Source organism: Streptomyces sp. NPDC001714 (assembly GCF_042892755.1).
Classification (GTDB): Bacteria; Actinomycetota; Actinomycetes; order Streptomycetales; family Streptomycetaceae; genus Streptomyces.
Genome location: NZ_JBIAUL010000041.1, coordinates 1 through 56,941, shown reverse-complemented (window position 1 = coordinate 56,941; position 56,941 = coordinate 1). Strand labels below are relative to the sequence as shown.

The 56,941-nt window shown below is 71.5% G+C and carries 47 protein-coding genes and 1 pseudogene; 33 read left to right on the top strand and 15 right to left on the bottom strand.

The features are described 5' to 3' along the window. Position 1: 1 nt before the first annotated feature. Complete coding sequence (locus ACFY0P_RS50135; RefSeq protein ID WP_388929187.1) at positions 2-5,590, top strand: amino acid adenylation domain-containing protein; 5,589 nt, start codon at positions 2-4, stop codon at positions 5,588-5,590. An 82-nt stretch (positions 5,591-5,672) separates the two neighbouring features. On the opposite strand, the gene ACFY0P_RS50130 is transcribed toward ACFY0P_RS50135, so the two are convergent. Both ACFY0P_RS50130 and ACFY0P_RS50125 read right to left on the bottom strand, forming a co-directional pair. Further along, positions 5,673-6,686: a transcriptional regulator gene (locus ACFY0P_RS50130; RefSeq protein WP_388929186.1), complete on the bottom strand. Its 1,014-nt coding sequence runs from the start codon at positions 6,684-6,686 to the stop codon at positions 5,673-5,675. 192 nt (positions 6,687-6,878) lie between these two features. Then, positions 6,879-8,831, bottom strand: a complete 1,953-nt coding sequence (locus ACFY0P_RS50125) for an ABC transporter ATP-binding protein (RefSeq protein ID WP_388929185.1) — start codon at positions 8,829-8,831, stop codon at positions 6,879-6,881. A gap of 237 nt (positions 8,832-9,068) precedes the next feature. Here ACFY0P_RS50125 and ACFY0P_RS50120 point away from each other — a divergent pair, with 237 nt between their 5' ends. From ACFY0P_RS50120 to dpgC, 5 genes are read left to right on the top strand one after another with little or no spacing between them, the layout of a single operon-like run. Then, positions 9,069-9,872, top strand: coding sequence for an alpha/beta fold hydrolase (locus ACFY0P_RS50120; RefSeq protein WP_388929184.1), 804 nt, complete (start codon positions 9,069-9,071; stop codon positions 9,870-9,872). 40 nt (positions 9,873-9,912) lie between these two features. After that, the gene (locus tag ACFY0P_RS50115; RefSeq protein WP_388929183.1) at positions 9,913-11,253 is read left to right on the top strand and encodes a PLP-dependent aminotransferase family protein; all 1,341 of its coding nucleotides are present in this window, start codon (positions 9,913-9,915) and stop codon (positions 11,251-11,253) included. 55 nt (positions 11,254-11,308) lie between these two features. Then, entirely contained in the window at positions 11,309-12,466 is a 1,158-nt protein-coding gene (dpgA, locus tag ACFY0P_RS50110; RefSeq protein ID WP_388929182.1) for a 3,5-dihydroxyphenylacetyl-CoA synthase DpgA, read from the top strand. After that, positions 12,463-13,158: an enoyl-CoA-hydratase DpgB gene (gene dpgB, locus ACFY0P_RS50105; protein WP_388929181.1), complete on the top strand. Its 696-nt coding sequence runs from the start codon at positions 12,463-12,465 to the stop codon at positions 13,156-13,158. The genes dpgA and dpgB overlap by 4 nt, the downstream gene beginning before the upstream one ends. Then, complete coding sequence (gene dpgC, locus ACFY0P_RS50100) at positions 13,155-14,522, top strand: (3,5-dihydroxyphenyl)acetyl-CoA 1,2-dioxygenase DpgC (RefSeq protein ID WP_388929180.1); 1,368 nt, start codon at positions 13,155-13,157, stop codon at positions 14,520-14,522. Before dpgB ends, dpgC begins: the two co-directional genes overlap by 4 nt. 77 nt (positions 14,523-14,599) lie before the next feature. Here dpgC and ACFY0P_RS50095 read toward each other — a convergent pair whose 3' ends face one another. Together ACFY0P_RS50095 and ACFY0P_RS50090 are read right to left on the bottom strand one after the other, a co-directional pair. Continuing rightward, positions 14,600-15,916 carry a cysteate synthase gene (locus ACFY0P_RS50095; protein ID WP_388929179.1) on the bottom strand — a complete coding sequence of 439 codons (1,317 nt, stop codon included), beginning with the start codon at positions 15,914-15,916 and terminating at the stop codon, positions 14,600-14,602. A 9-nt stretch (positions 15,917-15,925) separates the two neighbouring features. Next, the gene (locus tag ACFY0P_RS50090; RefSeq protein WP_388929178.1) at positions 15,926-16,150 is read right to left on the bottom strand and encodes an MbtH family protein; all 225 of its coding nucleotides are present in this window, start codon (positions 16,148-16,150) and stop codon (positions 15,926-15,928) included. 196 nt (positions 16,151-16,346) lie between these two features. Here ACFY0P_RS50090 and ACFY0P_RS50085 point away from each other — a divergent pair, with 196 nt between their 5' ends. From ACFY0P_RS50085 to ACFY0P_RS50000, 18 genes and pseudogenes are all read left to right on the top strand, one after another. After that, positions 16,347-16,760: a cold-shock protein gene (locus tag ACFY0P_RS50085; protein WP_388929177.1), complete on the top strand. Its 414-nt coding sequence runs from the start codon at positions 16,347-16,349 to the stop codon at positions 16,758-16,760. Between the two features lie 335 nt (positions 16,761-17,095). Then, positions 17,096-18,139, top strand: a complete 1,044-nt coding sequence (locus tag ACFY0P_RS50080; protein WP_388929176.1) for a transcriptional regulator — start codon at positions 17,096-17,098, stop codon at positions 18,137-18,139. Positions 18,140-18,418: 279 nt separating this feature from the next. Further along, positions 18,419-18,583 (top strand): annotated as a pseudogene (locus tag ACFY0P_RS50075) (FAD-dependent oxidoreductase); the annotation flags it as partial. A gap of 17 nt (positions 18,584-18,600) precedes the next feature. Continuing rightward, the gene (locus ACFY0P_RS50070) at positions 18,601-18,960 is read left to right on the top strand and encodes a CGNR zinc finger domain-containing protein (RefSeq protein ID WP_388929175.1); all 360 of its coding nucleotides are present in this window, start codon (positions 18,601-18,603) and stop codon (positions 18,958-18,960) included. Between the two features lie 443 nt (positions 18,961-19,403). Beyond that, positions 19,404-21,077 (top strand): NAD-dependent malic enzyme, encoded by a 1,674-nt coding sequence (locus ACFY0P_RS50065; protein WP_388929174.1) that lies wholly within the window; start codon positions 19,404-19,406, stop codon positions 21,075-21,077. Then, positions 21,074-22,546, top strand: a complete 1,473-nt coding sequence (gene fumC, locus ACFY0P_RS50060; protein WP_388929173.1) for a class II fumarate hydratase — start codon at positions 21,074-21,076, stop codon at positions 22,544-22,546. Before ACFY0P_RS50065 ends, fumC begins: the two co-directional genes overlap by 4 nt. Positions 22,547-22,645: 99 nt before the next feature. Continuing rightward, a complete protein-coding gene (locus ACFY0P_RS50055; protein WP_388929172.1) occupies positions 22,646-23,377 on the top strand; it encodes a YoaK family protein in 732 nt (243 codons plus the stop codon). A 176-nt stretch (positions 23,378-23,553) separates the two neighbouring features. Beyond that, positions 23,554-25,674, top strand: coding sequence for a glycoside hydrolase family 27 protein (locus ACFY0P_RS50050; protein ID WP_388929171.1), 2,121 nt, complete (start codon positions 23,554-23,556; stop codon positions 25,672-25,674). A 14-nt stretch (positions 25,675-25,688) separates the two neighbouring features. Next, a complete protein-coding gene (locus ACFY0P_RS50045; protein WP_388929170.1) occupies positions 25,689-26,978 on the top strand; it encodes an ABC transporter substrate-binding protein in 1,290 nt (429 codons plus the stop codon). A 1-nt stretch (position 26,979) separates the two neighbouring features. Further along, positions 26,980-27,915 carry a carbohydrate ABC transporter permease gene (locus tag ACFY0P_RS50040; RefSeq protein ID WP_388929169.1) on the top strand — a complete coding sequence of 312 codons (936 nt, stop codon included), beginning with the start codon at positions 26,980-26,982 and terminating at the stop codon, positions 27,913-27,915. Continuing rightward, on the top strand, positions 27,915-28,763 hold the full coding sequence (locus ACFY0P_RS50035) for a carbohydrate ABC transporter permease (RefSeq protein WP_388929168.1): 849 nt from the start codon (positions 27,915-27,917) through the stop codon (positions 28,761-28,763). Before ACFY0P_RS50040 ends, ACFY0P_RS50035 begins: the two co-directional genes overlap by 1 nt. Next, positions 28,760-30,823 (top strand): alpha-galactosidase, encoded by a 2,064-nt coding sequence (locus ACFY0P_RS50030; RefSeq protein WP_388929167.1) that lies wholly within the window; start codon positions 28,760-28,762, stop codon positions 30,821-30,823. Before ACFY0P_RS50035 ends, ACFY0P_RS50030 begins: the two co-directional genes overlap by 4 nt. A 40-nt stretch (positions 30,824-30,863) precedes the next feature. Beyond that, entirely contained in the window at positions 30,864-31,637 is a 774-nt protein-coding gene (locus ACFY0P_RS50025; protein ID WP_388929166.1) for an SDR family NAD(P)-dependent oxidoreductase, read from the top strand. Positions 31,638-31,665: 28 nt separating this feature from the next. Then, the gene (locus ACFY0P_RS50020; protein ID WP_388929165.1) at positions 31,666-32,439 is read left to right on the top strand and encodes a FadR/GntR family transcriptional regulator; all 774 of its coding nucleotides are present in this window, start codon (positions 31,666-31,668) and stop codon (positions 32,437-32,439) included. Beyond that, positions 32,436-33,581, top strand: a complete 1,146-nt coding sequence (gene dgoD / locus ACFY0P_RS50015) for a galactonate dehydratase (protein WP_388929164.1) — start codon at positions 32,436-32,438, stop codon at positions 33,579-33,581. Before ACFY0P_RS50020 ends, dgoD begins: the two co-directional genes overlap by 4 nt. Before the next feature lie 2 nt (positions 33,582-33,583). Next, positions 33,584-34,399: a hypothetical protein gene (locus ACFY0P_RS50010; protein WP_388929163.1), complete on the top strand. Its 816-nt coding sequence runs from the start codon at positions 33,584-33,586 to the stop codon at positions 34,397-34,399. A 20-nt stretch (positions 34,400-34,419) separates the two neighbouring features. Beyond that, a complete protein-coding gene (locus ACFY0P_RS50005) occupies positions 34,420-35,055 on the top strand; it encodes a bifunctional 4-hydroxy-2-oxoglutarate aldolase/2-dehydro-3-deoxy-phosphogluconate aldolase (protein WP_388929162.1) in 636 nt (211 codons plus the stop codon). Next, on the top strand, positions 35,052-36,137 hold the full coding sequence (locus ACFY0P_RS50000) for a sugar kinase (protein ID WP_388929161.1): 1,086 nt from the start codon (positions 35,052-35,054) through the stop codon (positions 36,135-36,137). The genes ACFY0P_RS50005 and ACFY0P_RS50000 overlap by 4 nt, the downstream gene beginning before the upstream one ends. On the opposite strand, the gene ACFY0P_RS49995 is transcribed toward ACFY0P_RS50000, so the two are convergent. Next, on the bottom strand, positions 36,115-37,035 hold the full coding sequence (locus tag ACFY0P_RS49995; protein ID WP_388929160.1) for an NADP-dependent oxidoreductase: 921 nt from the start codon (positions 37,033-37,035) through the stop codon (positions 36,115-36,117). The two genes, ACFY0P_RS50000 and ACFY0P_RS49995, sit on opposite strands and share 23 nt — an antisense overlap. A gap of 514 nt (positions 37,036-37,549) precedes the next feature. Here ACFY0P_RS49995 and ACFY0P_RS49990 point away from each other — a divergent pair. The 3 genes from ACFY0P_RS49990 (at position 37,550) to ACFY0P_RS49980 (ending at position 41,334) form a co-directional block, all read left to right on the top strand. Beyond that, positions 37,550-39,367 carry an ABC transporter ATP-binding protein gene (locus tag ACFY0P_RS49990; RefSeq protein ID WP_388929159.1) on the top strand — a complete coding sequence of 606 codons (1,818 nt, stop codon included), beginning with the start codon at positions 37,550-37,552 and terminating at the stop codon, positions 39,365-39,367. A gap of 237 nt (positions 39,368-39,604) precedes the next feature. Further along, positions 39,605-40,273 carry an NUDIX domain-containing protein gene (locus tag ACFY0P_RS49985; protein ID WP_388929158.1) on the top strand — a complete coding sequence of 223 codons (669 nt, stop codon included), beginning with the start codon at positions 39,605-39,607 and terminating at the stop codon, positions 40,271-40,273. A 74-nt stretch (positions 40,274-40,347) separates the two neighbouring features. Beyond that, on the top strand, positions 40,348-41,334 hold the full coding sequence (locus ACFY0P_RS49980; protein ID WP_388929157.1) for an aldo/keto reductase: 987 nt from the start codon (positions 40,348-40,350) through the stop codon (positions 41,332-41,334). Here the strand turns inward: ACFY0P_RS49980 and ACFY0P_RS49975 are convergent. The 8 genes from ACFY0P_RS49975 to ACFY0P_RS49940 all read right to left on the bottom strand — a co-directional run bounded on the left by ACFY0P_RS49975 (position 41,328) and on the right by ACFY0P_RS49940 (position 51,028). Continuing rightward, positions 41,328-43,337: a beta-galactosidase gene (locus ACFY0P_RS49975; RefSeq protein WP_388929156.1), complete on the bottom strand. Its 2,010-nt coding sequence runs from the start codon at positions 43,335-43,337 to the stop codon at positions 41,328-41,330. The two genes, ACFY0P_RS49980 and ACFY0P_RS49975, sit on opposite strands and share 7 nt — an antisense overlap. Next, positions 43,334-44,656: a glycoside hydrolase family 36 protein gene (locus ACFY0P_RS49970; RefSeq protein WP_388929155.1), complete on the bottom strand. Its 1,323-nt coding sequence runs from the start codon at positions 44,654-44,656 to the stop codon at positions 43,334-43,336. Before ACFY0P_RS49970 ends, ACFY0P_RS49975 begins: the two co-directional genes overlap by 4 nt. Before the next feature lie 26 nt (positions 44,657-44,682). After that, a complete protein-coding gene (locus tag ACFY0P_RS49965) occupies positions 44,683-45,570 on the bottom strand; it encodes a carbohydrate ABC transporter permease (RefSeq protein WP_388929154.1) in 888 nt (295 codons plus the stop codon). Then, complete coding sequence (locus tag ACFY0P_RS49960) at positions 45,567-46,547, bottom strand: carbohydrate ABC transporter permease (protein WP_388929153.1); 981 nt, start codon at positions 46,545-46,547, stop codon at positions 45,567-45,569. The genes ACFY0P_RS49965 and ACFY0P_RS49960 overlap by 4 nt, the downstream gene beginning before the upstream one ends. 8 nt (positions 46,548-46,555) lie before the next feature. After that, positions 46,556-47,869 carry an ABC transporter substrate-binding protein gene (locus tag ACFY0P_RS49955; protein WP_388929152.1) on the bottom strand — a complete coding sequence of 438 codons (1,314 nt, stop codon included), beginning with the start codon at positions 47,867-47,869 and terminating at the stop codon, positions 46,556-46,558. Positions 47,870-48,189: 320 nt separating this feature from the next. Further along, entirely contained in the window at positions 48,190-48,975 is a 786-nt protein-coding gene (locus ACFY0P_RS49950; protein ID WP_388929151.1) for a GntR family transcriptional regulator, read from the bottom strand. 29 nt (positions 48,976-49,004) lie between these two features. Beyond that, positions 49,005-50,876 carry a 3D-(3,5/4)-trihydroxycyclohexane-1,2-dione acylhydrolase (decyclizing) gene (gene iolD, locus ACFY0P_RS49945; RefSeq protein WP_388929150.1) on the bottom strand — a complete coding sequence of 624 codons (1,872 nt, stop codon included), beginning with the start codon at positions 50,874-50,876 and terminating at the stop codon, positions 49,005-49,007. 8 nt (positions 50,877-50,884) lie between these two features. Further along, positions 50,885-51,028 (bottom strand): hypothetical protein, encoded by a 144-nt coding sequence (locus ACFY0P_RS49940; RefSeq protein ID WP_388929149.1) that lies wholly within the window; start codon positions 51,026-51,028, stop codon positions 50,885-50,887. A 245-nt stretch (positions 51,029-51,273) separates the two neighbouring features. Here ACFY0P_RS49940 and ACFY0P_RS49935 point away from each other — a divergent pair, with 245 nt between their 5' ends. The 5 genes from ACFY0P_RS49935 to ACFY0P_RS49915 all read left to right on the top strand — a co-directional run bounded on the left by ACFY0P_RS49935 (position 51,274) and on the right by ACFY0P_RS49915 (position 55,491). Further along, positions 51,274-52,293, top strand: a complete 1,020-nt coding sequence (locus ACFY0P_RS49935) for a sugar ABC transporter substrate-binding protein (protein WP_388929148.1) — start codon at positions 51,274-51,276, stop codon at positions 52,291-52,293. After that, positions 52,293-53,369 (top strand): ABC transporter permease, encoded by a 1,077-nt coding sequence (locus ACFY0P_RS49930; protein WP_388929188.1) that lies wholly within the window; start codon positions 52,293-52,295, stop codon positions 53,367-53,369. Before ACFY0P_RS49935 ends, ACFY0P_RS49930 begins: the two co-directional genes overlap by 1 nt. Positions 53,370-53,373: 4 nt before the next feature. Next, positions 53,374-54,285, top strand: a complete 912-nt coding sequence (locus ACFY0P_RS49925; protein ID WP_388929147.1) for an ATP-binding cassette domain-containing protein — start codon at positions 53,374-53,376, stop codon at positions 54,283-54,285. A 4-nt stretch (positions 54,286-54,289) separates the two neighbouring features. After that, positions 54,290-55,192, top strand: coding sequence for a sugar phosphate isomerase/epimerase family protein (locus ACFY0P_RS49920; RefSeq protein ID WP_388929146.1), 903 nt, complete (start codon positions 54,290-54,292; stop codon positions 55,190-55,192). A gap of 128 nt (positions 55,193-55,320) precedes the next feature. Further along, entirely contained in the window at positions 55,321-55,491 is a 171-nt protein-coding gene (locus ACFY0P_RS49915; RefSeq protein WP_351710294.1) for a hypothetical protein, read from the top strand. On the opposite strand, the gene ACFY0P_RS49910 is transcribed toward ACFY0P_RS49915, so the two are convergent. Together ACFY0P_RS49910 and ACFY0P_RS49905 are read right to left on the bottom strand one after the other, a co-directional pair. Further along, positions 55,479-55,823 (bottom strand): hypothetical protein, encoded by a 345-nt coding sequence (locus ACFY0P_RS49910; protein ID WP_388929145.1) that lies wholly within the window; start codon positions 55,821-55,823, stop codon positions 55,479-55,481. The genes ACFY0P_RS49915 and ACFY0P_RS49910 overlap by 13 nt on opposite strands. After that, positions 55,820-56,161 carry a hypothetical protein gene (locus tag ACFY0P_RS49905; RefSeq protein WP_388929144.1) on the bottom strand — a complete coding sequence of 114 codons (342 nt, stop codon included), beginning with the start codon at positions 56,159-56,161 and terminating at the stop codon, positions 55,820-55,822. Before ACFY0P_RS49905 ends, ACFY0P_RS49910 begins: the two co-directional genes overlap by 4 nt. Before the next feature lie 25 nt (positions 56,162-56,186). On the opposite strand from ACFY0P_RS49905, the gene ACFY0P_RS49900 reads away from it, so the two are divergent. Then, the coding region (locus ACFY0P_RS49900) for a TetR/AcrR family transcriptional regulator (RefSeq protein WP_388929143.1) at positions 56,187-56,941 on the top strand (755 nt) is incomplete at its 3' end.

The window sequence follows — 56,941 nt, the reverse complement described above, 5'->3', positions numbered from 1 at the left end:
GGTGGTGGGTCTGTGCCTGTCGCGGGGTGTGGATCTGATCGTCGCGGTGCTGGCGGTGTTGAAGGCGGGTGGGGCCTACCTGCCGCTGGACCCGGACTATCCGGTGGAGCGGCTGGAGTTCATGCTCGCCGATGCCCGACCCGTGTGCGTCCTCACCGAGTCGGACGTGGCGCAGTCGCTGTCCGGCGCGCGGTCATCTCTGGTGTTGCTGGACGACCCGTCGCCGGTCGAGGCGCTGGAGGCGTGTTCGCCCGGCGATCTGGCCGACGCCGACCGCCTCGCGCCGCTCCTGTCGGCTCACCCCGCCTACGTGATCTACACGTCCGGTTCCACCGGCGTGCCCAAGGGCGTCGTCATCACGCACGGGAATCTGGCCAACTACGTGGCATGGTGTCGACGGGCGTACCCGGAGGTCGCCGGGAGCAGCCTGCTGCACGCTTCGGTGTCCTTCGACGCCGGCGTCACCGGGTTGTACGGCGGACTGACCAGCGGCGGCCGTGTGGTCGTCGCGGCAGTGGACGAACACCTGCCGGAGCTGCTGGAGGACCGGCCGCTGACCTTCCTGAAGGCCACGCCGAGCCATCTGCCGGTCCTCGAATCGCTGCCGGCGGGCTGGGCGCCCACCGGCCGCATGATGATCGGGGGAGAGGCGCTCGGCTCGGCGACGCTGCGGGCCTTCCGGGACCGCCATCCGGGCGTCGAGGTCGTCAACCACTACGGCCCGACCGAAGTCACCGTGGGGTGCACGGACCACCTCACCGCCGACCTCGACGGCGACCGGTCCGGCACGGTGCCGATCGGCGGGCCGATGGCCAACACCCGTGCCTATGTGCTGGACCAGAGGCTGCGACCCGTACCGGTTGGCGTGGCCGGCGAACTGTACGTCGGCGGTGCGCAGGTGGCCCGCGGCTACCTGGGCCGCCGCGGGCTGACGGCCGAGCGGTTCGTCGCCGACCCGTTCGGTGCCGACGGGACGCGCCTGTACCGCACGGGTGACATGGTCCGGTGGCTTGCCGAAGGGGTGCTCGAATACCTGGGCCGGGACGACGACCAGGTGAAGATCCGCGGGTTCCGCATCGAACCGTCCGAGGTGCACACGGCCGTCGCCGCGCACCCGCAGGTGGACCAGGCGGTGGTCACGGTCCGGGAGGACACCGCGGGTGACAAACGGCTGGTCGCCTACCTCGTTGCGGCGAGCCCCGCCGACGGAGCGGACATCGAGGCGTCGGTCCGTGCGTTCGTGGCCGACCGCCTTCCCGCCCACATGGTGCCGTCCGCCGTCGTCGTCCTCGACGCGCTGCCGCTGACCGTCAACGGCAAGCTGGACCGAGACGCCCTGCCCGCCCCGCACTTCGCACCCGGCGCGCAGTCGCGCGGTCCGTCCACCGTGGTGGAGGAGGTTCTGTGTGCGACCTTCGCCGAGGTCCTCGGGCTGGAGAGGGTCGGCGTGGACGACAACTTCTTCGCGCTCGGCGGGCACTCGCTGCTCGCCGTGTCGTTGGTCGAGCGGCTGCGGCAACGAGGCGTGTCGGCGAGTGTGCGGGCCCTGTTCATGGACCCGACCCCCGCGGGGATCGCCGCGGGCTCCGGCGGAGCCGAGGTGGCGGTGCCGCCGAACCTGATCCCCGCGGACGCCACCGAGATCCGGCCGGAGATGCTGCCGCTGGTCGAGCTCAGCCAGGCCGAGATCGACCTGATCACCGCCGGTGTCCCCGGCGGCGCCGGGAACGTGGCGGACGTCTATCCGCTCGCGCCCCTGCAGGAGGGGATGTTCTTCCACCACCTGTTGTCCAAGGACGAGGACGGTGACGACGTCTACCTGCGGCCCACCGTGGTCGGCTTCGACTCCCGGGACCGCCTCGACGCCGTACTGTCGGCGCTGCGGCAGGTCGTCGACCGGCACGACATCTACCGGACCGCGATCGTGTGGGAGGGCCTGCGCAGCCCGGTCCAGGTGGTCTGGCGCAGCGCGGAGCTGCCGGTGACCGAGGTCGTCCTCCCGGAGAACTGCGACGACGCCGTCGCCGGACTGCTCGCATCGGCCGACGCCCGCATCGACCTCCGGCGGGCACCCCTGCTGCGGGTGTCCTTCGCCGCGGAGCCGGGGACGGGCCGGTGGTTGGCCCTGCTGCAGACGCACCACATGCTCCAGGACCACACCGGGCTCGGGGTCGTCCTGGCGGAAGTGGCGGCGATCCTGCGCGGTGAGGGCGAACTGCTTCCCGAGCCGGTGCCCTTCCGGGATTTCGTGGCGCATGCGCGGCTGGGTGTCTCCCGTGCGGAGCACGAGGAGTATTTCGCCGGGTTGCTGGGTGATGTCACGGAGACGACCGCGCCGTTCGGGCTCATGGACGTGCACGGCGACGGCACCACGACGGCACGGCATGCCATGGCGCTCCCGGACGACATCGCAGAGCGGGTGCGGGAGTCGGCGCGGGTGGTGGGGGTGTCGCCGGCGACGTTGTTCCATGTGGCGTGGGCGCGGGTGCTGGCGTCGTTGGCGGGGCGTGAGGATGTGGTGTTCGGGACGGTGTTGTTCGGGCGTATGAACGCGGGTGCGGGTGCGGATCGTACGCCGGGGTTGTTCATGAACACGTTGCCGGTGCGGTTGCGGACGGGTTCGGTGGGGGTGTTGGAGGCGGTGGAGGCGATGCAGGCTCAGCTGGCCGGGCTGCTGGTGCACGAACACGCCCCGCTGCCGCTCGCGCAGAGCGCCAGCGGTGTTCCCGCCCCCGCCCCGCTCTTCACCTCCCTGTTCAACTACCGCCACACCGTGGCTCCCGGCGGCCGACGCGCGACGCCGGGGGCCGGGGGAGCCGACGGCATGCGCACGATGTACAGCCACGACCACACCAACTTCCCGGTTGACGTGGCGGTGGACGACCTCGGCACCGGCTTCGGCATCACCGCCGAGACGGTGGCACCGGTCGACCCCCGGTCCCTGTGCGAACTGCTGAACACGGTCGTGTCCCGCCTCGTCACCGCGCTCGAGGAAGCACCCGGCACACCGCTGTGGCGGCTCGACGCCCTGGCCGCCACCGAGCTGTGGACGATGCTCACGGACTGGAACGACACGGCCCGCGGCACGGGGCCGTCCTCGGTGCCCGCTCTGTTCGAGGCCCAGGCCGTGCGACGCCCCGCCGCCGTCGCCGTGACGGCCCACGGTCGGCCGCCCGTCACCTATGCGGACCTGAACGACCGGGCGAACCGCCTGGCGCGACTGCTGATCGCCCAGGGGGTCGGCCCCGAATCGGTGGTGGGCGTGTGCCTGCCGAGAGACGCCGACCTCCTCGCGGCCGTGCTCGCCGTCCTGAAAGCCGGCGGAGCCTACCTGACCGTCGACCCGCACCACCCGGCCGAGCGCAGGGCGTTCATGCTGCGCGACGCCCAAGCCTCCTGTGTGGTCACGGTCACCTCCCTCACGGACTCGCCGGCCGACGACGCCCCTGCGCCGACGGTGCTGGCCCTCGACGAGCCCGACATGGTCTCGCGCCTGGCGGCGACGCCGGAGGGCGACATCACGGACGCCGACCGGCGCGCCCCGCTGCTGCCCGCGCATCCCGCCTACGTGATCTACACCTCCGGATCCACGGGGACGCCGAAGGGCGTCGTCGTCACGCACGAGGGCTTCGCGAACATGGCCGCCGCCGTGCGCGACCGCTTCGGCCTGGCACCGGGCCACCGGGTCGCCCAGTTCGCGTCGGCGGGCTTCGACCAGTTCTGCTCGGACTGGGCGATGGCCCTGCTGTCCGGCGCGACCTCGGCGATCGTCCCGGAGGAGCGCCGGCTGGGTGCCGAACTCGCGGGGTTCTTCGCTGAGCACGGCGTGACGCACGCCGTCCTGCCGCCGGCCGTCCTGGCCACCTTGGCGGACGGCGCGATCGCGGACGGGGTCCTGCTGGAGGTCGGCGGCGAGTCCTGCCCGCCGGACCTGCTCGCCCGCTGGTCCGCCGGGCGCGTGCTGTTCAACACCTACGGTCCGACGGAGACGACCGTGGACGCGACGACCTGGCGGTACCGGCCGGACGCGCCCGAGGCGGCGATCGGCTCGCCGATCCCCAACACCCGGGTCTACGTGCTCGACGCACGGCTTCGCCCGGTGCCCCAAGGGGTCGTCGGCGAGTTGTACATGACGGGTGTGCAGCTCGCCCGCGGCTATGCCAACCGGCCCGGCCTCTCCGCCGAACGGTTCGTGGCCTGTCCGTTCGAACCGGGCGGGCGGATGTACCGGACCGGAGACCTGGTCCGCTGGACACCCGACGGGGAGCTGGTGTTCGCCGGGCGCGTCGACGACCAGGTGAAGATCCGCGGTTTCCGGATCGAGCCGGGTGAGGTGGAGGCGGCAGTCACCGCGCATCCGTCGGTGGACGGGGCGGCCGTCGTCCTCAGGGAGGACGGCAATGGCGATCGGCGTCTTGTCGCCTATGTCGTGACCGCCGCCGGGGCTGGCCTCCAAGTGGCGGAGTCCGTACGGGACTTCGTCGCGCAGCGACTGCCCGCCCACATGGTTCCCGCAGCGGTCGTCGTCCTCGACGCGCTGCCGCTGACCACGAACGGCAAGCTGGACCGCGCGGCGCTGCCCGCCCCGGTGTACGGAACCGCCGGGACGGAGCGCGATCCGTCGTCCCGGGCGGAGCAGGCGTTCCGCACCGCGTTCGCCGAGGTCCTCGGCCTGGAGTCGGTGGGCCCCGACGACGACTTCTTCACCCTCGGCGGGCATTCCCTGCTGGCCGTCGCCCTGGTGGAGCGGCTGCGCGACTGGGGGATCCGGATCGGGTTGCAGGCACTTTACGAGGCGCCGACACCGGCCGGCCTCGTCGGGCGTGTCTCCCTCGAGTCGATGCGGGGCGCGTTCAGCGCAGTGCTCCCCATCCGGCGGCACGGCCCCGGGCAGCCGCTGTTCTGCCTTCCCCCGGCCGGCGGCATGAGCTGGGGCTACATGCCGCTGGTGCGTGTCGTGCCCGAGGAATTCCCGGTCTACGGCCTCCAGGACCGCGGGCTGGCGGAGGGCGGCCGGCTCTTCGGCTCGGTGCGGGAGACGGCGCGGGAGTACATCGCGCACATTCGGTCGGTGCAGCCCTCAGGACCGTACCGGGTGCTCGGCTGGTCGTTCGGTGGGGTCGTCGCGCACGAGGTCGGCGTGCAGCTGCGGGCCGCCGGCGAAGAGGTCGCCCTGGTCATCCTGGACACCTACCCGCGGCCGCAGTCGGTCTTCGAGGACGGTGCCGAGCTGCCCGGGGAACTGGTCGACGACGAACTCGACGACGTCATGGAACGGCTGCGCGGAGTACGCGACCGGGTGCTGCCGGTGGTGTCCGACGACGAACTCGCCGGCATGGCACGGGTCTACCTCAACAGCGGACGGATCCTGGACGAGCACGAGTTCGGGCGCTACGACGGTGACGTCCTGCTGGTCGTCTCCACGCTGGACAAGCCGGAGGACGTCTCCCCGGCGGCGCATTGGCAGCCGTACGTCGCGGGAGAGATCACGGAACGCCGGATCGCCTGCACGCACCCTGGGATGATGCGGCCGGAGAACCTGGAGGTGGTGTGGTCGGCGATCGCGGAGTGGACGCGGCCGGCGCGGTGAGCGGTCCGAGGCAGCGCTGAGCGGAAACGCGAACGGGGACGCCGATGCGGCGTCCCCGTGGCCGGGCGAGCGGATGAGACCTCTAGTCCGCGGTCATCCGCAGCGACTCGGACTTCGACTGATCGGCCAGGGAATCGGCGAAGGTCGACCACGTCTGCGCGTACTGCAGCGCGAGTTCGCCGACCAGCGTGGCGCAGTGGGGCGGCACCGTGGACAGCAGGTCCTGCCACTCCTGATCGTCGATGGCGACGTTCCGCAGCAGCCGAAGCAGCCTTCGCCCCGCTTCCTTGTCCCGCAAGGACGGGTCTTTCAGGAGCTTGTCCAGGACCTGGGGAGGGGCCAGCGAGGCCGGCGTCGGCCCAGGTCCGGAGCGCTGCAGCCGCGGGGCGCCCGTCGTCGGTGGTTCACCGCGGGCGAGACGTCTGCGGACGTCGCTCGCGGTCGCCGGAGACACCCCCGCCGTGCGCGCGACCTCGCGGATGGAGATCTCGGGATGCCGGGTGAGGAGTTCCGCGGCCCGCAGCCGGCCCGCCGTGTGGTCCAGCGGGCGGACCTTGCCGTCCCGGCCGACCCGGGCGGTGGTCTGTCGGCCCCCCGCCTTCTGCCGCAGGGTGAAGACGGTCTTGGTTCCCAGACCGGCCACCCTCGCGATCGACCGGTCGGACATGTGGGGGTGCGAGGCGATGATGCGCATCGCGGCCGCCCTGCGCTCCGCCTGTGACAGCGGGAGGCCGTGCCGGATGTTGGACTGCACGGCGTGCAGGAAGGCGTCCGCGACATCCCCGTCGAAGAAGGTCGCCGCGATCGTCCGGTCGCCGCGCGCCACCGCGGCGGCGAGCCGGTGCATACCGTCGACGACCCGCATGGTCTGGCGGTGCACGAGAACCGGCGGAAGCGGCGCGTCGACCTCGGCGAGCCGGGCGACGTGCGCCTCGTCGCAGCCGTTGAGACGGGGCGAGTCGCCTGGGGCCAGAAGGTGGAGGGGGACGTCGACACAGTCCTGCGGCCAAGCGCCGGTTCTTCTGGCGGCGGGGACGATGACGTCCGCCGCCGGCTCCTGGATGGTGAAGGTGGTACCGGTTTCTGGGCGTTGCACTTCCATCGGTTCCTCCCCGTTGCGGATACCGCTACTGAATTCGCCGCCCTCGATGTCGCGCGGACGTGCTGCCCGCGCACAAGCATGTTCCTTCTCCAGTCATGTTGGCTGATTTTTTTTGGTACCCGAACATCTCCTTGTCTGCTTATGTCAATTCATGGTGGTTTCCCTGACGACTCTACTTCGAAGCGGTCAGCGCCTGTCCTCTGCCGAGCCGCTGGCCGCCAGGCCGTCCACGGCGTCCCCGGGGTCCGCTCCCAGGGCGAACTGGGTGCGGTACATGAGCGCGTAGAGGCCGTCCGTGGCGAGCAGTTCGGCATGCGTGCCGCACTCCCGTATCCGGCCGGAGTCCAGCACCAGGATCTGGTCGGCGTCGCGGATCGTGGACAGCCGGTGGGCGATCACCAAGGACGTCCGGTCGGCGAGAGCGGCCGTGAGACCACGTTGGATCGCCACCTCCGACTCGGAGTCGAGATGCGCCGTCGCCTCGTCGAGGAGGACGACCGGCGGGGACTTCAGCAGCAGCCGGGCCAGGGCGACGCGCTGCTTCTCCCCGCCGGACAGCCGGTAGCCGTGGTCGCCGACGACGGTGTCCAGACCGTTCGGCAGCGCCGAGATGACGTCCCAGATCCGGGCGGTGACGCAGGCCTCCCGCAACTCGGCGTCGGTGGCGTCCGGCCGGCCGTACGCGAGATTGGCGCGAAGCGTGTCATGGAAGAGGTGCGCGTCCTGCGAGACCACGCCCACGGCGTCGCGCAGGGACGGCAGCGTCAGCTCCCGAAGATCGTGACCGTCGATGCGCACCGTCCCGGCGACCGGGTCGTACAGCCTCGTCAGAAGCTGCGCGACGGTCGATTTCCCGGCGCCGGACGGCCCCACCAGTGCCGTGAGCGTGCCGGCGGGCAGGCGGAAGGACACGTCGTCGAGGATCCATCCCTCGCCCGGCTGCTCCGTCTGGGGCAACCCGATCGACTCCAGCGAGGCCAGCGACACCTCCGAGACCGTGGGGTAGCGGAACGAGACGCCCTCGAAGACGATCTCGGGTGCGGACGGCGCTCTGTCGCCGGCGGCCGCCGTGCTGTGGGGCAGGGGCCGCGCGTCCTTCCGCTCGGTGACGAGGGGCCGCAGATCCAGAACCTCGAAGACACGGTCGAAGCTGACCAGCGCCGTCATGAACGAGGCCTGCATGTTGGAGAGCTGGTTGATCGGGCCGTACAGCCGGGTCAGCAGGGCCGCCATGGCGACCAGGGTGCCGAGCTCGAAGGAGCCGCGGACGGCCAGCACACCGCCCAGGCCGTACACGACGGCGCTGGTCAGGGCGGCCAGCAGCGTACCGATCACGACGAGCAGCCTGCTGTGCACCACCGCGACCACCGCGACCTCGCGAATGCGCCCCACCCGCTCGGCGAACCGGGCCGACTCGGTCCGCGGCCGGCCGTAGAGCTGGACCAGCATGGACCCGGCCACGGTGAAACGTTCGTTCATCAGGGAGCCGACCTCGGCGTCGAGCTGCATCTGCTCGCGCGACAGCCGCTGCATCCGCCGGCCGAGCACCTTGCCGGGGATCAGGAACAGCGGGATGAACAGCAGGACCACCAGACTGATCTGCCAGGACAGATAGAACATCGCGGTGAGGACCAGCACCAGGGACAGGAGTGTCGACGTGGTCTGGGTCAGCAGAGCCGTGACCGCCTGCTCGGCCCCGACCACGTCGGTGTTCAGCCTGCTGACCAGGGCGCCGGTCTGGGTGCGGCAGAAGAACGCCACGGACTGCCGCTGGACATGGTCGTAGACAGCGGTGCGCAGGTCGTAGATGAGTCCCTCGCCGACGCGCCCGGAGAACCACGCCTGCGCGAGCAAAGCGGCCGCGTTCAGGACGGCGAGAGCGGTGACGACCAGCGCCCAGGCCACCACCGTGCCGGTCCGCCGGGGGATGATCCCGTCGTCGATGATCACCTTGAGGATCAAGGGCTGCACCGCCGTCACGGTAGCGTCGGCCGCGGTGGCGAGCAGCAGGAAGAGCACGCTCCACCGGTGGCGCAGCGCGTACGGAAGGATTCGGCGGATCGTGCCCGGGCGTATCCTCTGACGGGTGATCGACTCGTCGAGGCGGAGCCTCGACAAGGGGCCCGTGGCGTTCCGCATGAGAAGAAGACCTCCGTGCGATGACGATCCGGCCGGATGTTTTCGCTCCTCCAATGAAGCGCCAGGCGGGTGCCGCTGTTCAACCGACGCACGGCAGCGGTTGAACACCTGAGCGACCCCGCCGCCCATGGCTTGTGTTGCTCGTCTCGGTGGTGCTCGGTCATAGTGACGCGGTCGGCCGCTGAGGCGGACGCGCTGAAGTCACCGCAGGCACAGCCCTCATGAGGAGGCCGCGTCGTGTCCTTCGTCAAGGTCAACGGGGTTCGCCTCTCCTACGAGCGCTCAGGCGGCGGGCAACCGGTCCTCCTCGTCATGGGGACGGGCGCCTCGGCGCACGTGTGGACCATGCGCCAGACTCCCGCGCTCCATCGCGCCGGATACGAGACGATCACGTTCGACAACCGCGGGATGCCACCGTCGGACGCCCCGCCGGGCAAGTACTCGCTCGACGACATGGTCGCCGACACCGTGGGACTGATCGAGGCACTGGACCTCGCACCCTGCCGGATCGTCGGCGTGTCGCTCGGGGCCATGATCGCCCAGGAGGTGGCCGCCGCCCGTCCCGAACTGCTCGGCGCCGCCGTTCTCATGGCCACCCGGCTGCGCGCGGACGCCTTCCGGCGCGCACTGCACCAGGCCGACCAAGTGCTGGCCGAGAAGGGGCAGCGCGTGCCCGCGGCACACAGCGTCATCGCCTCGGCGCTGCAGATGCTGTCGCCGCAGACTCTGAACGACGACGCCGCGGTCAGGACCTGGCTGGACCTCTTCGAGCTGACGTACGCGCCGACACCGCCCGGCGGGGGCCAGGTGTGGGTCGATTTCACGGGCGACCGGCGCCAGGCACTGAGCACCGTCCGGGTGCCGTGCCGCGTCATCGCCTTCGCCGACGACGTGATCACCCCACCGCACCTGGCCGCCGAGGTCGCCGAGACGATCCCCGACTGCGACTACCTGGAGATCGCCGGCTGCGGCCACCTCGGCTTCCTGGAGCGGCCGGACGAGGTCAACGCGGCGATCATCGAGTTCCTCGACAAGTTCTGAGAGTCCTCGACCCGTTCGGGACAAGGAAGGTGGTGGCCCCGTGAGCGACGCATGGGCTATCGACAAGGGCGATCTCCACCCCGCCGTCTCGGACGCCGTCCTGGACACCATGAACTTCCTGAACGAGGTGACGCTCCGTCATCCCGACGCGATCTCGTTCGCGCCCGGCCGCCCCTACGACGGCTTCTTCGAGACCGAGCAGATCTTCCAGCACATCCGCCGCTACCTGGACCACTTGGCGCAGCAGGGCTCGACTCCGGAGCAGATACGGGACGCCCTGTTCCAGTACGGCCCCACCGCCGGCCGGATCCGTGGCCTGATCACCGACTCGCTGCGCATCGACGAGGGCATCGACGTACCGCCGGAATCCGTCGTGGTGACCGTGGGATGCCAGGAGGCGATGTTCCTCGCCCTGCGCGCCCTCGTGCCGGGCCCCGACAGCGTCGTGCTCGTGTCGAGCCCCTGCTACATGGGGATCACCGGCGCCGCCCGCCTGCTCGGCATCGGCCTCACCGCCGTAGCCGAGCACCCGGACGGGTTTCGCTGCGCCGACGTGGAAGCGGCGTTCCGCACCGAGACGGCCGGCGGACGGCGACCGCGCGCCCTGTACGTCGTTCCCGACCACGCCAACCCGTCCGGCACGACGATGCCGCTCGCCGTACGGCACGAACTCCTCGCCCTGGCACGGCGGTTGGACTTCCTCGTCCTCGAGGACAGCCCCTACCGGCTGGTCAGTCCCGGCTCGCAGGTGCCGACCCTCAAGGCTCTCGACACCGGCCGCCGGGTCGTGCACCTGGGCTCGTTCTCCAAGTCCCTCTTCCCCGGGGCACGCCTGGGTTTCGTCGTCGCGGACCAGTCCGTGGTCGACGCCGAGGGCAGGACGAGCCTGCTCGCGGACGAACTCGCGAAGGTCAAGAGCATGGTGACGGTCAACACGTCCCCGATCAGCCAGGCGGTCGTGGCCGGCATGCTGCTGTCCGCGGGAGGCGGCGCGGCGGCGCTCAACGAGCGGACCTCCGCCTACTACGGTGACACCCTGCGGGCCACGCTGCGGGAACTCTCCCGCCGGCTCCCGCCGGAGCGCCGGACCGCACTGGGCGTGCACTGGAACGAGCCGACCGGCGGCTTCTTCCTCAAGGTCTCCGTGCCGTTCCACGCCGACGAGGCCGCGCTCGCCCGCTCGGCCCGGGACTTCGGCGTCATCTGGACCCCCATGTCGTACTTCTATCCCGAGGGCGGCGGAGAGTACGCCCTGCGCCTGTCAACCAGCTACCTGACGCAGCAGGACATCGAGGAGGGAGTCGCCAGACTGATCCGCTTCATCGAGGCGGAATCGCGCAACCGTGACCCATCCCCTTCCATGGAGGACGTGTTGACATGACGACGGTGGTACCGCTCGTGCGCAGCAAGCCCCGGATGTGGCCGTGGACGTACCGATGACGATCCAGACCAGCCTCCCGGACCCGAACCTGGTGCCCTCGTGGCCCCCCGTGCCGGAACCCGCGCGGATCGCGAGCCTCGGCACGGCCGTGACCGATCACTCCTACTCACAGTCCGACCTGCTCGACATCTTCGGCATCACCGACCCCAAGATCCGTTCCGTCTTCGCCAACAGCGCGATCGAACGGCGCTTCCTCTCCCTCCCGCCCACCGGAGCCGACGGCACCCCCCTGCCGGAGAGCCAGGAGGACCTCCTGGCCAAGCACAAGCGGAACGCCGTCTCCATGGGTATCCGGGCGCTGCGCGCCTGCCTCGCCGACATCGGCGCCGAGCCTGCCGACGTCGAGCATCTGTGCTGCGTCACCTCGACGGGGTTCCTCACCCCGGGGCTCAGCGCCTACATCGTCCGTGACACCGGGATGGACCCCCGCTGCAGCCGCGCGGACATCGTGGGCATGGGATGCAACGCGGGCCTCAACGCCCTCGGCCCCACCGCCTCATGGGCCGTCGCGAACCCCGGCCGGCTGGCCGTGCTGATCTGCTCGGAGGCATGCTCGGCCGCGTACACCATGGACGCGACGATGCGCACCGCCGTCGTCAACAGCCTCTTCGGAGACGGCGCGGCCGCCATCGCGGTCATCGCAGGGGACGCCGAACGGACGCGCTCCACCCAGGCCGCCCGCGACGGCTCGTACGACACCTCCGCCGCACTCCGGCCGCGCATTCTGGGCTTCTCCAGCTACATCGTCACCGAGGCGATCGAGGCGATGCGCTTCGACTGGGACAGCGACCAGAACAGGCTGAGCTTCTTCCTCGACCGGGACATCCCCTACGTCGTCGGGGCGCACGCCGAGCGCGTCGTCGACCGGTTGCTGTCCGACGCCGGACTGCGCCGCAGCGACGTCCGGCACTGGCTGGTCCACTCCGGCGGAAAGAAGGTCATCGACGCCGTCCGCGTCAATCTGGGCCTCACCCGTCACGACCTGCGGCATACGACCGGTGTGCTGCGCGACTACGGCAATCTCTCCAGCGGTTCGTTCCTGTTCTCCCTGCAGCGGCTGCATACCGAAGGCGCGGTGCGCCGAAGCGACATTGGAGTCCTCATGACCATGGGTCCCGGCTCGACCATCGAAACGGCGCTGGTCCAGTGGTGACCGGCGGACCGGCACAGGCGAGCGGCCAGGACGCCGACGAACTCGTCCTGCGGGTCGACGGCTCACGGCCGCTGTCGGCAGGCACCCTGGCCGACCTCGCCGCACTCTGCGACCGCGCGGAGGACGGCGACGGGGACCACGTCGTCGTGCACGTGTCCGGCTCCCCCGGGCAGACCTGGCCTCACGACCTGACCATCGCGCTGGTGACTAAGTGGGAGCGCGAAGTCCGCCGGTTCGAACGGCTGCCCGTCAGTACGATCGCCGTCGCCGACGGGGACTGCGGCGGTCCCGCCCTGGACGTGCTGCTGGCCACCGACTACCGGATCGCGACGCCTGCCACGCGCCTCGTCCTGCCCGTCTCCTCGGCGGCCGTCTGGCCGGGGATGGCGCTGTACCGGCTCGTCCGGCAGACCACGAACAGCGCCGCGATCCGCCGGGCGGTGCTGTTCGGCACCCCGACCCCCGCCGCGGACGGACTGGCCCAGCACCTGCTGGACGAGGTCACGGACGACCCGGCCACGGCCCTCGCCGCCACCCGGGCACGCACCCGGTACCTGTCCGGCCGGGAACTGGCCGTTCGGCGCCAGCTGCTGCACGACGCGGCGGCGGTCAGTTTCGAAGACGCCCTCGGTACGCATCTGGCCGCATGCGACCGCACCCTGCGGCGGGCCACCGCCGAGGTGCCGTCATGACCACACACAGCGCTCTCACCGGTCAGCGACGCCCGGCGGCGCCGCTCGCCGACCCGGCGGCCGTCCGCGGCCCCCTCGCCGAGGCCCGCCGGGCCCTCGCCGCCGCCGCCCGGCGCGCGGCGGCGGCGGTCGCCGCACTGCCGGAACCCGAGCAGCGGTCGCCGGAGGAACGCGCGGCGGCCGCGGCGGAGCAGAACGCGGTCCGGGGCCTGCGGTGCGCGTTCCTGGACACGCACGTCGACGCGGTGTACGACGAACTGACCTGCGCCAGAACCCGCCACCTGAGGCTGGCGGAACTCGCCGGGGCCGCCGCTTCCGCGTTCCCGGGACTGGTCCCCTCGGCCGCGCAACTCGTCGCCGAACGCGCTCGCCGGCAGGCGGCGAAGGAGGGCCTGGAGATCGACCAGGGCATCTTCGTCAGCCGGGTGCTGCGCTCCGCACAGGCCGGCCCGCACCTGCTGGACGCCATGCTGCGGCCGACCCCGCGAGCTGTGGAACTCCTGCCCTCGTTCACCAGGACCGGAGTGGCCGACCTCGGTTCCGTGAAGGTGGAGCGCGGGGACGGAGCGGCACGTCTGACCCTGTGCCGCGACGACTGCCTCAACGCCGAGGACGAGCGCCAGGTCGACGACATGGAGACCGCCGTGGACCTGGCACTCCTCGACCCGCAGGTGCGGGTCGGGCTCGTCCGGGGCGGCACGATGACGCATCCCCGCTACCGAGGAAGGCGCGTCTTCAGCGCCGGCATCAACCTGAAGGCGCTGCACGACGGGAGCATCTCCCTCGTCGACTTCCTCCTGCGCCGGGAACTCGGCTACCTCCGCAAGGTCTGGCACGGGGTGCTCGTCGACGATCCGGAACGCTGGTACGCACGGACCGTCGAGAAGCCGTGGGTCGCCGCGGTCGACGGCTTCGCCATCGGCGGCGGGGCACAGGTACTCCTCGTGTTCGACCATGTCATCGCCGCCGCGGACGTGTATCTCAGCCTGCCCGCGGCCCAGGAGGGCATCGTGCCCGGTGCCTCCAACCTGCGGCTGACCCGGGCGGCCGGGACGAGACCGGCGCGCCAGATCATCCTCGGGGGCCGTCGCATCCGGGCGTGCGAGCCGGATGCCCGGTTCCTCGTGGACGAGGTCGTGGAGCCCGAGGAGATGGACGCCGTCGTGGAGCGCGGCCTGCAACGGCTGCAGTCGCCGTCGGTGGTCGCCAACCGCCGGATGCTGAACCTGGCGGAGGAGTCCGAGGACGCGTTCCGGCTCTACATGGCCGAGTTCGCGGTGCAGCAGTCCCTCCGGATCTACAGCGAGGACGTCATCGACAAGACCGGGCGGTTCACTGCCCGAAGTGACACCGCGTCACGGTGACGGAATGACAGCAGGAGGGCGAAGGAGAAGGTGTGGTGCCGGGGGCCGGGCGGGCCGGGACCGCTCGCCGTGGGCGGTCAGCGGCCGCACAGTGCCGCGATCCCCTCGACGGTCTCCGCGTGCCGGGCGGCCCCGACCGGGATACGCAGCCGGGGCGTCGCCGGTATCAGCGCGTGGTCAGTGCCGAGCCGGGACCGGCCGCCGCCGGTGATGTTCAGCAGGACGACCGAGTCGTCGTCCAGCCGGCCGCGGGCGGCCGCGTCGGCGAGGCAGGCCACGGCCACACCGGCGGCCGGTTCGATGTCGATGCCTTCGGTGTCCAGGAACAGCTTCATGGCCTCCTGGACGGCGGCGTTGTCCGCGGCCAGCACATCGCCCGCGCTCTCCACGAGGCTGTCGCGGACCCCGCCCCCGATCGCATAGGGGGGCGTCAGGTTGGCCAGCTCGTCCGCGCAGGCCTGGCGGAGGACCTCCCGGTAGTGCCCGGGCGTCCGGTCCAGGGGCTCCGGTTCCGCCTGCCAGGCGTCGAGGACCGGGGTGAAGGGGAGATTCTGGCAGAGCATCAGCCGGGGCAGCGGCCCGTCGACGCCGGCGTCCATGAAGCGGCGGGCGGCCTCCAGCGCGGCGATCGCTCCGGTGCCGCTGCCCACTGCCTGGAAGTAGTGCGAGGGCAGGCGTCCCATCGCCTCGACCGCCGAGATCATCACCGTGGCCAGGCCGTCGCGCCGCCCGACGTTCTTCACGCCGCCCTCGAGCCGGAACGAGGGCAACCGCCCCACACGCGCCGCGAGGTCGATCGCGTCCGGATAGTCGCCGTCCTCGATGACGACGAGGGTGACACACGGGTCGAGTTCCGTCCGGAAACGCAGCCGGGACAGGCCCTTCTCGGGGACGACGAGCAGGCACGGGATCCGGCCCTGCGAGGCGGCCCAGGCGAATGCCGCCCCGGTGTTGCCGGATGAGGCCACCGTCAGGATCCAGGGATCGTCCGGCAGCCGTCCCAGCACGGTGTGTGCCTCGAACTCCTTGAACGTGCAGGTGTCGAGAGCGGCCCCACGCTCGGGCCAGTAGCCGTTGAAGGCGATCCAGAGCTCATCGACGTACAGGGCCCGGGCGAGTCCCCGGCTGCGGAAGACGGCGCTCCGGCCGGCGCTCCGGCCCGTCGCCACCACAGGAAGCCAGTCGCGGTAACGGAAGATCCCCTCCGCACCGGCCCGTGGGGTGAAGCGCCGGTCCCGGTACTCGGTGCGCAGCAGTGCGGGGGCGTGGTCGCCCTGGCACTCCAGGACGGTTCCGTCGTCGTCCTGCCGATGGCCGCACACGGAGCAGACCAGTACGTAGTGGCGTGCGGTGACGGCGGTACCGGCCGCGGACGCGCGGACGTTCTCGCTCAAGCCGGGCGCCTAGTTCGCCCGGGCGTTCTGCTCCATGGCCCGAATGAGACTGTTCGGACGCATGTCGGTCCACGAGGCTTCGATGTAGTCGAGGCATTCCTGCCGTCCCGCCTCTCCGAAGACGACTTCCCACCCGCCGGGAACGTCCGCGAAAACGGGCCAGAGCGAGTGCTGCCCCTCGTCATTGACCAGAACCAGGAACGGGGCTTCTTCGTCGTCGAACGGGTTCGCCATCGTGCCGTCCTCCCTAGCGCGAAGTTCACGTCATTCGTTCCGTGAGGACTATGGCCGACGGGTGTGCACGGCATCAATGCGTCACGTTGAACGTCGCGTTGAACACCGTGCTCGCCTGGATTGTCCGCCGCGGGGCGGCTAGGCTCCCGGGTAGGTTTGTCGGGCAAGGGGTCCGGCATTGTTGGGGGTGTTTGTCGTGGCTGTCGGTCGAGTTGTGCGGTTCGACGCGGCGAGGGGCTTCGGATTTATCGCTCCGGACGCCGGTGGCGATGACGTTTTCCTGCATGTGAATGATCTGCAGATCCCGCAGTCGGCGCTCCGCCCGGGACTGTCGGTCGAATTCGAGGTCGAGGACGGCGGGCGCGGCCTGAAGGCCACGTCGGTCCGGCTTGCCCCGGACGCCGAGAGCCCGTCGGTCGTCCCCGCCAGGGTGGCGGCGGCCGGCGAGGAGCAGATGTGCGATGTGCTCGGCGCTGACGAATACCTTCGGGATGTGACCGAGCTTCTGCTGAACACCGCTGCTGCGCCGCCGCTGGACGCGCAGCAAATCCTGGCGGTGCGTCGCGATTTGGTGCAGTTCGCGGCGAAGCGCGGCTGGGTGGAGGGCTGACGCAGTCGGGAAGGAAGCGGACCGGGTGCCCGTCGGCGCCCGGTCCTTGTGTCGGACGGGATGGCATACTCTGGTTTTTCAGCCGAATTCCTCTGTTTTCCTGTGGGTTTCTTCCTGCTTTCCGGCGCGACACCCGCGGAACCGGACGGGTAGGTACCGCTTACTGGGCGGAGAAGGATCATGCGCGGCGCATCCTATTTTTTGTCTTGTATTTTCCGACATTTTACCGTCGGGTTTTGATCGACAAATCGCGCGGCGCAGGGTCGACACCAGTGGTGCGGTCGGTGAAGATGGGAACGGCAAGGCCGTGATCGACCGACCGGCGAGGGGCTCCAATGGATCTGTCAGCTATTGGTTTTCCGGAATCCGAGACCTGTGGAAAGGCGGCCGATCCGGCTGCCCTGCCCTTGTCCGCGGAATCCCGACTGCGTGAAGCCTTAACCGTTCCGATCGCTCTGTTGCTGCCGGGTGATACCCCTCGTGCGAACGGGCTGGATCACGAGCACGTGGCCCGCCTGGTGGAGAACGACGGGCCGCTTCCCGCCATTCTCGTCGACCGGCGCACCATGCGGGTGATAGACGGCATGCATCGCCTCATGGCCGCATCCCTGCGCGGTCAGGACGGAATCGAGGTGGAGTTCTTCGACGGCACCCCTGAAGAAGCGTTCCTGTGCGCGGTCGAGGTGAACGTGACGCACGGACTTCCGCTGTCGCACGCCGACCGCCGGGCCGCGGCCACCCGGATCGTCCTCTCACACCCGGAGATGTCCGACCGTGCCATCGCACGGGCCTCGGGGCTCGGTGCCAAGACCGTCGCGAAGATCAGACGCTCGACCGACTCGGTGCCGCAGGTGAACGCCCGCGTGGGCCGGGACGGCAAGGTTCGCCCACTGAGCAGTGCGGAAGGGCGGCGCAGGGCCGCCGAGGTGATGGCGGAGCGTCCACAGGCGTCGCTGCGGGAGGTCGCGCGGCTGGCCGGTATCTCCCTGGCGACGGCAAGCGATGTCCGCAAGCGGCTCCGGCCCGATGAGGCGGACGAGAGCGACGCGCCGGAGGACACCCCCCTGCCCGCGGACGGCCGGCAGGGGACGCGGCGGATGTTGCGGAGGGCGGAGTCGGACCCGGAATCCGTGCTCGTCAAGCTGCGGCGCGATCCGTCACTGCGCCACAAGTCCGGCGGGCGCCACCTTCTGCATCTGCTCCAGCAGCACGCGTCGGGGTTGCAGGAGTGGCCGGAACTGGCCGCGGCGGTGCCGCCGCACTGCGGAGACCTGGTCGCGTACCTGGCGCGGCAGTACGCGGACACTTGGCGGGACTTCGCCCAGGAGCTCGGCGCGCGCGTCCAGACCGTTCCCCCCTCGGCGGCCGGCGGCCTCTAGGGATCTTCAACGGCTGAGGTCACGGAGGCTGGAGGCCGAGCCCGGTCTCGGCGATGAGGCCTTCGACCAGGCGGGTGCGGTGCTGCATCCGTTTCAGCCGCGTCTTCGCCAACGCCGTGAGCTGGTCGAGTCCCGCCCAGGATTGGTCTGTATGTCAGGATGTCCTTCCTGGCCCTTGCTTCTGGGGGCAAGGGGTCGCAGGTTCAAGTCCTGTCGTCCCGACGGTGCGAAGGGTCTTCGCAGGTGAGAACCTGCGTGGGCCCGTCTTTTGCGGCCGCGGCCTCTTCCGGCAAGCGCGTCGCCGTCCTCGGCGGCGGGGTCTCCGGCCTCAGCGCCGCTCACGAACTCGCCGAACGCGGCTACGAGGTCACGGTCTACGAGTACTACGACGCCCTCGGCGGCAAGGCCCGCTCGATGGACGTCCCCGGCACCGGAACGGGCGGGGCGAGCTGCCGGACCTCGTGCGCACCGCCCTGGCGCAGTCGGTCGACGGCGCCGCCCCCGAAGCCGTGCACCGTCTGCTGCGCGACTACCCGCCGGGCATGCACCTGTCCGACCATGACGGCCTAGGCGGCTGGCACATCCACTTCAGCCGCAACGGCACCCCGGCCGGGTGCTGGGTCGGCCAGTTGATCGCCGCCCAGCTCGCGCTGGTCGTGGCCGGGGAGCCCGCGGTGACGCTGGGGCGGTGCGCCGCGGCCGGGTGCGGAAACCATTTCGTGGACCAGTCACGGAACCGGACACGCCGGTTCTGCTCCAACGCGTGCGCGAGCCGGACGACGGTCGCGGCGCATCGGGCCCGGGCGGCGAAGAACTCCTAGCCGCGGCCGGCGGAACCGGTGCGGACGCGCGACGCACGCACGAACGGCGTGGGGACGGGGAGCCACACGTCGTAGTCATGCCCTGGTCGGCTCCTCCTCCGACGTACATCGCGGCACCGGCGTGCTCCCCGCGCCGTGGACTCCTGTTCCGGTGACCGGCTTTGACCGTCGGCCAGCGCGGTCGCGTGGCCGTCGGCGGGTGGATAGCCTGGGAGAACACGGCGGCGCCTGTGCGCGCCGTGAGTGTTCGGTCCATGTCGGGGTCCTGTCCTCCACAGCCCCCTGACGTCCGGGTGCGCAGGTGTCCCGCGGGAGGGGGACGACACCGTTCGACTCCGCGTGGCACACCCGCACCCCGGCTTCCAGCACGCCGCCGGCGCCGTCCCGCGCCGTTGCCACGGAGACGTCGCGTGCGTGACCGCCACGAGTCACAAGGAATTCCGATGGCCCAGACCACGACTCGGACCCCGGCCGTCCCCGACGTACTGCAGGATCCGCTGCTCAACCACGGCACGGCCTTCACCCAGGAGGAGCGGCGGGCCCTCGGCCTGACCGGCCGGCTGCCGTCCGCGGTCCTCACCCTCGAAGACCAGGCGGAACTCGCCTACCGGCAGGTGCAGGCGCAGGACAGCGACCTGGCCAAGAACGTCTACCTGGAGCAGCTGCACGACCGCGACGAGAGCCTCTACTACAAGGTCCTGGGTGATCACCTCGCCGAGATGCTGCCGATCGTCTACGACCCGACCGTGGGCGAGGCCATCGAGAAGTACTCCCACGAATACCGCCGCCCCCGGGGCATCTTCCTGTCCGTCGACGCACCCGACGACATGGAGAAGGCCTTCGCCACCCTCCGGCTGGGCCCCGACGACGTGGACCTGATCGTCTGCTCCGACGCGGAGGAGATCCTCGGCATCGGCGACTGGGGTGTGGGCGGAATCCAGATCGCGGTCGGCAAGCTCGCCGTCTACACCGCGGCCGCCGGCATCGACCCACGCCGTGTGGTACCGGTGTCGCTGGACGTGGGCACGGACCGGACGTCGCTGCTCGACGACCCCCTGTACCTGGGCAACCGTCATCGCCGGGTCCGTGGCGGCGCCTACGACGCCTTCATCGAGAGGTACCTGAGGACGGCGTCCTCGATGTTCCCCCACGCGCTGTTGCACTTCGAGGACTTCGGCCCCGGCAACGCCCGCCGCATCCTGGAGAAGTACGGCGACGACTACCGCATCTTCAACGACGACCTGCAGGGCACCGGTGCCATCACGCTGGCCGCGGCGCTCTCCGCGGTCAAGGTCAGCGGCATCCCCATGCGGGACCAGACGCTGGTCGTCTTCGGCGCCGGCACCGCCGGAGTGGGCATCGCCGACCAGCTCCGGGACGCGATGATCCGGGACGGCGCGACGCCCGAGCAGGCCACCCGGCAGGTGTGGCTGATCGACAAGCAGGGGCTGCTCACCACCGGCATGCCCGGTCTGCGCGACTTCCAGGAGCCCTACGCGCGCGACCCGGCCGAGGTCACCGGCTGGGCCCGGGACGACGGCGCGATCTCGCTGCTGGAGACGGTGCGGCAGGTCGGGCCCACCATCCTGCTGGGCACCTCCACCGTGCACGGCGCGTTCACCCAGGAAGTCGTCGAGGCCATGGCCCGGGGCACCGAGCGGCCCATCGTCTTCCCGATCTCCAACCCGACCTCGCGCATCGAGGCGATGCCCGCCGACGTGATCCGCTGGAGCCGGGGCAAGGCCCTGGTCGCCACGGGCATCCCGGTCGACCCGGTGGAGTACGACGGCCTCACCTACCGGATCGGACAGGCCAACAACGCGCTGCTGTATCCGGGACTCGGCCTCGGCACGATCGTCTCGGGTGCCACCAAGGTCACCGCGGGCATGCTGCTGGCGGCCGCGCAGGCGGTCGCGGACCAGGTCGACGTCACCGCGCCCGGCGCGTCGCTGCTGCCGCCCGTGGACGACCTCAGGGAGTCCTCCGCGATCACCGCGGCGGCCGTCGTCCGGGCCGCACTCGCCGACGGTGTGGCCACCCTCGGGCCCGACGACCCGGACCGCGCCGTCCGGGAGGCCATGTGGGAACCCTCCTACGCCGAGGAGACGCCGTCATGACCTCGCGGAACACGGAAACCGGCCCCGCCGGGGAGGAACGGGCTCCGAAGATCCTCGACCTCCCCATCGGCGTGCACGCCACCGGGACCCGGCGGGAGACCGACTCCATGGGCGCCGTCGACGTGCCGGCCGACCGCTACTGGGGCGCCCAGACCCAGCGCTCCCTGATCCACTTCTCCATCGGCGACGACCGGATGCCGAAGGCCGTCTACCACGCCTACGGGCACGTCAAGAAGGCCGCCGCCCTCGTCAACGGACGCGCCGGGCGGCTGCCGGACTGGAAGTCGGAGCTGATCCGGCGCGTCGCCGACGAGGTCGTCGCGGGCGAACTGGACGAGCACTTCCCGCTGTACGTGTGGCAGACCGGGTCGGGGACGCAGTCCAACATGAACACCAACGAGGTGATCAGCAACCGGGCGATCCAGCTCGTCGGCGGCGAACTCGGCAGCAAGACGCCCGTCCACCCCAACGACCACGTCAACATGGGGCAGTCCTCCAACGACACCTTCCCCACCGCCATGCACATCGCCGCGGTCGAGGCGGTCCACGACCGGCTGCTGCCCAGTGTGCAGGCGCTGCGGCAGGCCATCGAGACCAAGGCCGGGCAGTGGCGGGACGTGGTCAAGATCGGCCGTACCCATCTGGAGGACGCGGTCCCGCTCACCGTCGGACAGGAGTGGTCCGGCTACGCCCGCCAGCTCGAACAGGCCACCACCCGGGTCACCGGATCCGCCGAGGGCCTGTACGAGCTGGCCATGGGTGGCACCGCGGTCGGCACCGGGCTGAACGCCCCGCCGGGGTTCGGCGAGCAGGTGGCCGCCGAGATCGCCGCCGCGACCGGCCATCCGTTCACCACCGCCGAGAACAAGTTCGCGGCCCAGGGCGGTCTGGACGCGATGGTCGGTGCCTCCGCCGGGCTGCGGGCCCTGGCGGTGCCGTTGATGAAGATCGCCAACGACATCCGGTGGCTCGCCTCCGGTCCCCGCTGCGGACTCGGCGAGCTGGTTCTCCCCGCCAACGAGCCGGGCTCCTCGATCATGCCGGGCAAGGTCAACCCGACCCAGTGCGAGGCGATGGTCATGGTCTGCATCCAGGTGCTGTCCGAGGACAGCGCGATCGCCTTCGCCGGCTCCCAGGGCAACTTCGAGCTCAACGCGATGCGCCCGATCGTCATCAACAACTTCCTGCACGCGGCCACCGTCCTCGCCGACGCGTGCGCCAAGCTGCGCGAGTACTGCATCGAGGGGATCGAACTCGACGGTGACCGGATCGACTCCTACGTCCACCGGTCCCTGATGCTGGTGACCGCGCTCTCGCCGGTCATCGGCTACGACGAGGCCTCCGCCATCGCGCACAAGGCCAACGACGAGGGCACCACCCTGCGCGAGGCGGCCCTGGCCTCCGGCGCCGTCACCGCCGAGAAGTTCGACCGCATCGTGGACCCGGCCACCATGGTGGGCCGGACGTAGACCGGCGGGACAACCGGATCGGCGGGGGCCGGTGCCGGCGGCTCCGACCCGCCCGCTGAAGCCGTGACCGATCCTCACCGCAGGTTACGCTCGGGGACTGTGAGTGACTCGCCGAGGAAGCCAGCGACGCAGATCCCCGGGCAGCCGTCGGCCGAACCGGGGACCGCACTGCGCCTGGCCGTCGTGCTTCTGGTGGCGGCCTCCGGGGCGGTGGAGACCATCTCCTTCATCGCGTTGGACCATGTCTTCGCCGGGGTCATGACGAGCAACCTGGCTCTGCTCGGGATGGCGGTCGGCCGCGCCCAGGGCACGGGCGTGACCGCGGCGGTGCTGGCGCTGGCGGGGTTCGGGCTGGGCGCCGCCGTCACCGCCTGGTTCACCCGCCGGAACGAAGGCACCGTCACCCACTGGCCGCGGCCGGTGCTGCTCTGTCTCGTCGGCGAGGCGCTCCTGCTGACCGCGGGTGCGGTGGTCTGGGCCGTGCAGGGCGGAGCGCCGGGGCGCGGGGCCCGGGACGTCCTGCAGTTCGGTGCCGCGTTGACGATGGGCATCCAGTCGGGAGCCATGGTGGCGGCCGGCCTGGCCGCGGCGCCGACCACCTACCTGACCGGCACCCTGGCCACGTACATCGTCAAGGGAGTGGGCGCGGGTCGCCCGAGCCGTTGGGTGCCCGTCCGGCTGGCGGCCCTGATCGCGGGCGCGGCGGCTTGCGCGGCGGTACTGCGGACGGCGCCGGGCTGGGCCGGAGTGCTCCCGCCGGTGCTCGTGGTGTGCGCCCTTCTGGCCGCAGGCGCGCCTGCGGCCCGGACCCGCCGCGACGCTCCCGGGTAGGGGCGAGGGCCTGCCAAGGTCCCAGGCTCACCTCCTCGCCTTGCTTCTACTAAATTAGTAATTAATCTTGACACGGTTTCGGCCACGAGCCACAGTCATCGCCGTGACGTCGTCGGCCCCTGCCGCACAGGGGACCGCGTCACGATCTCCGGCTTCCCCATCCCCGGGAGACGTACGTGACTCCGCACCCGCCCGTACCAAGACACAGGCACCACCGGTTCACCCGGCCCGCCCTCGCGGCCGCCGTCGCGGTGGTCCTGGCCGCCACCGTGACCCCCGACGCCGTCGCGCAGACCGCGGTCGACCAGGGCGCGCCCTCCTCCTACGACAGCGGCCTCGCTCCGACGCCCTACATGGGCTGGAACACCTACTACGGGCTCGGCGCGCCCACCGAGAAGGAGGTGCGCGCCGTCGCCGACACACTGGTCAGCAGTGGTCTGCGGGACGCCGGCTACGACATCGTCTGGCTGGACGGCGGCTGGCAGGCCGACAACCCCCGGGACGCCCAGGGCCGGTTGACGGCCAGCCCGGACCGCTTCCCCTCCGGTATCCCGGCCCTCGTCTCCTACCTGCACAAGCGCGGCCTGCGGGCCGGCATCTACACCGACGCCGGTACCTACGACGGCGGTAAGAGCTGTGGGCTCGGCAGCCGTGGGTACTACGACCAGGACGCACGGCAGTTCGCGAACTGGAAGATCGACGCGATCAAGGTCGACTTCCTCTGCGGGATCGGGGCGAAACTCGATCCGGGGCCCGCCTACAAGGAGTTCAGCGACGCGGTCGCCAAGTCCGGCCGGAAGATGCTGCTCAACCTCTGCAACCCGCTCACCGACGACTGGGGCCTGCCGCACACCCCCGAGCAGGACGCCCACAACACCTACGTCTACGCACCGGTGATCGCCGACTCCTGGCGCACCGGCACCGACATCGCCTGGGGAAGCCCGAGCCCCGGGGAGTGGCCCAACATCCTGCGCAACATGGACGCCAACGCCTGGCACCCCGAGGCGCAGGGCCCCGGCCACTACAACGACCCCGACTACCTCATCCCCATGCGGAAGATGACCGACGGGACGTACGAGCTCACCCAGGAGGAGTCCACCACGCAGTTCGTGATGTGGGCCGAGATGGGCTCGCCGCTGATGCTGGGCTCCGACCCGCGGACGCTCTCCGGCCCGATGCTCGCCACGCTCCGCAACCCCGAGATCATCGCCGTCGACCAGGACCCCCTCGCCGTCCAGGGCGTACGGATCGCGACCGACCCGGTCGGGGACGTCTACAGCAAGGTGCTCCAGGGGGACGGACAGCGCGCGGTCGTCCTGCTCAACCGCTCCGACCAACCCGCCCGGCGCACCGTGCAGTTCGCCGACACGGGCCTCGGCGGCCCGGTGCGGGTCCGTGACCTGCGCGCCCGTGCCGACCGGGGCACGTACACCGGGTCGTACACCGTCGAGGTCCCCGCGCACGGCACCGCGTTCCTCGAGCTCACCGGCGCCGACGCCCTGCCGGGGACGGACCTGGGCGTGACGGCCACGGCCAGCCCGGCCGTGGCGAGCGACGGCTCCACGTTCTTCCGGGGGCCGCACGGCTCGCTCGTCGAGAGGACCGGCGGGAGCACGCAGGACCTCGGCGGTCCTGCGCAGGGGAAGATCCTGGGCCAGCCCGCCGTGTACGCCTCCGCGGGCGGCCGGATCGACGTCTTCGTGCGCGGCGCCGACTCGCGGGCCTACCGACGGGTTCACGCCGACGGCCGTTGGGGCCGATGGCAGTCCCTGGGCGGGGAGCTGACCGACGCGCCGTCCGTCGCCCTCACCGATCCCGCCCACTGGACGCTGTTCGCGCGCGGCGCCGACGGCACGGTCGTGCAGCGCGGCCCGGCGACCGGCTGGTCGTCGCTCGGCGAACCCGGGGGCAGGCAGGTCTACGGCCGCCCGTCCGCCGCCGTGGACGCCCAGGGGCGTGTTCATGTAGCCGTGCGCACCGCCGCGGACGACGTGTGGACGCGGACGCGGGACACGTCGGGGGAGTGGTCCGACTGGACGTCCCTCGGCGGGACCGTCAGCGGCAGCCCGACGCTGGTCGCCGTCGGAGACGCGGTGCTGCTCTACGCACGGGCCGCCGACTACACGCTCTGGCAGCAGCGGTACGCCGACGGCGCCTGGCAGGGCTGGAGCAAGCGGCAGGAGTTCCCGAGCGCCGCGTTCGACGGCGCGCTCGGCGCGGTCGCCGGCCCGGACGGAGCCGTGGACGCGGTGTTCCGCGGAGTCGACGGCCACGTGTACCGGACCCAATTCAAGTGAACGAGGAATCCACCATGGCCAACCCCCAGACCAGCAGACGGCGGTTCCTCGCCGGACTCGGTGCCGCCGGGACCGCGGCACTGCTCAGCGGCTGCGTCACCGACACCTCCTCCGGCAAGGGCTCCTCGAAGGGCGCGGTGACCCTCCAGTCCAACCTGTCCGCCCCGCAGGCCAAGACCGCGATGGAGGACCTGGTCGCGGCATACGGCAAGAAGGGCTCCGGCAAGGCCAGTCTCAACACGATCGCCGCCGAGACCTTCCGCACGCAGCTGCCGACCTACCTCACCTCGGCCAACCCGCCGGACGTGTACACCTGGTACCCCGGCTCGGTCGCGGACGCCTACGCCAAGAAGAACCTGCTGCTCGACCTCGACGAGGTGTGGAGCTCCTCGCCCGACCTCAAGCGGTACACCAAGGCGCTGAACTCGCTCTGCACCGCGAGCTCCGGCAAGAAGGTCTTCGTGCCCAACACCTACTACTGGTGGGGCATGTTCTACCGGAAGTCCCAGTTCGCCAAGTGGGGCGTGAGCGAGCCCACCAGCTGGGACGGCTTCCTCGACCTGTGCGACAAGCTCAAGAGCAAGGGTGTCGCCCCGATCGGACTCGGCGCCGGCGGCAACACCCCCTGGGTGGCGTCGTCCTGGTTCGACTACCTCGACATCCGCATCAACGGCGCCCAGTACCACCGTGAACTCCTCGCCGGGAAGCACCGGTTCGACGACCCCGAGGTGCGCAAGGTCTTCGACCGCTGGCAGGAGGTGCTGCCGTACTTCGACCCGAACGGCACCGCCCTCGCCTTCCAGGACGCCACGACCGCTCTGCTGGGCGGCAAGACCGGCATGATGCTCATCGGTACCTTCTTCGCCGACTCGGCGCCCAAGAGCGCCCTGGACGACATCGACTTCTTCCGCTTCCCCGTCATCGACTCCAAGGTCCCGCTCGCCGAGGAGGCCCCGGTCGACGGCTACTTCGCCAGCGCCCGCACCGGCCGCCGCGACCAGGTCGTCGACCTGATGAAGTACCTCGCCACCGCCGAGGCCCAGGAGATCTACATCAAGGGCTCCTCCGGCACCGTCCTGCCCTGCAACCCGGGCGCCAGGGACGCCGGGACCGCGCTGGTGAAGAAGGGCCGCGCGCACGTCGCCGAGGCCGCCGAGATCACCCAGTTCTTCAACCGCGACTCCAGCGACGCCCTCCAGCCCACCGCGGACACCGCCCTGACCAGGTTCCTGGCCAAGCCGAAGTCGATCGGCAGCATCCTGACCGACTGGCAGCGCGATGCCCAGAAGATCTGGAACGCCTGACGTGGCTGTGCTGACCGCCCCCGACCGGAAGTCCCCGGTCCGCCTGCCCGTCAGCGGCAGGCGGCCCCGGGGCCCCCGGCGCACCCCGCCGCTGGTCCTCGCCTTCGTCCTGGTCCCGCTGCTCGCCGAGGCCCTGTGGGTGTTCTGGCCCGCGCTTCAGGGCTTCTACCTCGCCCTCACCAAGTGGGACGGCGTCTCCCCGCCGCAGTTCGTCGGCCTGGACAACTTCCGGGAGATGGCCCACGACGACGTCTTCCGCAGCGCGCTCGGTCACACCGTCCTGTGGCTGGTTCTCTTCGGCGGCCTGTCCGCCGTCCTGGGGCTCGCCGCCGCGCTGCTGCTGCAGCAGGAGCGGCGCGGGGTCGGCTTCTACCGGGCCGCCCTGTTCCTGCCGGTCGTCTTCTCGCTGGTCGCCACCGCCCTCGTCTGGCAGGCGATCTACCAGCCCGACGGCGTCCTCAACCGGGTCCTGGAAGGGGTGGGCCTCGGCAGCCTCCAGCACGCCTGGCTCGCCGACCAGGACACCGCCCTGTACGCGGTGATCGTGCCCGCGCTGTGGCGCCAGATCGGCTACGTGATGGTGCTCTACCTGGCCGGCCTCAAGGGCATCGACCCGGCGCTCTACGAGGCCGCCAAGGTCGACGGCGCGAGCGCCCGGCAGCGGTTCCGGCACGTCACGCTGCCCCAGCTGCGCAGCGTCAACGCGGTCGTCCTGTCGGTCATCGTCATCGACTCGCTGCGCTCCTTCGACGTCGTCTGGTCCCTCACCCGCGGCGGCCCCTACCACTCGTCCGAGCTGCTGAGCACCTACATGTACTCGACCGCCTTCCAGTCCCTGCGCCTCGGCTACGGCTCCGCCCTGGCCGTCGTCATCTTCGTCCTCGCCTTCGGGGTCATCGCCTCCTACCTCGTCCGCGCCTTCCGGGAGGCCGACTGATGTCCGCCAACTCCACGGCGCTGCGCCGCAGAAGAGCGGCCACCGCCGGATTCCACCTCGGCGCCGGCGCCCTGGCCGTCCTGTGGCTGCTGCCCATCGCCCTGGTCGTGGTGACCAGCCTGCGCTCCTTCGACGACATCGCCGCCCACGGCCTGGGCAGTCGGCCGCACTCCTTCACGCTGTCCAACTTCGGCCAGGCCTGGACCGGCGGCGGCCAGCAGCAGGCCCTGATCAACAGTCTGCTCGTCACCGTTCCCTGCGTCCTGGTCACCCTGGCCCTCGCCGCGATGGCCGCGTTCGCCCTCAGCCGCTACGAACTCCCCTTCCGCCGCTCCCTGTTGCTGCTCATGCTCGGCGGCAACCTGCTCCCGCCCCAGATCCTGCTCATCCCGGTGTCCAAGCTCAGCGAGGTGATGGGCGTCTACGACACCCTGCCCGCGCTGATCGGCGTGCAGATCGGCTTCGGCGTCGGCTTCTACGTCTTCGTGCTGCACGGGTTCATGCGGTCGATCCCGGTGGAGATCCAGCAGGCGGCGGTCGTGGACGGCGCCGGACCCTGGCAGATCTTCTGGCGGATCATCCTGCCGCTGACCCGCCCCGCCCTGGCCGCCCTCAGCGCGCTGTCCTTCACCTGGATCTTCAACGACCTGCTCTGGGCGATCACCGTGCTGCGCAGCGACACCAAGATGCCGATCACCGCGGCCCTCATCGGACTCCAGGGCCAGTACGTGTCGATGTGGAACGTGATCGCCGCGGGGTCGGTCATCGCCGCCGCGCCCACGGTCGCCGTCTTCCTGCGCTTCCAGCGGCACTTCGTGGCCGGCCTCAACCTGGGAGCGGTCAAGTGACGGACCCGCGCTGGACGTTGCGGACCGAGCACACCAGCTACACCGTCCGCCTCTCCCCGGACGGTCCCTGGGCCGAGCTCGACGCCTGGGGCCCGCTGGGTGTCGAGGACGGGCCGTCCGCCCTCGACTGGTCGCACCGCACCCACTTCATCACGCCCGCCGACGCGGCTCCGGCCGAGTATCTGCCGTATGGACTGAGGCCGTTCACCGGTGCCGAGCTGGTCGCGGGACCGCCGGGCGCGGACCGGGGCGTGTGGTGGGAGTTCGCCGGGGCGGAGGAGGCGCCGGGGGCTCTCCGGCTCGCCTTCGTGGACGAGCTGATCGGCCTGCGGACCGTGCTGTGCTACGAGGCCGTCCCCGGCACCGACGTCGTCCTCCGCTGGGCCGAGTTCACCGCCACGGCCGAACTCCGCCTGGAACGGCTCGACTCGGCCGCCGTGAACATCCCGGTCACCGGGCCGGCCCGGCTGACGTATCTCTCCGGACAGTGGTCGCAGGAGTTCCAGCACACTCAACTCGACCTGGCCAGAGGCACGTTCGGCATCGGCAGCCGGCAGGGAGCACCCGGGCACGCGTACGCGCCCTGGCTCGCCGTGCAGGACCAGGAGGCCGCGTACGGCGTCGCCCTCGAATGGCCGGGCAACTGGCACATCACGGCGGAGGCCGAACCGGGCGGTGCCGTACGGGTCCGCGCCGGGCGGGTCCCGCACGAGGGCGCCGTACGCATGGCCCCCGGGGAGACCCTCGCGACCCCCCGGCTCGCCTGCGCCTTCAGCGCGGACGGACTCGACGGCCTGTCCCGGGTCTGGCACCGCTACGAGCGCCACCTCGCCGGCGACCGGCTGCACCGCCCCCGCAAGGTGCTCTACAACTCCTGGGAGGCCACCGGCTTCGACGTCGACGCCGCCGGGCAGCTGGAGCTGGCCGAGGCGGCCGCGGACATCGGGGCCGAGCTGTTCGTCGTGGACGACGGCTGGTTCACCGGCCGCGCCGACGACACCGGGGGCCTCGGCGACTGGTACCCGGACCCGGAGGCGTTCCCGCAGGGCTTCGGCCGGTTCGTCGAGGAGGTCCGGGCGCTCGGCCTGGACTTCGGCCTGTGGGTGGAGCCGGAGGCGGTCAGTCCCGGCAGCCGGCTGTACGCCGAACATCCCGAGTGGGTCTACCGCATCGACGGCCGCCCGGCCCGGCTCGTCCGCAACCAGCTGCTCCTCGACCTGGGCCGGACCGACGTCCAGGACTTCGTCATCGGCACCCTCGACCGGCTGCTCGGCGCCTACCGCATCGGCTATCTGAAGTGGGACATGAACCGCCCGCCCACCGAACGCGGCCGTCCCGGCGCCGGTCCGGCCGACCTGGCCGACCTGGACGCCGAGCACGTCGCCGGATACCTGCGGGTCCTCGACCACCTGCGCGCCGCCCACCCCGACGTCACCGTCGAGGGCTGCGCCGGCGGCGGCGGACGGATCGAGCACGCCACCCTCGCCCGGACCGACGTCGTCTGGCCCAGCGACAACACCGCGCCCCTGGACCGGCTGCGCATCCAGTACGGCTTCCTGCACGCCCACGCTCCGCATGTCATGAGCTCCTGGGTCACCGACGCCCCCGGCATCTTCGACCCGCGCCCGCGCAGCCTCGCCTTCCGCTTCGTCAACGCCATGTGCGGAGTCCTCGGCATCGGGGCGGACCTGCGCGCCTGGACCCCGGAGCAGCGGGCGGAGGCGGCTCGGTGGACCGCCCGTTACAAGGAGGTGCGGGACGTCGTCCACCACGGGGAGGCCCGGCTGCTCGGCACACCGTACGACCCCACCTGCGGCGTGCAGTACGACGCGGCTGACCGCACCGTCGTCGCCGCGCTCTCCACCGGCCGCCTCGACGGCGCACCGCTGCTGCCCGGCCGCCCCGAGCGGCTCCGGCTGCGCGGCCTGGACCCGGCGGCACGCTACCGGGACACGGCCACCGGAACGTCGTACAGCGGAGCCCATCTGCTCCACCACGGCCTGTCGTTCGCGTGGAGTGCCGAACACGACGCCGACCTGGTGGTGCTCAGGCGCCTGTAGGACGCATATGTTTCCAGCAGTTAACCCTCTAAGGAGCCCGATGGACCAGTCCGTACGACGGTACGGTGCCCGCTTCACCGGCCGCACCGCCGTGGTGACCGGCGCCGCCTCCGGCATCGGAGCAGCCACCGCCGCACGCCTCGCCGGGGAGGGCGCCGCCGTCGTGCTCGCCGACATCGCGGACGAACGCGGCCAGGCCGTGGTGGACGGGATCGAGAAGGACGGCGGCCGGGCCCGGTACGTGCACGCGGACGTCGCAGCCGAGGACGACTGGGCGCGGATCGTCACCGCCGCCCACGCCTTCGGCCCGGTCGACGTGCTCGTCAGCAACGCCTACACCGTCGAGGTCGTACCGGCCCACGAGCTGACCCTGCCGTCCTGGCAGCGTCAGCTCGGCGTCAACCTCACCGGCAGCTTCCTCGGCGTCAAGGCGGTCCTGCCCGACCTGCGCGCCCGCCGCGGCGCCGTGGTCCTCACCTCGTCGGTGCACGCCCACGCGGGCATCCCCGGCCACCCCGCCTACGCCGCGGCCAAGGGCGGCCTGCTGTCCCTGTGCGGGCAGCTCGCCGTCGAGTACGGGCCCGAGGTACGCGTCAACGCGGTCCTCCCCGGGCCGATCCTGACCGGGGCCTGGGACCGGGTGGAGCCCGAGGAGCGGGAACGCAGCATCGCCGGAACGGCCGCCCGCCGCTTCGGCACCCCCGAGGAGGTGGCCGCCGCGATCGCGTTCCTCTGTGCCGACGAGGCCTCCTACATCACCGGGTCCAGTCTCGTCGTGGACGGCGGCTGGAGCGTCGTGAAGGCCTCCGCATGATGCCCTTTGAAAAGAAAGGCTGTACGACATGACGCCCTACGCCCGCCGCGGAGTGCACGGCCAGACCGTGGAGGCCCTGGCACGCCGCATCCTGGGCGGCGAGATCCCGGAAGGGGCCACGCTCGACCTGGTGGCGCTGCAGAGCGAACTCGACGTCAGCCTCACCGCCCTGCGCGAGTCCCTCAAGGTGCTCGCCGCCAAGGGCATGGTCGACGCCCGCCAGAAACGCGGCACCTTCGTGCGGGCCCGCGCGGACTGGAACCTGCTCGACGCCGACGTGCTGCGCTGGCAGTTCGAGGGCGGCGGGACGACCGGCGCGGAATGGTCGCTGCTGCGCAACCTCGCCGAGGTCCGCGCCATCATCGAGCCGGCCGCCGTCCGGCTCGCCGCCGAGCGCCGCACCGAGGCCGACCTGCTGTTGCTGGAGACGGCCGTGGAGGCGATGGCCCGGGAGGACGCCGACCCGGGCCACGCCGTCGACGCCGACCTCGCCTTCCACCGCGCCCTGCTCGCCGCCACCCACAACGAACTGCTCGAACGCATGGAGATGGTCATCGAGTCGGGGCTCGCCCACCGCGACCGGATCGTGCACAGCTCCCCGCACAGCGAGGACCCCGTCCCCGCCCACCGCGCCGTCCTGGACGCCGTACGCGACCGCGACCCGCAGGCGGCCGAGACGGCCATGCGGGCCCTGCTCGACCAGGCGGGCCGTGACCTGGCCCGGCTCGACGGTCCCGAGGAGGCGACCGGGCCCGGCGAGGCGGCCGGGGCCGACGACACGAAAGGCAGCGACGGCCGGTGAAGATCGAGCGGATAGAGACCTTCCTCGTCCCGCCGCGCTGGCTGTTCTGCCGCGTCGAGACCGACGACGGAGTGGTCGGCTGGGGCGAGCCGGTCGTCGAGGGGCGCGCCGAGGTCGTCCGTGCGGCCGTGGACGTCCTCGCCGAGTATCTGGTGGGGCAGGACCCGCTGCGCATCCAGGACCACTGGCAGGTGCTCACCAAGGGCGGCTTCTACCGGGGCGGTCCGGTGCTGTCGAGCGCGGTCGCGGGCCTCGACCAGGCCCTGTGGGACATCGCCGGCAAGACCTACGGCGCGCCCGTGCACGCCCTGCTGGGCGGTCCGGTGCGCGACCGGGTGCGGGTCTACGCCTGGGTCGGCGGTGACGAACCCGCTCAGCTGACCGAGCAGATAGCGGCTCAGGTGGCGGCGGGCTTCACCGCGGTGAAGATGAACGCCGCCGGGGCCACCTCGCCGCTGGCCACGGCGGCGGAGACGGCGGCCGTGGTGGCCCGGGTGAGCGCCGCCCGGGACGCCCTGGGCCCGGACCGGGACGTCGCCGTCGACTTCCACGGCCGCTTCACCGCCGCCAGCGCCCGCCGTGTCCTCACCGAACTCGCCCCGCTGCACCCGCTGTTCGTGGAGGAACCCGTCGTCCCCGAGCAGGGCCACCTGCTGCCCGGCCTGGTCACCGCGAGCCCGGTGCCGCTGGCCACCGGCGAACGCCTGTACTCGCGCGCCGAGTTCCTGCCCGTCCTCGCCGCCGGCATCGCGGTCGCCCAGCCGGACCTCTCGCACGCCGGCGGCATCTCCGAGGTGCACCGCATCGCCACGCTCGCCGAGACCTACGGCGCCCAGCTCGCCCCGCACTGCCCGCTCGGCCCCATCGCCCTCGCGGCCAGCCTCCAAGTCGCCTTCGCCACCCCGAACTTCCTCATCCAGGAGCAGAGCCGGGGCATCCACTACAACAAGGACGCCGACCTCCTCTCCTACCTCCTCGACCCCGAACCCTTCCGCTTCGTGGACGGGCACGCGCACCGCGGTGACGCCCCCGGGCTCGGCATCACCCTCGACGAGGCCGCCGTCCGCGCGGCCGACCGCGCGGGGCACCGGTGGCGCAACCCGGTGTGGCGGCACTCCGACGGCTCCTTCGCGGAGTGGTGACCATGCCGCTCGACGTCGTGACCGACCTCGCGCACGGCGGCCGCTGGACCTCGCTGCGGCACAGCGACCGCGAGTGGCTGTGGCGGCGCGAGAGCCCCGAACGCCACGGTGTGGCACCGGGCGACGCGTTCGTGGACGCGGGGGGACTGGAGGAGTGCGTCCCGACCGTGCGCGGCACGCCCGACCACGGGGACGCGTGGTCCCGGCCCTGGACCGGAGACGGCGACGCGCAGTCCGTCCGCTGCGACCGCTTCACCCTGAAACGCACGCTGCGCACTACGGCCGACGGTGTCGAAGTCGATTACGTGCTGACGGCCGACCCCGGCTTCCGTTTCCTCTGGGCCGCCCACGCGCTCCTCGACCTCTCCGAGGAGGCCGTCGTGCGGGCCCGCGCGGGGGCACCCACCCGGCTGTTCCCGGAGGCCGCGCCGCTGCTTGCCGACCCCTGGCCGGACGGCGCCCCCTGGACGGCGGGCGCCTGGCCCGCGCCCCTGGGGCTCCGCCTCGATCGGTTCGGACCGGACGACGGTACGGCGGTCGGAGCCGTCGTGGAGGGCGGCCGCTGCTGTGTGCACGACGGCCCGGACCGGCTCGCCTTCGCCGTCGAGGCGGAGGGCCAGCCGCTCTCCGTCGCCCTGTGGCGCAACCTCGGCGGCTTCCCCGCCCACCGGCCCTACCGCAGTACGGGCGTCGAGCCGATGCTCGGCCGCGTCTTCGACCTCGCCGACGCGGGCCCCGACGACGCCGCCCGGGTCCCCGCCTCGGGCGAGGTGCGCTGGCGGCTCACCGTCGGATCCGACTGCCCGTGCCCCCGCTGACCATGGAAGGAGCCCCGCTCGTGGATCTGCGAGCCGCCCTCGCCGCCCGTCGCCTGCTCGCCATCGTGCGCGGCGGCGACCCGGACGCCGCCGTGCGCACCGTGCTGACCCTCGCCGAGGAGGGCATCGAACTGATCGAGGTGTCGCTCAGCGGCGCCGACGCCCTCACCGTCATCGCCCGTGCCCACAAGGAACTCGGCCCCGAACGGCCGCTGGGCGCCGGCACCGTCCTGACCGCCGCCGACGCCCACGCCGCCCACCGCGCGGGCGCCGGCTTCGCGGTCACCCCCGGCCTCGGCGCCGGCGCCGACACCGCGCGGCAGCTCGGCATGCCGCTCCTGGCGGGCGTGCTGACCCCCACCGACGTGATCGCGGCGCAGGCCCGGGGCGCCGCCGCCCTCAAGCTCTTCCCGGCCGCCGAGGCCGGGGGAGCGGCGTACCTGAGGGCGTTGCGCGGACCGTTCCCCGACGCCGCGTTCGTGCCGGTCGGCGGCGTCGACGTGCCGGCCGCGCGGGCCTACCTGGCCGCCGGGGCCACCGCCGTCGGTGTGGGCTCCCCCCTGGTCGGCGACGCGGCGGACGGCGGCAGCATCAGCGCCCTGCGCGACCGGGCCCGCGCGTTCCGGGCCGCCGTGGCGGAAGAGGGACCGGCGTGACGGCTCCCTGGCGTCCGGCCCCTGGACCGGTCGTCTGCGTCGGCGAGACCATGGCAGCCCTCGCCCCCGACCCGCCCAGGCCGCTGGCGGACGCCGAGCAACTGCGGCTGTCCGTCGCGGGAGCCGAGTCGAACGTGGCCATGTACCTCGCGGACCACGGCGTCCCGGCCCACTGGCTCTCGGCCGTCGGCGACGACCCGCTGGGCCGCCGGGTGCGTGCCGCGGTCGCCGCCGCCGGGGTCGACGTCACGCATGTGCGCACCGACCCGCACCGGCCGACCGGCCTCCTCCTCAAGAACCCGGGCCCGGCCGGAACCCGCGTCCACTACTACCGCGCCGGCTCGGCGGCCTCGGCCCTCGGCCCCGACCTGCTGGACGGCGAACCCCTGCGCTCGGCCGCCCTCCTGCACCTCAGCGGTATCACCCCCGCCCTCTCCGCGTCCTGCCGCGCCCTGGTGACCCGGGCCCTCGAGCGGCCCGCCGCACAACGGCCGTACGCCGTCGGCTTCGACGTCAACCACCGTGCCGCGCTGTGGCCGGACGGCACCGCGCCGACGGTGCTGCGCGCCCTCGCCGACCGGGCGGACATCGTCTTCGTGGGCCTCGACGAGGCCCAGGAGCTGTGGGGCCGCGACCTGACCGTCACCGGCCTGCGGGACCTGTTGCCCGGCCCGCGGATCCTCGTCGTCAAGGACGGCGGCCGGGCCGCGACCGCCCTGACCGCGAACGGCGCCTGCACGGTGCCCGCGCTGCGGACGGCCGTGGTGGAACCGGTCGGGGCGGGCGACGCCTTCGCGGCGGGCTTCCTGGCCGGGCTGCTGCGCGCCGAGACGCTGCCCCGCGCCCTCCGGCTCGGCCACCTCACCGCCGTCTCCGCGCTCAAGGTGACGGGGGATCACGGTCCGTTGCCCGAGGCGGCGGACATCGCCCGGCTGCTCGACCTCCCGGACCGGGACTGGGAGCGGTACGGGCACGGCACGGACGCCGGATCGCGGGCCGGGCCGGAACACGGTCGCGGAGGCCGGGCGCCGGGCGGTCGGCGAGCGACCGCGGCGACGCTCAGTCCTCGGCCACCCGGATGATCGTCCGGCCGGGCGTGCGCCTGTCCGGGGTGAACGCGGCGACCGCCTCGGCCAGCGGCCGGACCGCGCCGACGACCGGCTTGAGGCGCCCGTCCCGCAGCCGTGCGGCGAGGTCGGCGAGGCGTGCCCGGTCGGGTTCGACGACGAAGAAGACCGCCCGCCCGTCCGCGGGGCGCACGGTGACCGGACGGGCGATGGTGACCAGCGTGCCGCCGGGCCGGACCAGCGCCGTGGAGCGGTCGAGGATCTCGCCGCCGATCACGTCGAACACCACGTCGACCTCGCCGATGTCCTCCGGCCGCTCGGCCTGGAGGTCCACGAAGATCCCCACGCCCAGGTCGCGGGCGAGGTCGCGGTCGGCCGCCCGGCCGGTGCCGATCACCCGCGCGCCCGCCTCCCGGGCCAGCTGTACGGCGATGGAGCCGACACCGCCCGCGGCACCGTGGATCAGCACGGTCTGCCCGGTGGTCAGGCGGCCGTGGTCGAAGAGCCCCTGCCAGGCGGTGAGCCCGGAGACCGGCAGGGCGGCGGCCGTGACGTGGTCGACGTCGGCCGGGAGCGGGGCGAGGTTGCGGGCCTCGACGGCGGTGTACTCGGCGAGCGTGCCGTCGCGGGCCCAGTCGGCGAGGCCGAACACCCGCCGGCCGACGGTCAGTCCGGTGGTGCCGTAGCCCAGCTCGGTGACCACGCCGGACAGCTCGTGGCCGGGCACGCTCGGCGTGCGGTCGCGGCCGGCCCGGTCGGTCCAGGTGGCGGGCCAGGTCAGCTCACCGGGCGTGAACCCGGCGGCGTGCACCCGCACGATCACGTCGTTCTCGGCGGCATGGGGATGCGGCAGCTCGGTGAGGGCCAGGCCGCCGACTCCGGCGTCGCGGTCCTTGACGGTGATGGCGCGCATGGGGGCCTCCGGGAGAGTGGGGGGCGTCGGGGCGACGAACCGGCGCCGCCCGGCGGCGGCCGTTCGTCACGACCCATCTCAGCGCCCGGCGCCGGGCCCTGCCACCGAAGCCGACGGCGGACCGGGGAGAGCGGCGGGCGCTGCTGTCACACCGCTCGACCCAATGTGGGAACCGGCCCGTACCTCTGGGCCACTTTCCCTCCCATGGCGCGGGCCACTTTGCGAGACCGTCCGCGAAATTCTCCGCCGCGCGGCGCGAGGGGAGCCCCGCGGCTGCGCCCGGTGGTGGAGGACACCGTGCTGCGACGGTCGCCCGCTGCCCGTTCGTGAAGCCGGCCCACCCGGTCCCTCTCGGTCGAGAGTGTGTTCGCTCCGTAGTCGGCGACGAAAAAACACGTGGACCGGGCGACCGTCGTCGCGGGACACTTTCCTTTCCTGACCTGCCGATTCCAGGCCGCCGCGGACCAAGCGGCGGTCGACTCGGCATGCCGCGCGACGACTACACAGGGTTGAGATGACATCCTCTGTCGGTTTACCTGCGACGGGACCGCGCAAGGGCGCGGTGCTCCTCGCGCTTCGTTACTACGGACGGGAGCTGGCCCGCCTCAAGCGGTTCACACTGCCCGGGATGCTGCTGCCGGCGCTCGGCAACATCGGAATCAACTACCTGGCCCCGCTGGTCGTGGCCAAGCTGATCGGCCGGATCGCCGACGGCCACGGCCCGGGCCTGCGCGCCACACTGCCGTACGTCCTCGGCTTCGCCGGTGTCCTGCTGCTGGCGGAGGTGCTCTGGCGGGTCGGTCTGCACTGCCTGAACCGTATGGACGCCCTCGGCATCGAGCACCTGTACGTCATCGGCATGGACGAACTGTTCGCGAAGGACGCCGCGTTCTTCCACGACAACTTCGCGGGTTCGCTCACCAAACGGGTGCTGAGCTTCGCCACCCGGTTCGAGGAGTTCGGCGACACGCTGACCTTCAACATCGTCGGCAGCTTCGTGCCGCTGGCGTTCGGTTCGGTGGTGCTCTGGCGCTACCAGCCGTTGCTCGTCGTCGGGCTCCTCGCGATGATCGCGGTGACGGCGGTGTGCGTGTTCCCGCTGATCCGCCGGCGGCAGCGGCTGGTCGACCAGCGCGAGGAGGCGATCGCCCGGGTGTCCGGGCATGTCGCCGACAGCCTGATGAACATGGACACGGTCCGGGCGTTCGCCGCCGAGAAGCGGGAGGCCGCCGAACACCGGTCGCGGGTCGCCGAGTCGAGGCGGCGCACCCTGCGCTCCTGGGACTACGGGAACCTGCGCATCGACACGTTCGTCGCGCCGATGTCGGTGGCGACCAACGCGGTGGGCCTGCTGCTCGCGGTGGCGCTGGCGGGCGGCGGGCACAGCGTGGAGGCGGTCGTGGTCGCCTTCACCTACTACACCAACGCGACCCGGATCATGTTCGAGTTCAACCAGATCTACCGGCGCATGGAGAGCTCCATGACGGAGGCGGCCCAGTTCACCGAACTGCTGCTTGAACCGCCGACCGTCATCGACCCCCCGGCCCCGGAACCGCTCGCGCCCCGGGCCGCCGACGTCCGCTTCGAGAAGGTCTCCTTCGCCCATGCGGGTGCCAAACCGCTGTTCGAGGGGCTGGAGCTGGACGTGCCCAGCGGGTCGAAGTTCGGGTTCGTCGGCCGGTCGGGCGGCGGCAAGACCACGCTGACCCGGCTGCTGCTGCGGATGACCGACATCGACGCCGGCCGCATCATGATCGGCGGCCAGGACATCAGCCGGCTGCGCCAGGCCGACCTGCGCAGCCAGATCGCCTACGTCCCGCAGGACCCGGCGATGTTCCACCGCACCCTGCGGGACAACATCGCCTTCGCCCGGCCGGACGCCACCGACGCCGAGATCCGGCTGGCCGCCGAGGCCGCGCACGTCACGGAGTTCGCCGACGCGCTGCCGGAGGGGTTCGACACGATGGTGGGGGAGCGCGGCGTCAAGCTCTCCGGCGGCCAGCGCCAGCGGGTCGCCCTGGCCCGGGCGATCCTCAGGGACGCCCCGATCCTGCTCCTGGACGAGGCGACCAGCGCGCTGGACTCCGAGAGCGAGATCCTCGTCCAGGAGGCGCTGTGGCGGCTCATGGAGGGCCGCACGGCACTGGTGGTGGCGCACCGGCTGAGCACGGTCGCCTCCATGGACCGGCTGGTGGTCCTGGACCGGGGCCGGATCGTCGAGCAGGGTACGCACCACGAACTGCTCGCCGCGGAGGGTGCGTACGCCAAGCTGTGGCAGCACCAGTCGGGTGGGTTCCTCGATGAGGGGCCTCGGCCTGCCGAAGTGCACTAGGCGCTTCGCTGGAGGAGCCGGGGGTGCGTTGCCGGTTGGCTGCGGGTTCGTCGTGGCTGGTCGCGCAGTTCCTCCCCCGGCCTTCGGCCGGGGGCACCCCCAGCGCCCCTTGCGGGGCGCTGCCGGACCGTAGGGGCTACGCCCGGTCCGCCCGGAAGACGCCTGCCGGTCGCGGGTGGGTGATAGACAGGGGATCATGAGTGACCTGTCTGCCCCCGCCCGCCCGGCCGGTCCGCGATGACCGCCGGGATCGACACCCCCGACCGCCGGGGCCGTACCGGTCTCGACCGGACCGGTCTGGATCTGGCCGGCAACCCGCGTGTGAAGGTCCGGGAGGTGCGGCTGCTGTCCAGTCACTGGTACGTCGAGCGGGCCACCACCTTCGACCTCCAGCACGCCGACGGCACCTGGCACACCGAGGAACGCGAGACCCACGACCGGGGCAACGGAGCCACGCTCCTCCTCTACGACGCCGAACGCGAAACCGTCCTGCTCACCCGCCAGTTCCGGTTCCCGGTGTATGTCAACGGCCACCCCGACGGCATGCTGGTCGAGACCCCCGCAGGGCTCCTGGACGACGCGGCCGAGCACCCGGAGGACGCGGTCCGCCGCGAGGTCGTCGAGGAGACCGGACACACCGTCGGCGAGGTCGAGCACGTCTTCGACGTCTACATGAGCCCGGGCTCGGTCACCGAGCGGATCTCCTTCTACGCGGCCGCCTACGGCCCCTCGACCCGCACCCACGAGGGCGGCGGCCTGGAGGAGGAGGGCGAGGACATCGAGATCCTCGAACTCCCCTTCCGGCGCGCCCTGGAGATGATCCGGACGGGCGAGATCGCCGACGCCAAGACGATCATGCTGTTGCAGTGGGCGGCCCTGGACGGACCGTTCGCCCGACGCCCTTGACTTCAAGAGCACTTCAAGTCGAAGACTCACCTCCGTGCACCCGAACCCCCGGGTGCGCGAACGGAGGAGACGGCATGAAGTACCGCACGATCGGCACCGACCCGAGGACCCGCCGCGAGGTGAGCGTCCTCGCGCTCGGCGCCATGCTCTTCGGGTCCCGCACCGACGAGCAGACCTCCTTCGCCGTCCTCGACCGCTATGTCGAGGCCGGCGGGAACTTCGTCGACACGTCCGACAACTACGCCTTCTGGGAGGACGGCGGCCAGGGCGGCCAGAGCGAGAACCTGCTCGGCCGCTGGCGGCGCAGCCGCGGGATCGGCGACGAGGTCGTCATCGCCACCAAGCTCGGCGCCCGCCCCCTCGCCCCCGGCACCGGCTACACCGACAATCCGGAGGGCCTGTCCGCGAAGGTGATCCGGGAGTCCGCCGAACGCAGCCGCGAACGCCTCGGCGTCGAGAAGCTCGACCTGCTGTACGCCCACATAGAGGACCCCGCCGTCCCGCTCCGCGAGACCGTCGAGGGGTTCGCCGCGCTCGTCGCGGAGGGCACCGTCGGCCTGCTCGGCGCCAGCAACCACGCCGTCTGGCGGCTGGAACGCGCCCGCGCCCTCGCCGCCGCGGCGGGCCTGCCCGGCTACGAGGTGCTCCAGTACCAGCACAGCTACCTGCGCCCGCGCACGGACGTCCCCAGCGGGCTGTTCCCGGACGGCAGCCTCGGCTCCGCCGACGCCCAGCTGCGCAGCTATCTGCGGGCCGAGCCGGACCTCACCCTGGTCGCCTACTCACCGCTGCTCGCCGGTGCCTACACCCGCACCGACAAGCCGCTGCCGGCCGACTACGACCACCCCGGCACCCCGGCCCGCCTCACCGCCCTGCGCGAGGTGGCCCGGGAGACCGGCGCGACCCTGAACCAGGTCGTCCTCGCCTGGCAGCTGGGCGGGCCGCTGCCGGTCGTGCCGCTGGCCGGGGCGTCGTCCGTGGCCCAGCTGGAGGAGAACCTCGCCGCCGTGGACCTGGAGCTCACGCCCGGCCAGCGCGCCCGCCTGGACGCGGCTCACTGACCGCGCGGCTCCCGTACGACGGCGACCTCGCCCGGCGCCACGGTGACCGTGCCGTCGGCCGGCTTGCCGGACAGCAGTTCCACCGACCCTGCCGCGACCGGGACTTCGGCGCCCTCGCCGGTGTGGTCGATCACGAACACGTAGTCCGCGTCCGCCCCGCGCCGCACGGCGACCTCCACGCCCGCCGGCGCGGGGCGGCCCGCGGCCACGCCCGCCTCGGCGCGGATCCGGCCGAGCAGGTCCGCCAGGGTGTCCGCGTCGGGGAGCGTCGCCAGGTACCAGGCGGTGCCCGCGCCGTACCCGTGCCGGGTCACCGCCGACACTCCGGCCAGCGGCCCGTCGGCGTACGACGTCACCGCCGCCGCGCCCGCGAGCCGCACCCGCTCCGACCAGAGCGAGCCCTCGCCGCCCTCGCTCAGCGTCACCCGCTCCTCGGGCAGCAGCGGGAACAGCTCGTCCGTGGACACGCCCAGCAGCTCCCGGAAGGCGCCCGGGTAACCGCCCAGCCGGACATGGCAGTTCTCGTCCACCGCGCCGCTGTGGAAACCGACGGCCAGCGTGCCGCCGGCCTCCGTGAAGGCGGTCAGGTTCGCCGTGCCCGTGTCGTCCACCAGGTAGAGGCTGGGGGCCAGCACCACCTTGTACGCCGACAGGTCCCCGTCCGGGCGGACGAAGTCCACCGCCACGCCCGCCCGCCACAGCGGCTCGTACCAGGCCCGCACGATGTCCAGGTAGCGCAGCTTCTCGCTCGGCTGCGAGGGCAGCTCGACGGCCCACCGGGCGTCCCAGTCCCAGACGACGGCCACCTCGGCCGTGCCGGTGCTGCCGCGCACCTCGGCCAACGCGCGCAGATCGGCGCCCAGCCGGACCACGTCCCGCCAGATCTGGCTGTCGGTCCCGGCGTGCGGCAGCATCGCCGAGTGCCACTGCTCGGCGCCCGCCTTCGCCGCCCGCCACTGGAAGTAGCAGATGCCGTCCGCACCGTGCGCCACGTGCGCGAGCGCGTTGCGGCGCAACTCGCCCGCCGTCTTGGCCCGGTTGACGGGTTGCCAGTTGACCGCGCCCGTCGAGTGCTCCATCAGCAGCCACGGGCCGCCCGCCAGCGACCGCATCAGATCGCCGCTCAGCGCGATGTCGATCTCCGACTCGGGGTCGGCCGACATCAGGTAGTGGTCGTTGGCCACCACGTCAAGCTCCGGTGCCCAGCGCCAGTAGTCGAGGGCGTCGAAGTTGTACATCACCATGAAGTTGGTGGTGGCGGGGAGGGCGGGGGCCGCCGCCCGGAGCACGTCCCGCTCCGCCGTGTACAGCGACAGCAGCTCGTCCGAGCAGAACCGCCGCCAGTCCAGCTGGTGCGTCGGGTTGGGGACCGCGCCGGTCGCGCGGGGCGGCAGGATCTCCTCCCAGTCGTAGTACCACTGGCTCCAGAAGGTGGTGCCCCAGGCGTCGTTGAGGGCGGCCAGGTCGTCGGCGTACTTCGCCCGCAGCCAGCGGCGGAAGGAGGCCGCGCTGGTGTCGCAGTAGCAGGCCGCGTTGTGGCAGCCGTACTCGTTGTGGACGTGCCACATCCTGACGGCCGGGTGGCTCGCGTACCGGTCGGCGATCGCGCCCGCGATGCGCAGCGCGGCTTCGCGGTAGGCGGGGCTGCTCGGGCAGAACGTCTGACGGCTGCCGTACGACAGGGTGCGGCCGTCGTGGTCCACCGGGAGCGCCTCGGGATGGGCGCGGAAGAACCAGGCCGGCGGGGCGGCCGTCGGGGTGGCGAGGTCGGCGGCTATGCCGTTCTCGTGCAGCAGGTCGAGGATCCGGTCCATGCGGGAGAAGTCGTAGACGCCCTCGGACGGCTCCATGAGCGCCCACGAGAAGATGCCGACGCTGACCATGTTCACGCCCGCCTCGCGCATCAGGCGGACGTCCTCGGCCCACACCTCCTCGGGCCACTGCTCGGGGTTGTAGTCGCCGCCATAGGCGATGCCGGGGACGGAGAGGGTGCGGTCGTTCATCGGTCGGCTCCGGTAACTCCGGTGAGAAGGCGGCGGGTTGTCTCCACGCCCCACTGGTCGAGGGAGAGCAGCCGGTCGCTGGAGGCGACCAGGCCGCCGACGGCCTCCACGTGCGCCGCCCAGCGCGCACGGGTCTCCACGGCGGGGCGGGCCATCAGGCAGTCGGGGTCGTTGACCCAGAGGCGGCCGTGCTGCCACTGGCGGCCGGCCCCGGTGAACTCGGCCGCGGCCTGGCCGGGCTGGCTGAAGTCGCCGGCCTCGGGACGGCGGTGCGGGGCCGTGTCCGGGCTGACCCGCATCGCGTCGAACAGGCCGATGGAGGGCAGGATCGGCGCGCCGCAGCCGAGGAGATAGGCGTCCGCGCCGATCGCCTCCCGGATCAGGCCGATGCCCAGCCGGTACGCCGTGAGCGCGTCCGCGCCCGAGTGCCGTACGCCCTCCAGGGCGCCCGCGTAGAGGAAGTCGGCCTTGAAGTAGTCGTAGCCCTCGGCGCGCAGCGTCGCGAAGACGTCGGTCAGGTAGGCCGCGGCGGCCGGGTGGGTGGTGTCCAGGACGTACAGCACGTGACCCCAGTTGCGGCCCGCGCGCAGCGGGCTGCCGTCGGGGTCGCGGACCAGCCAGTCCGGGTAGGTCGCGGCGAGGTCGCTCGCCGGGTCGACCAGGAAGGGCGCCGTCCAGATGCCCGCCCGGCGGCCGCGGGCGCGGATGGCGTCCGCGATGCCCCGCCGGGAGCGGAAGCGGCCGGAGAGGGTCAGCCAGTCGCCCAGGGCGCTCTGGTAGCCGTCGTCGATCTGTACCACGTCGACCGGCAGGTCGAGGGTGTCCATCGCCCGCAGGTTCTCGTGGATGTCGTCCTCGGTGACGGCTGTGAAGTACTCGTACCAGGAGCACCAGACGGTGGGCGCCGGGCGGGGCGCCGGCACGGCCAGGGCGACGGCCCAGTCGGCCAGCACGGACTGGATGCCCGTGCCGGTCCACTCCTTGACCGGGCCGTCGGCCTCGACCTCCGCGACCCCGGCCGCGACGGTCAGCCGGACCGACGGAACCTCGTGCAGCGGGTCGGCCGCCGCCCAGAGCCGGACCGGGGAGCCGTCGCCCGGGTCGAGCGCCAGCAGGCCCTCGCCCTGGAAGGCCCCGGCGGGGACGGCACGGCCGGGGCGGTAACACACGGTCGCCCAGTTGGCGTTCGTCGGCCGGTACGGGGCCGCGCCGAGGGCGTAGGCGCCACTGGGCGACCAGGACTGCCAGCCCTCCTCGTGGACACGGGCGGTGCGCGTGTCCACGGCCACGGAGGCGACCGGGGTGAACGGGTTGTGCACGAGGTTCTCTTTCGGACGGGGCCGGATCAGCCCTTGGCGGAGCCCAGGGTCAGACCGCTGACGAACTGCTTCTGCAGCGCGAAGTACACGACCAGCGTCGGGATCGCGGTGAGCAGGGAACCGGCGGCGACCAGGTTCGGGTCGGTGAAGTACTGGCCGGAGAGGTTGTTCAGCGCCGAGGTGATCGGCATGTTCTCACCGGTCGAGATCAGTACCAGTGCCCAGAAGAAGTCGTTGTAGATCCAGATCGACAGCAGGGTCGCCAGGGCCGCCATCGCGGGCCGGCACAGCGGCAGGGTGATCTGCCAGTACAGCCGCCACACCGACGCGCCGTCCACCAGTGCCGCCTCGGTCAGCTCGTGCGGCAGCGAGCGCATGTAGTTGCTCAGCACGAACGCGCAGAACCCGGACTGGAACGCCACGTGGATCAGGACCAGGCCGAGCGCCGAGTCGTACAGCTTGCCGCTCGCGGTGATGCCCGGCAGGTTCGTCAGCAGGTACATCCGGTACAGCGGGGTGATGATGACCTGCTGCGGCAGCAGGTTGCCGGCCGTGAAGACCAGCAGCAGGAACAGGTTGACCCGGAAGTCGAAGCGGGCGACGTAGAACGCGACCATCGACGACAGGAACAACGTGAGCAGCACGGCCGGGACCGCGATGACCAGCGTGTTCATGAAGTAGTGGGTCATGTCCGACTGCGTGAACGCGTTCTTGAAGTTGTCGAAGTTCAGCGTGTGCGGCCAGGACACGTAGCCGCGGTCGCTGGTCTCGCTGTACGGGCGCATGGCCGAGAAGATCGCCCACAGCAGCGGGGCGAGCCAGGCCAGGGCCGTCAGGGCCAGGAACGTGTGCAGCAGGACGCGGGCCGGACGGATCGGGGTGCGCTGCTTGGCCAGCGCGCTCACGGTGCTCATGCGCGCCGCTCCTTCCGGAAGGTCGCGATCAGGTAGGGAATGATCACGATCAGGGAGATGAACAGCAGCACCACCGCGATGGCAGAGCCGTAACCGATGCGGCTGGACTCGCCGATGATGTTGTTGGTCACCAGGATGGAGAGCAACTCGGTGCCCTGGGCGCCCTTGTTGAAGACGAAGACCAGGTCGAAGGCGCGCAGCGCCTCGATGATGGTCACGACCAGGACGATGGTGTTGGTCGGCCGCAGCGTCGGGAAGATGACGTTCTTGAACGTCTGCCACTCGTTGGCGCCGTCGAGGGCCGAGGCCTCCCGCAGCGACGGGTCGACGCTCTTGAGGCCGGCCAGGTACAGGATCATCATGTAGCCGGTGTGCCGCCAGGACGCGGCGACCAGGACCGCCCACAGGTTGAGCTTCGGGTCACCGATCCAGTCGATGTAGTGGCCCGGCTTGTTGGCGCCGATGATGCTGTTGATCAGGCCCGTGTCCGGGTTGTAGATCAGCTGCCAGACGAACCCGATGCACGCCAGGGAGATGACGACCGGGAGGAAGAACGCGGTCTGGTAGAACCGGCTGAACCGGATCTTCTTGTCCAGCTGCACGGCCAGGAACAGGCCGAACGGGGTCGGGATCAGGATGAGGACGACGAACCAGATGACGTTGTGCTGGACGGCCGGCCAGAACTGCGGGTTGTCGGTGAAGAGTTGATGGAAGTTGTCGAACCCGACCCACTTGATGGAGTCGAAGCCGATGCCGTCCCAGGAGGTGAAGGCGAGGAGGATCGAGGCCAGGGCGGTCACCCAGACCAGGAGTACATGCAGGATCGTCGGCACGCCCGCCATGAAGGCGAGGGTGATCCGGTCACGGCGGGTCAGCAGGCGCTTGTGGCCCCGCTGGACCCGCTTCTTCTCGGACGCGCGCCCAGGAGGCGGCACGGCGGCCGCCTCCTGGGACTTCGTGGGGGTGTCAGTCGACATTCGGGAGCTCACTGGGACGCGAAGATCGTCTTCTTCTGGCGCTCGATGGACGAGAGCAGACTGTCGATCCCCTTCGGGTTCTGCAGGAACTTCTGCAGACCGGGCTGCATCACCGTGGAGGTGAAGTCCGGGCGGGAGTCGCGGTCCATGAACTGGGTGAGGTTCTTGGCGCCGCTGATCATCGTGTACGCCTTCTTCTGCAGCGCGGTGTACGACGAGGTGTCGGCCTTGCTGGAGGCGGCCACCACGCTGGAGTCGGCCTTGAGGTAGATCTGCTCGGCCTCGGGGGTGCCCAGGTACTCCATGAGCTTGACGACGCCGTCGTGGTTCTTGGGGGACTTGCTGACCATGAAGCCGTCGGTGGGCGCTTCGACGGTGTCCTGGCCGTACGCGGAGTTGATCTCCGGGAAGGCGAAGAAGTCGAGGTCGTCCAGGTCCGCCTTGTTGGTGAACTGCTGGGCCACGAAGGAGCCGAGGACGTACATGCCGGCCTTCTTGGACACCAGGGTCTGTGCGGCGTCCTGCCAGGTGCGGCCCATGAAGCCGTCCTGGTGGTAGGGGAGGATCTCGGCCCAGTGGTCGAAGACGGCCTTGACCTTGGGGTCGGTCCACGCCTCCTTGCCCGCCATCAGGGACTTGTGGAAGTCGTAGCCGTTGAGGCGGAAGTTGATCTGGTCGAAGGTACCCATCGCCGGCCAGGCGTCCTTGTCGCCGAACGCGATCGGGACCAGGCCGTCGTTCTTCATCTTCTTGCACAGGGCGACGAACGCGTCCCAGCTGGTGGGGACTTCGTAGCCCTTGGCCTGGAAGACGCTCTTGCGGTAGAAGATCGCCCACGGGTACGTGTACAGCGGGACGAAGTAGTACTTGCCGTCCTCGCCCTTGCTGAGCTGCTTCATCGCGTCGGGGAAGTTGTCCCCGATCTTCGCCCACACGTCGTCGATCGGCGAGGCCAGGTTCTTGGCCGCGAAGAACTGCATGCGGTAACCGGCGAACCACGTGAACACGTCGTCCGGCGTGCCCTGCAGGTAGGAGTTGATCTGCTCCTGGAAGGTGTTGTGGTCCTTCGTGTTGACGTCGACCTTGATGCCGGACTGCTTGGTGAAGGCCGCGTAGATCTCCGCGAAGGCCTTCTTCGGCACGGCGTCGGACGAGTTGGAGCCGAGGCTGACGGTCTTCGGGTCGGAGGAGGACCCGCTGCTGCCGCAGGCGGAGAGCAGGGGTATGCCGGCGCCGGCGAGGAGGGCGGCCGAACCGGCACCGCGCAGGACGTTACGGCGGCTCGGACCCGGCACGTGAAGACCGGACGGGGAGATGCGCATGGCGGCTCCTGAGTAACAGGGTTCGGCAAGGGGAAGAGTTGATCTTCGAAAGGTCCCGAAACCGATCAGAAACCAACTCGGCCGAACATCGTGGGCGCAATAACAGCCGGTTGTCCGCTCATGCGTCAATAGCCTGCGTCTCTCTCGCCCGTCTCTTGCCCGAAACGTAATCGACATGGTTGCCTGCCGGTTTGTTGAACAAAGCGGTACGACCGAGCCCCCACGGGACAAACTCCATGGGGGCTCGTGTGCGGGCGTGTTGGTTTCGGGTGGCGGGACCAGCGCCTAAACCCGCAGCAACCGGCCCGGCACGGCACGTTCTACGGCCGTACCAGCAGCTGGAAGTCGAAGGCGTACCGGGACGCCCGGTAGACGTGGCTGCCGTACTCCACGGGACGCCCGGTGTCGTCGTACGCCGTGCGCTGCATGGTGAGCAGGGCGGCGCCCTCCTTCTCGTCGAGCCGTACGGCCTCCTCGGCGGTGGCGCTGCGGGCGCCCACGGTCTGCCGGGCGCTGTGCAGGGTGATGCCGGCCGTGCGCATCATCCGGTACAGACCCGTCGACTCCAGCCGCTCCGTGTCGAGTTCGAGCAGGGCGGCGGGCAGGTAGTTGCACAGGAACGCCACCGGCTGGCCGTGCGTGCAGCGCAGCCGCTCCAGGACGACCACCTCCGCGCCCTCCGCGATGCCGAGCGCGGCGGCCACCTCGGCGGTCGCCGGGATCCGCTCGTTGCGCAGCACCCGGGTGGTCGGGCCCTGCCCGGCGGACTCCAGGTCGTCGTAGAGACTGCTCAGCTCCAGCGGCCGCTTGACCTGGCTGTGCACCACCTGGGTGCCCACCCCGCGGCGGCGGACAAGGAGGCCCTTGTCGACCAGCGACTGGATGGCCTGGCGGACCGTGGGCCGGGACAGGCCGAGCCGCACCGACAGGTCGATCTCGTTGCCCAGAAGGTTGCCCGGGGCGAGCACCCCGTGCTCTATGGCCTCCTCCAGCTGCTGGGCGAGCTGGTAGTAGAGCGGAACCGGACTGCCACGGTCCAGTGCGAAGTCCAGGGTGTCGAGCGCCGAGACGGTCGCGGTGCGGGCGGAATCACCGGTACGGGCCACCGGGACACCTCCTTCCGGGGTTCGGGGGATCACAGGTGCCGGCGGCGGTCGGCGACCTGCCGGTCGTACTCCTCGCGGGCGTGCACGGCGGCCTCGCGGGCGGCGGTCTCGGCGACCGGCACGTCCCACCAGGCCTCGGCCCCCGGGGCGGTCGGCGCCGGGTCCGTCTCCACGTACACGCACGTCGGCCGGTCGCTCGCGCGGGCCGCGGCGAGCGCCTCGCGCAGCTCCCGCACGGTCTTGGCGCGCAGCACCTCCATGCCGAGGCTGGCCGCGTTGGCGGCCAGGTCCACCGGCAGCGGCGCCCCGCCGAAGGTGCCGTCGGCGGAGCGGAAGCGGTAGGCGGTGCCGAACCGCTCGCCGCCGACGGTCTCGGAGAGGCCGCCGATGGAGGCGTACCCGTGGTTCTGGATGAGGACCAGGTTGACCGGCAGGCCCTCCTGGACCGCGGTGACGATCTCGGTCGGCATCATCAGATAGGTGCCGTCGCCGACCAGCGACCAGACGGCGACGTCCGGCGCCGCCTGCTGGACGCCGATGGCCGCCGGGATCTCGTAGCCCATGCAGGAGTAGCCGTACTCCAGGTGGTACTGGCGCGGCGAACGGGCCCGCCACAGCTTGTGCAGGTCGCCCGGGAGCGAGCCGGCCGCGTTGATGACAACGTCGTCATCGCCCACGACGGCGTCGAGGGCCCCGAGTACCTGGGTCTGTGTGGGCACGGCGTCCGCGTCGTCCGCGCGGTAGGCGGCCTCGACGACCGCGTCCCAACGCTCCTTGCCGGCCTGGTACTCGGCCTCGTAGGCGCCGTCCACGCGGTACCCGGACAGCGCCCCCGCGAGGGCCTCCAGGGCCGTCCGCGCGTCCGCCACGACCGTCCGCGCGGCCAGCTTGTGGGCGTCGAAGCCGGTGATGTTCACGTTCAGGAAGCGGACGTCCGGGTTCTGGAAGAGGGTGCCGGAGGCCGTGGTGAAGTCCGTGTACCGGGTACCGACGCCGATGACCAGGTCGGCGGTGCGGGCCAGGTCGTCGGCGACGGCGGTCCCGGTGTGCCCGATCCCGCCCAGGTCGGCCGGGTGGTCGTGGCGCAGTGCGCCCTTGCCCGCCTGGGTCGAGGCGACGGGGATGCCCGTGGCCTCCACGAGGGCCCGCAGAGCGCCTTCGGCGCGGCTGTGGTGGATTCCGCCGCCCGCGACGATCAGCGGCCGCTGAGCGGCCCGTACGGCGCTCACGGCGTCCGCCAGCTCCACGGGGTCGGGGGCGGGCCGCCGGACCCGCCACACACGCTCGGCGAAGAACTCCTCCGGCCAGTCGTACGCCTCGGCCTGGACGTCCTGGGGGAGGGCCAGGGTGACCGCGCCGGTCTCGGCCGGGTCGGCGAGGACCCGCATGGCGTTGAGCGCGGAGGGGATGAGCGCCTCGGGGCGGGTGATCCGGTCGAAGTAGCGGGAGACCGGGCGCAGGGTGTCGTTCACCGAGACGTCGAACTCGGTCGGGTGCTCCAGCTGCTGGAGCAGCGGGTCCGGCGCGTGGCTCGCGAAGTAGTCGCCGGGGAGCAGCAGGACGGGCAGCCGGTTGATGGTGGCGAGGGCGGCGCCGGTCACCAGGTTGGTGGCGCCCGGGCCGATGGACGTGGTCACCGCCTGCGCGGAGAGCCGGTCCAGCTGGCGGGCGTGGCCGACCGCCGCGTGCACCATCGCCTGCTCGTTGCGGCCCTGGTGGTAGGGCATGACGTCGCTGTACTCGAGGAGCGCCTGGCCGATCCCCGCCACGTTGCCGTGGCCGAAGATGCCCCAGGTGCCGGCGATCAGCCGGTGCCGGACGCCGTCGCGCTCGGTGTACTGGGCGGACAGGAACCGCACCAGCGCCTGGGCGACGGTCAGGCGGGTGGTCGGCTGGCTCATGGGGGACCTCATTCGGACGGGGAGGTGGAGAGGGGCGGGCCGGCGTCCTGCTCCGCCCGGGTGAGGGGTACGCCCGACGGGAGCGGGTAGAGATCGCCTTCGGAACGGCCTGTCGCGACAAGGCCGGAGGCCTGCGGCGGCGACTCGGTCATGGGAGGCTCCTCGGGGGTGGGCGGATGCCCCTCAGGTGTAGATCGGGGCAGGTCGCGATGTCAATGGTTTGTACTTACATTCGGACCTGAATGTGAAATGATGTCTTAACAAAGTATTGACAGCGGGCCTCACAGGGACTTGTATCCCGTCCCAGCGCACAGCAGTGACCCGGGCCACCTCCGACGGCCCGGGCCGGGGATCCGCCGGATCCCTTCCTTCCCCCGGTCGCACAGTGAGGTGCAGGATGGATCGCTCTTCCCACTCCCGTTCGCGCAGGCTGGTCCCCGTGGTGGCCGTCGCCGCGGCGGCAGCCCTGACCCTCGCAGGCTGTTCCAGCAGTTCCGGAGGAAAGAAGTCCGAAGAGGGAGGAGCGGCGGCCTCCGCGGGCAAGGCGTCCACCCCCCGCATGACGGTCGCGCTGGTCACCCACCAGTCGCCGGGCGACACCTTCTGGGACATCGTCCGCAAGGGCGCCCAGGCCGCCGCGGACAAGGACAACATCAAACTCGTCTACTCCGCCGACCCGAACGCGGGCAACCAGGCCAACCTGGTGCAGAACGCGATCGACCAGAAGGTCGACGGGATCGCCGTCACCCTCGCCAAGCCGGACGCGATGAGGGACGTCATCTCCAAGGCGAACGCCGCGAAGATCCCGATCGTCGGCCTCAACTCCGGTCTGAGCGACTGGAAGAAGCTGGGCCTGCTGGAGTTCTTCGGCCAGGACGAGACGGTCGCGGGCGAGGCGCTCGGCAACCGGCTGAACTCCGAGGGTGCGAAGAAGGTCGTCTGTGTCATCCAGGAACAGGGCAACGTCGGCCTCACCCAGCGCTGCGACGGTGTGAAGAAGACGTTCTCGGGGACGACGGAGACCCTGTACGTCGACGGCACGTCCCCGACCTCGGTCAAGTCGACGATCACCGCCAAGCTCACGCAGGACAAGGCCATCGACCACGTGGTCACGCTCGGCGCCCCGATCGCGCTGATCGCCGTCCAGTCGGTGTCCGACGCGGGCAGCAAGGCGAAGGTCGCCACCTTCGACCTCAACAAGGACCTGACCACGGCCATCAGCAAGGGGACCATCGAGTTCGCGGTGGACCAGCAGCCCTACCTCCAGGGCTACCTGGCGATCGACTCGCTGTGGCTCTACAAGAACAACGGCAACTACATGGGCGGCGGCGAGCAGCCGGTGCTGACCGGCCCGGCCTTCGTCGACAAGTCCAACGTCGACAAGGTCGCCGAGTTCGCCGCGAAGGGCACCCGGTGATCGGTATGAGTCAGCAGGCACAGCCGGCGGTGGCGACACCGCCGGCCCCCGGCCCGAAGGAGAAGGACGGGCGGACCGCGCAGCGCCCCCTGGCGCTGCGGATCCTGGCCCGGCCGGACGTCGGCGTCTTCCTCGGCGCGGTCGCGGTCTACGTCTTCTTCCTGGTCGCGGCACCGCCGGTGCGCGAGGCCAGTTCGATGGCGAACATCCTCTACCAGTCGTCGACCATCGGCATCATGGCGCTGCCGGTCGCCCTGCTGATGATCGGCGGCGAGTTCGACCTCTCCGCCGGCGTCGCGGTGGTCAGTTCCGCCCTCACCGCCGCCATGCTCAGCTACCAGCTGACCCTCAACGTGTGGGCGGGCGTGATCGTCGCGCTCATCGTGTCGCTGGGCATCGGCTTCCTCAACGGCTGGCTGGTGGTCAAGACCGGCCTGCCCAGCTTCCTCATCACCCTGGGCAGCTTCCTGATCCTCCAGGGCGTGAACCTCGCGGTCACCAAGCTGGTCACCGGCAACGTCGCCACCGACGACATCAGCAACATGGACGGCTTCGACCAGGTCAAGGCGGTCTTCGCGTCGTCCTTCGACATCGGGGGCGTCGAGGTGAAGATCACCATCTTCTGGTGGCTGTTCTTCGCGGCCATCGCCACCTGGGTGCTGCTGCGCACGAAGTACGGCAACTGGATCTTCGCGGTCGGCGGCAACAAGGAGAGCGCCCGCGCGGTCGGCGTCCCGGTGAACTTCACCAAGATCTCGCTGTTCATGCTGGTCGGCTTCGGCGCCTGGTTCGTCGGCATGCATCAGCTGTTCTCCTTCAACACCGTGCAGTCCGGCGAGGGCGTGGGCCAGGAGCTGATCTACATCTCCGCCGCGGTCATCGGCGGCTGCCTGCTGACCGGTGGCGCCGGTTCGGCCATCGGCCCGGTCTTCGGCGCCTTCATGTTCGGCATGGTCCAGCAGGGCATCGTCTACGCGGGCTGGAACCCCGACTGGTTCAAGGCCTTCCTCGGCGTGATGCTCCTCGGCGCCGTGATGATCAACCTGTGGGTCCAGCGGACCGCGACCAGGAGGTGACCCGATGACAGACAACACCACCGGAACCCACGGCGCCGTCCTCCAGGACGACGCGCCCGCCGACGGCGGCCCGATCGTCGAACTGCGCGGAGCGGGCAAGTCCTACGGCAACATCCGCGCCCTGCACGGTGTCGACCTCAAGGTCTTCCCCCACCAGGTGACCTGCGTCCTCGGCGACAACGGCGCCGGCAAGTCCACCCTCATCAAGATCATCTCGGGGCTGCACCAGCACACCGAGGGCGACTTCCTCGTCGACGGCGCGCCGGTACGTTTCTCCACCCCGCGCGAGGCCCTCGACAAGGGCATCGCCACCGTCTACCAGGACCTCGCCACGGTGCCCCTGATGCCGGTGTGGCGGAACTTCTTCCTCGGCTCCGAGATGACCAAGGGCCCCTGGCCCGTGCGCCGTCTGGACATCACGCGGATGAAGGAGACCGCCGACCGGGAACTGCGCAACATGGGCATCATCCTGGACGACCTGGACCAGCCCATCGGCACCCTCTCCGGCGGCCAGCGCCAGTGCGTGGCCATCGCCCGCGCGGTCTACTTCGGCGCCCGCGTCCTCATCCTGGACGAGCCGACGGCCGCCCTCGGCGTCAAGCAGTCCGGCGTGGTCCTGAAGTACATCGCCGCCGCCCGCGAACGCGGCCTCGGCGTCATCTTCATCACCCACAACCCGCACCACGCCTACATGGTCGGCGACCACTTCAGCGTCCTGCGCCTCGGCACCCTGGAACTCTCCGCCGAACGCAGCGACATCACCCTGGAGGAACTCACCAACCACATGGCGGGCGGCGCCGAGCTCGCGGCCCTCAAGCACGAACTGTCCCAGGTGCGCGGGGTCGACACCGAGGAGCTCCCCGAGGAGGAAGACCTCGCCGCACCCGCCGCGACCGGTCCGGAAGGAAAGTCCTGAGCCCATGACCAACGCTCTCGACCGCATCCGGGTCGGCTCGGCCCCGGACTCCTGGGGCGTCTGGTTCCCGGACGACCCCCGGCAGGTCCCCTGGGAACGCTTCCTCGACGAGGTCGCCGAGGCCGGCTACTCCTGGATCGAACTCGGCCCGTACGGCTACCTCCCCACCGACCCGGCCCGGCTCACCGACGAGATCGCGAAGCGGGACCTGAAGGTCTCGGCGGGCACGGTCTTCACCGGCCTGCACCGCGGCCCGGCCGTCTGGGAGTCCACCTGGGAGCACGTCGGCCAGGTCGCCGCGCTCACCCAGGCCATGGGGGCGAAGCACCTGGTGGTCATCCCGTCCTTCTGGCGGGACGACAAGACCGCCGAGATCCTGGAGCCGCCGGAGCTGACCGGCGAGCAGTGGGCCCACCTCACCAAGGGCATGGAACGGCTCGGCCACGAGGTGAAGGAGACGTACGGCCTGGACATCGTCGTCCACCCGCACGCCGACACCCACATCGACACCGAGGAGCACGTCGAGCATTTCCTCGACTCGACCGACACGGACCTGGTCAACCTCTGCCTGGACACCGGTCACTACGCCTACTGCGGTGGCGACAGCGTCAAGCTGATCGAGACCTACGGTGAGCGGATCGGCTACCTGCACCTCAAGCAGGTGGACCCGGCGATCCTCGCCGACGTCCAGGCCAAGGGGACCCCGTTCGGGCCGGCCGTGGCCCAGGGCGTGATGTGCGAGCCGCCCGCCGGCGTACCGGAGCTGGCGCCGGTGCTGGCGGCGGCGCAGCGGCTGGGTGTCGAGCTGTTCGCGATCGTCGAGCAGGACATGTACCCCTGCGAGCCGGACACGCCGCTGCCCATCGCGGTGCGCACCCGGAAGTTCCTGCGGTCCTGCGGCGCCTGACAGCCGCTTCCCGGGGCCCGTGGATCTCTCCACGGGCTCCGCGCGCCCCGGCGGGTTCGGGAACACCCGCCGGGGCGCGCGCGTTCGCATGATGACGGGTGACGCCCGCTACGACGGGGAGGACGAGCATGAGCCACGAGGAGACCGCGGCCGAGGCCGTGACACGCAAGGAGCGGTTCGGCGCGCTGCCCGAGCGGATACGCCCGGAGGACATGGTGGAGACCAGGCCGGCGATCCAGCACGACCCGGACCGGGACGCCTACGACCCGGACGAGTTCGCGGTGCGCTACGGCCTCTGAGCCACCGCCGGGATGCGGACCGCGCCGTGGGCGAGCAGGCTCTCGGCGCAGTCCAGCACCGTCTGCCGGGCCGGGCGCGGCTGCCAGCCCAGCAGCCGCGCCGCCTTCTCGGTGGTGTGCCGTTTGCGCCGGCCCAGCGCCGGGGTGATCTCGCGCAGCCCGGGGTCCCGGAAGCGGGCCGCGAGGCGCACCGCGAAGTCCGGCAGCCGGCGGGTGGACACCTGCCGCCCGCGCCCGCCGAGGCCGTCCCGCGGCACCCGCGCCATCTCCGGCATCCACACGAACTCGCCGGTGGCGAGGAAGCGTTCGCCCGCCGCGGCCGGTGAGGTCATAGGAGGTGGACGTCGGCCAGGTCCCGGACGTCCACCACCTCAAGACCGATCCGCGGCACCCCGGGCATCGTCCCGGACAGCATCCGGGCGACGATCCCGACGGAACCGGCGGTGTCCGCCGTCAGCACCGGCCCGAACACAGCACCGGGCAGCACGGTCGTCAGCTTGGTCGGTCCGTCGTACCCTCGCATGTACTCCCAGGCCGCCAGCTCGGCGAGGGTCTTCGACCGGCGGTAGAAGATCAGCGTCGGATCCTCCGGATCGGTCCACAGTGTCTCGTCGGTGACACCGAGGCGTACGACGACGGGCTCGCCGCGTTCGCGGCCGACGTCATTCACCGCCGACGCCGGCTGGGACGCGGCGATGAAGGGCGTCGACCGGGTGCTGCACGTCGCCTCGCCGCTGGGCGTGAGCACCGAGCCCCCCGACCTGGTGACCCAGCCATCGAAACCGACCCGGAGGGACGCCCGCGACAACCGGGACCGTGTCCTCTCCGTGGCCCGGGCGGAGCTCGCCGCCTCCACCACGGCCTCGCTCTCCGCGATCGCCCGCAAGGCCGGCGTCGGCATCGGCACGCTCTACCGGCACTTCCCGACCCGGGAGGCGCAGATCATGGAGCTGTACCGGCACGACCTCCAGCACCTGATCGACCTCGCGCCGCGGCTGCTCGGCACGCACCCGCCGCTGGAGGCGCTGCGCCGCTGGTTCGACGAGGTCGCCCGCTACGGCCGGCTCAAGTTCGGCGTCTCGGAGGTCGTGCACGCGGCGACCGGGGGCGCCGCCGAAGATCCGATGTACGGCCCGTTCGTGGCCGCCATCGGCGTCCTGCTCGCCGCCGGCGCGGCGGACGGCAGCCTCAAGCCCGGCATCGACCCGGAGGACGTGCTCCTCCAGCTCAGCGTCCTGTGGCGGATCGACCCGGCACGGGGTGACGCCGAGGCGCGGGCCGCCCGGATCCTGGTGCTGATTCGTGGACGGGCTGCGGGCCTGACACGACGGGCGGCGGGGGGGGGGGGGGGGGGGGGGGGGGCCCCCCCCCCCGCGCCGGGGGGTGGGGCGGGGGGGGGGGGGCCCGCCGCCCCCCCCCGGGGGGGCGCCGGGGGGGGGGGGGGGGGCGC

Excerpts from the sequence above, each read along its gene's own strand:
- ACFY0P_RS50125 (WP_388929185.1), bottom strand. The coding sequence starts at position 8,831 with ATGCGGAACGCCACGGGCCCCTTGTCGAGGCTCCGCCTCGACGAGTCG.
- dpgA (WP_388929182.1), top strand. The coding sequence starts at position 11,309 with ATGACGATCCAGACCAGCCTCCCGGACCCGAACCTGGTGCCCTCGTGG.
- dpgC (WP_388929180.1), top strand. The coding sequence starts at position 13,155 with ATGACCACACACAGCGCTCTCACCGGTCAGCGACGCCCGGCGGCGCCG.
- ACFY0P_RS50090 (WP_388929178.1), bottom strand. The coding sequence starts at position 16,150 with ATGGCGAACCCGTTCGACGACGAAGAAGCCCCGTTCCTGGTTCTGGTC.
- ACFY0P_RS50080 (WP_388929176.1), top strand. The coding sequence starts at position 17,096 with ATGGATCTGTCAGCTATTGGTTTTCCGGAATCCGAGACCTGTGGAAAG.
- ACFY0P_RS50065 (WP_388929174.1), top strand. The coding sequence starts at position 19,404 with ATGGCCCAGACCACGACTCGGACCCCGGCCGTCCCCGACGTACTGCAG.
- fumC (WP_388929173.1), top strand. The coding sequence starts at position 21,074 with ATGACCTCGCGGAACACGGAAACCGGCCCCGCCGGGGAGGAACGGGCT.
- ACFY0P_RS50045 (WP_388929170.1), top strand. The coding sequence starts at position 25,689 with ATGGCCAACCCCCAGACCAGCAGACGGCGGTTCCTCGCCGGACTCGGT.
- ACFY0P_RS50035 (WP_388929168.1), top strand. The coding sequence starts at position 27,915 with ATGTCCGCCAACTCCACGGCGCTGCGCCGCAGAAGAGCGGCCACCGCC.
- ACFY0P_RS50025 (WP_388929166.1), top strand. The coding sequence starts at position 30,864 with ATGGACCAGTCCGTACGACGGTACGGTGCCCGCTTCACCGGCCGCACC.
- ACFY0P_RS50020 (WP_388929165.1), top strand. The coding sequence starts at position 31,666 with ATGACGCCCTACGCCCGCCGCGGAGTGCACGGCCAGACCGTGGAGGCC.
- ACFY0P_RS50010 (WP_388929163.1), top strand. The coding sequence starts at position 33,584 with ATGCCGCTCGACGTCGTGACCGACCTCGCGCACGGCGGCCGCTGGACC.
- ACFY0P_RS49995 (WP_388929160.1), bottom strand. The coding sequence starts at position 37,035 with ATGCGCGCCATCACCGTCAAGGACCGCGACGCCGGAGTCGGCGGCCTG.
- ACFY0P_RS49990 (WP_388929159.1), top strand. The coding sequence starts at position 37,550 with ATGACATCCTCTGTCGGTTTACCTGCGACGGGACCGCGCAAGGGCGCG.
- ACFY0P_RS49985 (WP_388929158.1), top strand. The coding sequence starts at position 39,605 with ATGACCGCCGGGATCGACACCCCCGACCGCCGGGGCCGTACCGGTCTC.
- ACFY0P_RS49980 (WP_388929157.1), top strand. The coding sequence starts at position 40,348 with ATGAAGTACCGCACGATCGGCACCGACCCGAGGACCCGCCGCGAGGTG.
- ACFY0P_RS49975 (WP_388929156.1), bottom strand. The coding sequence starts at position 43,337 with ATGAACGACCGCACCCTCTCCGTCCCCGGCATCGCCTATGGCGGCGAC.
- ACFY0P_RS49965 (WP_388929154.1), bottom strand. The coding sequence starts at position 45,570 with ATGAGCACCGTGAGCGCGCTGGCCAAGCAGCGCACCCCGATCCGTCCG.
- ACFY0P_RS49960 (WP_388929153.1), bottom strand. The coding sequence starts at position 46,547 with ATGTCGACTGACACCCCCACGAAGTCCCAGGAGGCGGCCGCCGTGCCG.
- ACFY0P_RS49955 (WP_388929152.1), bottom strand. The coding sequence starts at position 47,869 with ATGCGCATCTCCCCGTCCGGTCTTCACGTGCCGGGTCCGAGCCGCCGT.
- iolD (WP_388929150.1), bottom strand. The coding sequence starts at position 50,876 with ATGAGCCAGCCGACCACCCGCCTGACCGTCGCCCAGGCGCTGGTGCGG.
- ACFY0P_RS49940 (WP_388929149.1), bottom strand. The coding sequence starts at position 51,028 with ATGACCGAGTCGCCGCCGCAGGCCTCCGGCCTTGTCGCGACAGGCCGT.
- ACFY0P_RS49935 (WP_388929148.1), top strand. The coding sequence starts at position 51,274 with ATGGATCGCTCTTCCCACTCCCGTTCGCGCAGGCTGGTCCCCGTGGTG.
- ACFY0P_RS49925 (WP_388929147.1), top strand. The coding sequence starts at position 53,374 with ATGACAGACAACACCACCGGAACCCACGGCGCCGTCCTCCAGGACGAC.
- ACFY0P_RS49920 (WP_388929146.1), top strand. The coding sequence starts at position 54,290 with ATGACCAACGCTCTCGACCGCATCCGGGTCGGCTCGGCCCCGGACTCC.
- ACFY0P_RS49915 (WP_351710294.1), top strand. The coding sequence starts at position 55,321 with ATGAGCCACGAGGAGACCGCGGCCGAGGCCGTGACACGCAAGGAGCGG.
- ACFY0P_RS49910 (WP_388929145.1), bottom strand. The coding sequence starts at position 55,823 with ATGACCTCACCGGCCGCGGCGGGCGAACGCTTCCTCGCCACCGGCGAG.